Annotated in this window: 58 protein-coding genes and 2 tRNA genes (2 of these 60 cut by a window edge); 28 read left to right on the plus strand and 32 right to left on the minus strand. The window is 67.3% G+C overall.

Going from position 1 to position 55,835, the window contains the following annotated elements:
• Both QCD70_RS13885 and QCD70_RS13890 read right to left on the minus strand, forming a co-directional pair.
• Positions 1–104: the 5' end (the start) of a polysaccharide biosynthesis tyrosine autokinase gene (locus tag QCD70_RS13885; protein ID WP_441004945.1), read on the minus strand. 1,333 nt of this gene lie to the left of the window's left edge; only the first 104 of its 1,437 coding nucleotides appear in the window; the start codon lies at positions 102–104; the stop codon falls past the left edge of the window.
• Between the two features lie 1,001 nt (positions 105–1,105).
• Positions 1,106–1,804: an SGNH/GDSL hydrolase family protein gene (locus QCD70_RS13890; RefSeq protein ID WP_301217267.1), complete on the minus strand. Its 699-nt coding sequence runs from the start codon at positions 1,802–1,804 to the stop codon at positions 1,106–1,108.
• Between the two features lie 253 nt (positions 1,805–2,057).
• Here QCD70_RS13890 and QCD70_RS13895 point away from each other — a divergent pair, with 253 nt between their 5' ends.
• Together QCD70_RS13895 and QCD70_RS19250 are read left to right on the plus strand one after the other, a co-directional pair.
• Positions 2,058–2,699, plus strand: coding sequence for a CPBP family intramembrane glutamic endopeptidase (locus QCD70_RS13895; protein WP_301217269.1), 642 nt, complete (start codon positions 2,058–2,060; stop codon positions 2,697–2,699).
• Between the two features lie 236 nt (positions 2,700–2,935).
• The gene (locus QCD70_RS19250; protein WP_367316729.1) at positions 2,936–3,145 is read left to right on the plus strand and encodes a DIP1984 family protein; all 210 of its coding nucleotides are present in this window, start codon (positions 2,936–2,938) and stop codon (positions 3,143–3,145) included.
• A gap of 197 nt (positions 3,146–3,342) precedes the next feature.
• Here the strand turns inward: QCD70_RS19250 and QCD70_RS13900 are convergent, their stop codons facing one another.
• Complete coding sequence (locus QCD70_RS13900) at positions 3,343–3,648, minus strand: hypothetical protein (RefSeq protein WP_301217271.1); 306 nt, start codon at positions 3,646–3,648, stop codon at positions 3,343–3,345.
• Positions 3,649–4,117: 469 nt separating this feature from the next.
• Here QCD70_RS13900 and QCD70_RS13905 point away from each other — a divergent pair, with 469 nt between their 5' ends.
• On the plus strand, positions 4,118–4,534 hold the full coding sequence (locus QCD70_RS13905; protein WP_301217273.1) for a hypothetical protein: 417 nt from the start codon (positions 4,118–4,120) through the stop codon (positions 4,532–4,534).
• Positions 4,535–4,617: 83 nt separating this feature from the next.
• Here QCD70_RS13905 and QCD70_RS13910 read toward each other — a convergent pair whose 3' ends face one another.
• Both QCD70_RS13910 and QCD70_RS13915 read right to left on the minus strand, forming a co-directional pair.
• Positions 4,618–8,463: a DUF7507 domain-containing protein gene (locus tag QCD70_RS13910; protein ID WP_301217275.1), complete on the minus strand. Its 3,846-nt coding sequence runs from the start codon at positions 8,461–8,463 to the stop codon at positions 4,618–4,620.
• A 395-nt stretch (positions 8,464–8,858) separates the two neighbouring features.
• Positions 8,859–10,361, minus strand: coding sequence for a fibronectin type III domain-containing protein (locus QCD70_RS13915; RefSeq protein WP_301217277.1), 1,503 nt, complete (start codon positions 10,359–10,361; stop codon positions 8,859–8,861).
• Positions 10,362–10,667: 306 nt separating this feature from the next.
• Between QCD70_RS13915 and QCD70_RS13920 the strand changes: the two genes are divergently transcribed.
• Positions 10,668–11,936, plus strand: a complete 1,269-nt coding sequence (locus QCD70_RS13920; RefSeq protein ID WP_301217279.1) for a hypothetical protein — start codon at positions 10,668–10,670, stop codon at positions 11,934–11,936.
• A 41-nt stretch (positions 11,937–11,977) separates the two neighbouring features.
• Here the strand turns inward: QCD70_RS13920 and QCD70_RS13925 are convergent, their stop codons facing one another.
• The 3 genes from QCD70_RS13925 to QCD70_RS13935 all read right to left on the minus strand — a co-directional run bounded on the left by QCD70_RS13925 (position 11,978) and on the right by QCD70_RS13935 (position 13,165).
• Positions 11,978–12,472, minus strand: coding sequence for a hypothetical protein (locus tag QCD70_RS13925; protein WP_301217281.1), 495 nt, complete (start codon positions 12,470–12,472; stop codon positions 11,978–11,980).
• 8 nt (positions 12,473–12,480) lie between these two features.
• Positions 12,481–12,945: a hypothetical protein gene (locus QCD70_RS13930; RefSeq protein ID WP_301217282.1), complete on the minus strand. Its 465-nt coding sequence runs from the start codon at positions 12,943–12,945 to the stop codon at positions 12,481–12,483.
• Positions 12,946–13,024: 79 nt separating this feature from the next.
• A complete protein-coding gene (locus QCD70_RS13935; RefSeq protein WP_301217283.1) occupies positions 13,025–13,165 on the minus strand; it encodes a hypothetical protein in 141 nt (46 codons plus the stop codon).
• 98 nt (positions 13,166–13,263) lie between these two features.
• Between QCD70_RS13935 and QCD70_RS13940 the strand changes: the two genes are divergently transcribed.
• From QCD70_RS13940 to QCD70_RS13950, 3 genes are read left to right on the plus strand one after another with little or no spacing between them, the layout of a single operon-like run.
• Positions 13,264–13,668, plus strand: a complete 405-nt coding sequence (locus tag QCD70_RS13940) for a hypothetical protein (protein WP_301217285.1) — start codon at positions 13,264–13,266, stop codon at positions 13,666–13,668.
• 27 nt (positions 13,669–13,695) lie between these two features.
• A complete protein-coding gene (locus tag QCD70_RS13945) occupies positions 13,696–14,106 on the plus strand; it encodes a helix-turn-helix transcriptional regulator (protein WP_301217287.1) in 411 nt (136 codons plus the stop codon).
• Entirely contained in the window at positions 14,103–14,597 is a 495-nt protein-coding gene (locus tag QCD70_RS13950) for a hypothetical protein (protein WP_301217289.1), read from the plus strand. Before QCD70_RS13945 ends, QCD70_RS13950 begins: the two co-directional genes overlap by 4 nt.
• A gap of 89 nt (positions 14,598–14,686) precedes the next feature.
• Here the strand turns inward: QCD70_RS13950 and QCD70_RS13955 are convergent, their stop codons facing one another.
• The 4 genes from QCD70_RS13955 to QCD70_RS13970 all read right to left on the minus strand — a co-directional run bounded on the left by QCD70_RS13955 (position 14,687) and on the right by QCD70_RS13970 (position 16,480).
• Positions 14,687–14,980, minus strand: a complete 294-nt coding sequence (locus QCD70_RS13955; protein WP_301217291.1) for a hypothetical protein — start codon at positions 14,978–14,980, stop codon at positions 14,687–14,689.
• A 20-nt stretch (positions 14,981–15,000) separates the two neighbouring features.
• Complete coding sequence (locus QCD70_RS13960) at positions 15,001–15,390, minus strand: hypothetical protein (protein WP_301217293.1); 390 nt, start codon at positions 15,388–15,390, stop codon at positions 15,001–15,003.
• 202 nt (positions 15,391–15,592) lie between these two features.
• On the minus strand, positions 15,593–15,796 hold the full coding sequence (locus QCD70_RS13965; protein WP_301217295.1) for a hypothetical protein: 204 nt from the start codon (positions 15,794–15,796) through the stop codon (positions 15,593–15,595).
• A 228-nt stretch (positions 15,797–16,024) separates the two neighbouring features.
• A complete protein-coding gene (locus QCD70_RS13970) occupies positions 16,025–16,480 on the minus strand; it encodes an SRPBCC family protein (RefSeq protein WP_055924409.1) in 456 nt (151 codons plus the stop codon).
• Positions 16,481–16,614: 134 nt separating this feature from the next.
• Here QCD70_RS13970 and QCD70_RS13975 point away from each other — a divergent pair, with 134 nt between their 5' ends.
• Positions 16,615–17,469 (plus strand): endonuclease/exonuclease/phosphatase family protein, encoded by an 855-nt coding sequence (locus QCD70_RS13975; RefSeq protein WP_301217298.1) that lies wholly within the window; start codon positions 16,615–16,617, stop codon positions 17,467–17,469.
• Between the two features lie 9 nt (positions 17,470–17,478).
• Positions 17,479–18,129: a hypothetical protein gene (locus tag QCD70_RS13980; RefSeq protein ID WP_301217300.1), complete on the plus strand. Its 651-nt coding sequence runs from the start codon at positions 17,479–17,481 to the stop codon at positions 18,127–18,129.
• Positions 18,130–18,200: 71 nt separating this feature from the next.
• On the opposite strand, the gene QCD70_RS13985 is transcribed toward QCD70_RS13980, so the two are convergent.
• The gene (locus QCD70_RS13985; RefSeq protein ID WP_301217302.1) at positions 18,201–19,109 is read right to left on the minus strand and encodes a hypothetical protein; all 909 of its coding nucleotides are present in this window, start codon (positions 19,107–19,109) and stop codon (positions 18,201–18,203) included.
• 154 nt (positions 19,110–19,263) lie between these two features.
• Here QCD70_RS13985 and QCD70_RS13990 point away from each other — a divergent pair, with 154 nt between their 5' ends.
• The 3 genes from QCD70_RS13990 (at position 19,264) to QCD70_RS14000 (ending at position 22,691) form a co-directional block, all read left to right on the plus strand.
• On the plus strand, positions 19,264–20,826 hold the full coding sequence (locus QCD70_RS13990; protein ID WP_301217304.1) for a helix-turn-helix transcriptional regulator: 1,563 nt from the start codon (positions 19,264–19,266) through the stop codon (positions 20,824–20,826).
• A 42-nt stretch (positions 20,827–20,868) separates the two neighbouring features.
• Complete coding sequence (locus QCD70_RS13995) at positions 20,869–22,038, plus strand: SGNH/GDSL hydrolase family protein (protein ID WP_301217306.1); 1,170 nt, start codon at positions 20,869–20,871, stop codon at positions 22,036–22,038.
• Positions 22,039–22,247: 209 nt separating this feature from the next.
• Positions 22,248–22,691: an SseB family protein gene (locus QCD70_RS14000; RefSeq protein WP_301217308.1), complete on the plus strand. Its 444-nt coding sequence runs from the start codon at positions 22,248–22,250 to the stop codon at positions 22,689–22,691.
• 96 nt (positions 22,692–22,787) lie between these two features.
• Here the strand turns inward: QCD70_RS14000 and QCD70_RS14005 are convergent, their stop codons facing one another.
• Together QCD70_RS14005 and QCD70_RS14010 are read right to left on the minus strand one after the other, a co-directional pair.
• A complete protein-coding gene (locus QCD70_RS14005) occupies positions 22,788–23,621 on the minus strand; it encodes an SGNH/GDSL hydrolase family protein (protein ID WP_301217310.1) in 834 nt (277 codons plus the stop codon).
• A 22-nt stretch (positions 23,622–23,643) separates the two neighbouring features.
• Positions 23,644–24,333, minus strand: a complete 690-nt coding sequence (locus QCD70_RS14010) for an endonuclease/exonuclease/phosphatase family protein (protein WP_301217312.1) — start codon at positions 24,331–24,333, stop codon at positions 23,644–23,646.
• 146 nt (positions 24,334–24,479) lie between these two features.
• Between QCD70_RS14010 and QCD70_RS14015 the strand changes: the two genes are divergently transcribed.
• Together QCD70_RS14015 and QCD70_RS14020 are read left to right on the plus strand one after the other, a co-directional pair.
• Positions 24,480–25,496 carry an LLM class flavin-dependent oxidoreductase gene (locus tag QCD70_RS14015; protein WP_301217314.1) on the plus strand — a complete coding sequence of 339 codons (1,017 nt, stop codon included), beginning with the start codon at positions 24,480–24,482 and terminating at the stop codon, positions 25,494–25,496.
• Positions 25,497–25,504: 8 nt separating this feature from the next.
• Positions 25,505–25,987 (plus strand): GNAT family N-acetyltransferase, encoded by a 483-nt coding sequence (locus QCD70_RS14020; protein WP_301217316.1) that lies wholly within the window; start codon positions 25,505–25,507, stop codon positions 25,985–25,987.
• 30 nt (positions 25,988–26,017) lie between these two features.
• Here QCD70_RS14020 and QCD70_RS14025 read toward each other — a convergent pair whose 3' ends face one another.
• Positions 26,018–26,569 carry a dihydrofolate reductase family protein gene (locus QCD70_RS14025; protein ID WP_301217318.1) on the minus strand — a complete coding sequence of 184 codons (552 nt, stop codon included), beginning with the start codon at positions 26,567–26,569 and terminating at the stop codon, positions 26,018–26,020.
• A gap of 404 nt (positions 26,570–26,973) precedes the next feature.
• Between QCD70_RS14025 and QCD70_RS14030 the strand changes: the two genes are divergently transcribed.
• From QCD70_RS14030 to QCD70_RS14050, 5 genes are all read left to right on the plus strand, one after another.
• Positions 26,974–29,061: an Hsp70 family protein gene (locus tag QCD70_RS14030; RefSeq protein ID WP_301217320.1), complete on the plus strand. Its 2,088-nt coding sequence runs from the start codon at positions 26,974–26,976 to the stop codon at positions 29,059–29,061.
• Between the two features lie 3 nt (positions 29,062–29,064).
• A complete protein-coding gene (locus QCD70_RS14035; RefSeq protein WP_301217322.1) occupies positions 29,065–31,695 on the plus strand; it encodes a LuxR C-terminal-related transcriptional regulator in 2,631 nt (876 codons plus the stop codon).
• A gap of 177 nt (positions 31,696–31,872) precedes the next feature.
• Positions 31,873–32,955: an IniB N-terminal domain-containing protein gene (locus QCD70_RS14040; protein WP_301217324.1), complete on the plus strand. Its 1,083-nt coding sequence runs from the start codon at positions 31,873–31,875 to the stop codon at positions 32,953–32,955.
• Between the two features lie 137 nt (positions 32,956–33,092).
• Positions 33,093–34,994, plus strand: a complete 1,902-nt coding sequence (locus QCD70_RS14045) for a dynamin family protein (RefSeq protein WP_301217326.1) — start codon at positions 33,093–33,095, stop codon at positions 34,992–34,994.
• Positions 34,995–34,996: 2 nt separating this feature from the next.
• Positions 34,997–36,553, plus strand: coding sequence for a dynamin family protein (locus QCD70_RS14050; RefSeq protein WP_301217328.1), 1,557 nt, complete (start codon positions 34,997–34,999; stop codon positions 36,551–36,553).
• Here QCD70_RS14050 and QCD70_RS14055 read toward each other — a convergent pair.
• Both QCD70_RS14055 and QCD70_RS14060 read right to left on the minus strand, forming a co-directional pair.
• Positions 36,515–37,144: a hypothetical protein gene (locus QCD70_RS14055; RefSeq protein WP_301217330.1), complete on the minus strand. Its 630-nt coding sequence runs from the start codon at positions 37,142–37,144 to the stop codon at positions 36,515–36,517. The genes QCD70_RS14050 and QCD70_RS14055 overlap by 39 nt on opposite strands.
• 42 nt (positions 37,145–37,186) lie before the next feature.
• A complete protein-coding gene (locus tag QCD70_RS14060) occupies positions 37,187–37,630 on the minus strand; it encodes an SRPBCC family protein (protein ID WP_301217332.1) in 444 nt (147 codons plus the stop codon).
• A gap of 71 nt (positions 37,631–37,701) precedes the next feature.
• Between QCD70_RS14060 and QCD70_RS14065 the strand changes: the two genes are divergently transcribed.
• Positions 37,702–38,637 (plus strand): linear amide C-N hydrolase, encoded by a 936-nt coding sequence (locus tag QCD70_RS14065; protein WP_301217334.1) that lies wholly within the window; start codon positions 37,702–37,704, stop codon positions 38,635–38,637.
• Here the strand turns inward: QCD70_RS14065 and QCD70_RS14070 are convergent.
• Positions 38,631–40,712 carry a hypothetical protein gene (locus QCD70_RS14070; protein ID WP_301217336.1) on the minus strand — a complete coding sequence of 694 codons (2,082 nt, stop codon included), beginning with the start codon at positions 40,710–40,712 and terminating at the stop codon, positions 38,631–38,633. The genes QCD70_RS14065 and QCD70_RS14070 overlap by 7 nt on opposite strands.
• A gap of 185 nt (positions 40,713–40,897) precedes the next feature.
• On the opposite strand from QCD70_RS14070, the gene QCD70_RS14075 reads away from it, so the two are divergent.
• Both QCD70_RS14075 and QCD70_RS14080 read left to right on the plus strand, forming a co-directional pair.
• The gene (locus QCD70_RS14075; RefSeq protein ID WP_301217337.1) at positions 40,898–41,917 is read left to right on the plus strand and encodes an SDR family oxidoreductase; all 1,020 of its coding nucleotides are present in this window, start codon (positions 40,898–40,900) and stop codon (positions 41,915–41,917) included.
• A 10-nt stretch (positions 41,918–41,927) separates the two neighbouring features.
• On the plus strand, positions 41,928–43,376 hold the full coding sequence (locus QCD70_RS14080) for a phytoene desaturase family protein (RefSeq protein WP_301217338.1): 1,449 nt from the start codon (positions 41,928–41,930) through the stop codon (positions 43,374–43,376).
• On the opposite strand, the gene QCD70_RS14085 is transcribed toward QCD70_RS14080, so the two are convergent.
• Entirely contained in the window at positions 43,348–44,043 is a 696-nt protein-coding gene (locus tag QCD70_RS14085; RefSeq protein ID WP_301217339.1) for a hypothetical protein, read from the minus strand. The two genes, QCD70_RS14080 and QCD70_RS14085, sit on opposite strands and share 29 nt — an antisense overlap.
• Before the next feature lie 139 nt (positions 44,044–44,182).
• On the opposite strand from QCD70_RS14085, the gene QCD70_RS14090 reads away from it, so the two are divergent.
• Entirely contained in the window at positions 44,183–45,367 is a 1,185-nt protein-coding gene (locus QCD70_RS14090) for a M20/M25/M40 family metallo-hydrolase (RefSeq protein WP_301217340.1), read from the plus strand.
• Positions 45,368–45,427: 60 nt separating this feature from the next.
• On the opposite strand, the gene QCD70_RS14095 is transcribed toward QCD70_RS14090, so the two are convergent.
• Complete coding sequence (locus QCD70_RS14095; RefSeq protein WP_301217341.1) at positions 45,428–46,117, minus strand: SOS response-associated peptidase; 690 nt, start codon at positions 46,115–46,117, stop codon at positions 45,428–45,430.
• Positions 46,118–46,270: 153 nt separating this feature from the next.
• On the opposite strand from QCD70_RS14095, the gene QCD70_RS14100 reads away from it, so the two are divergent.
• Positions 46,271–47,365: an NAD(P)-binding domain-containing protein gene (locus QCD70_RS14100; protein ID WP_301217342.1), complete on the plus strand. Its 1,095-nt coding sequence runs from the start codon at positions 46,271–46,273 to the stop codon at positions 47,363–47,365.
• Positions 47,366–47,381: 16 nt separating this feature from the next.
• Here QCD70_RS14100 and QCD70_RS14105 read toward each other — a convergent pair whose 3' ends face one another.
• Both QCD70_RS14105 and QCD70_RS14110 read right to left on the minus strand, forming a co-directional pair.
• The gene (locus QCD70_RS14105) at positions 47,382–47,699 is read right to left on the minus strand and encodes a DUF7882 family protein (RefSeq protein ID WP_301217343.1); all 318 of its coding nucleotides are present in this window, start codon (positions 47,697–47,699) and stop codon (positions 47,382–47,384) included.
• 17 nt (positions 47,700–47,716) lie between these two features.
• Positions 47,717–48,214: a MarR family winged helix-turn-helix transcriptional regulator gene (locus QCD70_RS14110; RefSeq protein ID WP_301217344.1), complete on the minus strand. Its 498-nt coding sequence runs from the start codon at positions 48,212–48,214 to the stop codon at positions 47,717–47,719.
• 92 nt (positions 48,215–48,306) lie between these two features.
• Here QCD70_RS14110 and QCD70_RS14115 point away from each other — a divergent pair, with 92 nt between their 5' ends.
• Entirely contained in the window at positions 48,307–48,909 is a 603-nt protein-coding gene (locus QCD70_RS14115; protein ID WP_301217345.1) for a TetR/AcrR family transcriptional regulator, read from the plus strand.
• Between the two features lie 58 nt (positions 48,910–48,967).
• The gene (locus tag QCD70_RS14120) at positions 48,968–49,459 is read left to right on the plus strand and encodes a CarD family transcriptional regulator (RefSeq protein ID WP_055924488.1); all 492 of its coding nucleotides are present in this window, start codon (positions 48,968–48,970) and stop codon (positions 49,457–49,459) included.
• Between the two features lie 240 nt (positions 49,460–49,699).
• Here the strand turns inward: QCD70_RS14120 and QCD70_RS14125 are convergent, their stop codons facing one another.
• The 4 genes from QCD70_RS14125 to QCD70_RS14140 all read right to left on the minus strand — a co-directional run bounded on the left by QCD70_RS14125 (position 49,700) and on the right by QCD70_RS14140 (position 52,465).
• Complete coding sequence (locus QCD70_RS14125; protein WP_301217346.1) at positions 49,700–50,116, minus strand: hypothetical protein; 417 nt, start codon at positions 50,114–50,116, stop codon at positions 49,700–49,702.
• Between the two features lie 215 nt (positions 50,117–50,331).
• Complete coding sequence (locus QCD70_RS14130; RefSeq protein WP_301217347.1) at positions 50,332–51,573, minus strand: UDP-N-acetylmuramate dehydrogenase; 1,242 nt, start codon at positions 51,571–51,573, stop codon at positions 50,332–50,334.
• Positions 51,570–52,022 carry a MaoC family dehydratase gene (locus QCD70_RS14135; RefSeq protein WP_301217348.1) on the minus strand — a complete coding sequence of 151 codons (453 nt, stop codon included), beginning with the start codon at positions 52,020–52,022 and terminating at the stop codon, positions 51,570–51,572. The genes QCD70_RS14130 and QCD70_RS14135 overlap by 4 nt, the downstream gene beginning before the upstream one ends.
• A complete protein-coding gene (locus tag QCD70_RS14140; protein ID WP_301217349.1) occupies positions 52,019–52,465 on the minus strand; it encodes an FAS1-like dehydratase domain-containing protein in 447 nt (148 codons plus the stop codon). Before QCD70_RS14140 ends, QCD70_RS14135 begins: the two co-directional genes overlap by 4 nt.
• 77 nt (positions 52,466–52,542) lie before the next feature.
• On the opposite strand from QCD70_RS14140, the gene QCD70_RS14145 reads away from it, so the two are divergent.
• Positions 52,543–53,241, plus strand: coding sequence for a hypothetical protein (locus QCD70_RS14145; protein WP_301217350.1), 699 nt, complete (start codon positions 52,543–52,545; stop codon positions 53,239–53,241).
• 26 nt (positions 53,242–53,267) lie between these two features.
• Here the strand turns inward: QCD70_RS14145 and QCD70_RS14150 are convergent, their stop codons facing one another.
• From QCD70_RS14150 to QCD70_RS14170, 5 genes are all read right to left on the minus strand, one after another.
• The gene (locus tag QCD70_RS14150) at positions 53,268–54,077 is read right to left on the minus strand and encodes a TrmH family RNA methyltransferase (protein ID WP_301217351.1); all 810 of its coding nucleotides are present in this window, start codon (positions 54,075–54,077) and stop codon (positions 53,268–53,270) included.
• Positions 54,078–54,087: 10 nt separating this feature from the next.
• Positions 54,088–54,729, minus strand: coding sequence for a CDP-alcohol phosphatidyltransferase family protein (locus tag QCD70_RS14155; protein ID WP_301217352.1), 642 nt, complete (start codon positions 54,727–54,729; stop codon positions 54,088–54,090).
• A gap of 36 nt (positions 54,730–54,765) precedes the next feature.
• On the minus strand, positions 54,766–55,338 hold the full coding sequence (locus QCD70_RS14160) for a GNAT family N-acetyltransferase (RefSeq protein ID WP_301217353.1): 573 nt from the start codon (positions 55,336–55,338) through the stop codon (positions 54,766–54,768).
• A gap of 66 nt (positions 55,339–55,404) precedes the next feature.
• Positions 55,405–55,478, minus strand: a tRNA-Met gene (locus tag QCD70_RS14165).
• A gap of 51 nt (positions 55,479–55,529) precedes the next feature.
• Positions 55,530–55,601 (minus strand) — tRNA-Thr (locus QCD70_RS14170).
• A gap of 118 nt (positions 55,602–55,719) precedes the next feature.
• On the opposite strand from QCD70_RS14170, the gene QCD70_RS14175 reads away from it, so the two are divergent.
• Positions 55,720–55,835 carry the beginning of a glycoside hydrolase family 13 protein gene (locus tag QCD70_RS14175; RefSeq protein WP_301217354.1) on the plus strand. 1,624 nt of this gene lie beyond the right edge of the window, so the window shows 116 of its 1,740 coding nt (coding positions 1–116); the start codon lies at positions 55,720–55,722; its stop codon lies off the right edge, out of view.

Consider the following 55,835-nt stretch of genomic DNA (forward strand, 5'->3'; position numbering starts at 1 on the left):
CCGACGAAAAGCAGCACGGCGATGAGCACCCAACTCTTGCGCAGGATTCGGATGTAGTCACGAAGTTCCACTTCAGCGGCCTTCCCCTCAAGGTCGTCGAGCACGGCGGCCGAACAACCCCCACCGTCATCGTGCCACAGTTCGGCCCATGCTCCACTTCGAACGCATTACAGAGATGTAACACGAACGCAAATCTTCCCGGCCTAGCTCAGTTCGACACCCCTCGCGCGCGCCGCTCTGCGTCCGCACTTGCCCGGCATGTTCCGCATCAGACGACCCTCCATGTCGGAATGGGGATTTTAAGGGTTAGTAATCGCCGTCTAATCTCGACATTGGTCGGCCGCTACATGAGCGGCTCATAGAAATCCACCTACGACATGCACCGCTCCCAATGCAGGTACGCATCCCGAATTGTTTGAGACTGGTCACCTTCGGGCGTGGCTTGTTACGAACAACCAATTGGATGACGCGGGCACTAGTCTCATCGCTCATGTAGGCGCCGCCTCAGTCACTTCGCGGCGAGTCATTGGACGCCGCTGGAGTCAGTAGCGTAAAGAGCGATGCCTCTCTCTCGGTTGGTGCCAACCTACCCGGCTGTGGCAGACGAGACCATAGCGAATTTGGATGATGCGCCCAACAAATCGCCAATTATGAGAATCAGCCCTAGCCAATTCGCGCATCATTAGTGCCAACTGATCATTACCACGGCGAGAACCAGCCGAATGGCTCTAAAGCTGCTTCGACCAGCGTCGAAGTCATCGAGGATCGCTCTCAGCGACTGCCCAATCGTTCAAGAGCTTACGCCGTGATGCGCATCGTAAAGGCCGCCAGGGCCTCTGTTGGGGACGCGTAAGGCCCAGACCACGCATGCCTCGTGTGCAGGTCGGCACTCTTCGCATGCCAGCCGTCCGCCATGAGATAGACGGTAGCCACTCGAACAGGCTCCCCAGCCCCAGCCCCAGCCCCAGCCCCAGCCCCAGCCCCAGCCCCAGCGTTACGCAAAATCAGTGCGACCTTGTCGCTTTCGTTTTCGAGGTAGACCTCACCCATGTTCAACTCCCCCCAGTTGGTGGATTCACCATACTGCTTCAGGGTTACGGGCGCATTACTTTGGTGTCACCAGCTGTGGCAGCTGGGTGATAGCCGTCTGCGCAAGAAGCTGCGCACCCGCGGCATCCGCTGAAACACCGTCGATCGAATAGGCGTCCGCCCACGAGCCATCGGGTGCTGCGACGGGTGTGTAGAGGTCGAGTACGCCGAAGCCATTTGCGGCAGCGGAGGTTTGAAGTAAACCGTTGAGCTCGATCACCTCGGCACCGTAGACATCCGACGGCGGTGCAAGTGCCACGACCGGCACGCCGCCGCGAGCCTGCACCGCCTGCCACAGAGCCTGAATGTTACTAATTGCCACCGTCGCATCAGTGCCGTTATTGATGTCGCCCGCGCCGGCCTGCACTACAACGAAGCCGCTCAAGGTGGGAACTGCGTCCAAACGGACTGCTACCTCGGCCGTAGTCAAAAGCGTCGGAGCGTCGGGGACAACAGAGAGCTCAGTGCTCTCGATAACTCCCGGAACAAGACCGGCGGATACCGACAGGGCCCACCACGAGGTCTCGGCCGAGGCGATCTGGTCGCTCAGAATCGAAGCACCGACAGGCGCTTCGGAGGTCGGCGTCGGCGTCGGCATCGGCGTCGGCGTCGGCTCGGACAGATCGAAGCTCGTTGACGCCGACGGCGATGTAGGCGACGGATTAGTGCCCGAGCGCAAAGAGAATCCCGACAACGCCATGGCTGCGAGACCCAAGGCCGCAACTGCAATCAAACCAAGCGCGACATAGTCTGCCCCTCGGCCGATTAGACGACGTGGTCGTGACCGGCTCGGTTTTCCCGCCATATTGTCCCCCGCAAGATGAAGTTCAAGACTAGCTTGCCTCGACCGCGTCTCGGAGTCACGCATCCGCTACGTTTGCATTGTGACAGCGCTTCGGGGGGATGCGCCGCAGCGGCGGTGGGGCATTGGCGAGTCTGTATTCGGTTTGAGCGCGGCGTTAATACTCATGGCCGGTCTCACGAACTGGCTTCAAACCCCACGATTCTATGACGGACACCTGGTCCTGATTCTGAGCTATGCGGTTGTCTGGGTTCCATTTCTCGGGGCTGTCGGGGTCGCCTGTTTCCTCCGAGGAACACGATCTCTGGCTCACGATGTGGGCCTGCGGATCACATTCTTCGATGTCCTCCTCGGAGTAGGTGCCGGCTTCCTGGTCCGTGCGATCGCGGGCATTATCGAGATCGCCTTCATCGGACGCATGAGCGGCCTCGGCGTGACTTTCGGTGACACGGTCTACGACGGCTGGTGGGTCTTCGGAACAATCTTGGCGCCTGTGTTGCTGGCGCCTTTCGTGGAGGAGCTCTTCTTCCGCGGCCTCCTGCAGCGAGCCCTACTGCAGGCTGGGTCTCATCGATTGTCGGCCCGGTCCGCGACCGTACTTTCCATCATCACGAGCGCCGCACTCTTCGCGCTGCTGCACCTGACCCAGGCAGCGAATCCGATCGGCGCTGCCGTGCTCGGGATCTCCGCCGTCACCTTCGGCCTGGCGGCGGCTCTGATCGCAGGTCTGACCGGTCGCATCGGGGGAGCTATTATCGCGCATGTGGTATTCAACGGTTCGCTCGTCGCAGCCTCTCTTTTCTCGTAAATACCCGAGTTTCTCGAAACACCGCAGCAAGCTGAAACACCAGCCTCTCCTGGCGAGACGGTCAAAGCATAAAACTCGCCGAAGCACTGTTACGACGGGCTAATCTTCAGAAATAGGTGGAGCAGGCGCGATCACGCTTCGTCGCGGATGCATCGTTTCAGGAGACCGAGGAGTCTCTCCAGAACGCGTCACAGCGATGCTTTCATCGCGCCAATCTATGATGCGAACACGGCATTCTGGTTCGAACGATGGATGCGGCGACCGGCGTATGGGTCCGAAGTCAAACGCGCACCAAGCTCCGGCAAATCTCCGCCCTGCCCGTAAAGAAACTTCGGAAGCAGCTCGAAGCCGTGACGAAACATATGCGCGATATCTGCCTGCTGATTCAGCGCACGAGCTGGGCGCCGGACCTATTGCGCGGACGAGCGGCAGCGATGAATCGGTAGATTCGCTCGGAGCGAGCACGCACGGTCGGGGCAGCAGTTCATCTGGCCCCCTGCAGGCGCTATGGGCAGCGTCAAGCCTTCGGCCTCCACACATCAGTCGGCACCGAGGACCGGTCATCTTGGCGGAATCACGATCATGTTTTGACCGGAAAGACCAAAGCGGCTTGGGCCTCACTGCAACGCGCACGCCAAGGAGGTCAGCGCTGCGGCGGGAGTGCTCGCGATTCGCTTCTGGTGCTGCGCCGGTTAAGGTCCATCCGTGGGCGTAGGTCGAGTAGAGACACCTGATGCTTTTTCGACCGCCATTTCAGGTCGACCGACGTCTTACCACTCTCGATGAACTCATCCACGGCCAGCCATGTCAGAACAGGCGAGCGGGGCTCGACTAACCATCCGATAGTGACGTCGTAGGTACGGACAACCTTGGGCCGAGCCTTTTCATTCTTGAATATCTGCAGGACCTTGAGCGGAATGTCGTTCTCTGCGTTGCCTTCTGTTGCCACGATGTGATCCCCCGATCGTGGACCAGCTTCGAGCCTCTGACACCCGTGAGACGCCGGCGACGCCTGATGTTGTCAGACGACGCTGCCCCTACCACTGAGGGTAGCTCGATCAACGATCTTGCGTTAGGGAAATCTGGGCCCCATTTCTGGTGGCATTCGGGTGAAGAGGCGTGTGGGCGGTGATCTCGATACGGCCGCGGACGGCCTACTCGATCAGCGCAGAGCCGCGGACGGCCTACTCGAGCGGCGCCGAAGACATGTGAAGGCCCCCGCGTCTGGCATGGGCCAAACTCAGGAGCCTTCGGGTGTTCGCCCCCAGTGTCGGCGGAAGACGAACCGTTGCACCGGTCTTGGGAACCGATTCAACACATCCATCATTCACAGACCGCCTCCCGAACCGCGTGGGCTAGACGCATAGGCATCGCGGTGTTACCTTCTGCGACTACAGCCAATCTTTCAAGGAGACAACATGCGCGTGCTTGCCTGGATCAGTCTCATCATCGGCGTCGTCTCGCTCTTCGTCGCCTGCGCGCTTCTCGTGGGCAACGACGACCTCGCGCTCGGCGGCCCCTCACTCCTCCCCGACGTTCTGAGCGGCAACTGGCGGCTCCTGCTGGGCCCGGCGATCTGGGTGGCCGCGGTCGGCCTCAGTGTTGCGTGGATCGCGTTCCGGCGCCTGCCGGGACTCGCCTGGTTGGCTCTTCTGGTACTGGCATTCCTCTTCGTCGCCTACCTCGCCGTCGGACTCGTTCCCTCGGTGGGCATCGCCGTCGTCGCCGTAATTGTCGGCGGCATCCTCGTGCCCGTCGGCGTCGCGGCTATCGCTTCAGCGATCGGTCACGCCGTGCTGCGCCGCCGGGCCGACACCGTGGCCCGCCCGGCCTGAGCGGTCGCCGTCGCCCCTGAACAAACAGCTGCAGGCCCCGGAATTGCTCCCGGGGCCCGCAACGTTTCAGATATACGGAGCGCCTACTCCTCCGTGGTGCGGCGGCGGCGCATCACCAGAACGAAACCGGCGAGCAACAGGCCCGCGCCTGCCACAAGAGCTCCAGTGATAGTCAGACCGGTCAGGGCCAGACCCGACGGCGAACCCGGGGCCGGGGTTGCGACCGGCGCAGCCACGACGGTGACGGAGGCGTCGTCGGAGGCATCGAGTTCACTTCCATCGAGCGCGACTCCCGTTGCGACAGCGACGTTCGTGAACGCTCGTGTCGTGTGATCGAGAGTCAGCGGAATGGTGCGGCTCTCACCGGCAGCCAGAGTTCCCACCTCGACGGTCTCGTCGAGCTCGTCGTCGGTCACCACGACATCGGTCAACGTGGAGTTCCCCGTGTTGGTGACGACGATCTGCCAATAGGAAGCATCACCCGTGGTCACTTCAACTGTCTCGGACCAAGGCCCGCTCGCCGACTTGCTCACCTGCTTCTCGATGTCGAGCCCTGGAATCACTCCGAAGTACCAGGAGTCATCCGCCGCAACGAGTGGGGTCTCGCCTCCGGCGGGATCCTCCGCGGTCGCGGTGACCGTGTTGTGGTACTGGCCTTCGATGGCAGTGCCCGAAGCGTTCAATGTGACCGATTCGCCCGGGGCCAGTGCCGGGATCGTGTCGCTGAACACCAGCTCGCCGTCATGATCGTAGTCCTCGACGAGAACGTCGGTCAGCGGAAGCGAACCGGTGTTCGTGACCGTGTAGCTCCAGTCGACCTCGTCGCCCGGCGTGAGCGGCAGACCCGGTGCAGAGTCGACGTCCTCACCGTTGGTGGTCTTGACGATGCTCAGGCCGGAGTCGCCGGCCAGGTACCAGGAGTCGTCGACGGCGGGAGTGGGCTGGACGGGGAGGGCTTCGCCCTCTTCGTCGACTGCCGTTCCGACCGCCGTTGCGGTGTTCTGGTACTGGCCCTCGATGGCGAGACCGGTTGCCGTGAAGGTGCGTGTCTCACCCGGCAGCAGCAGTCCCGTGACCGTCGACGTGGGTGTCAACGTTCCGGTCGACCCGTCGCCCGCGGTGAACACATCACTGACTGCGACATCACCGAGCGGGGTGTCACCGGTGTTGGTGACGTCGTAGGTCCAGGTAACGGTCGAGCCGACCGCCACGAGGGCACCGGGTGCCTCCGTGTACTCGATGCCGTTCGTCTTCTTGACGACAGACAACGACGGGGAGGCCACAACGTTCACTGCAGCGGGGTTCGACGAGAACGCGACAGCGTTTCCGTTGTACGTACCGGATGCCGAAACGGTGTTGTCCGCTGTCTCTCCATAACTCGTGTCACCGAGCACCGTCGTCGGAACCACGAGAGTGAAGGTGTTCCCGATGGTGAGGCTCGCAACCGAGACTCGGAACGCGGTCGCTCCGGTCGGGTCACTCGTCCATGTTCCCGTGGTCGCCGAGGTCGCGTTCGTGGAGTACTCCACGGTCGCGCCGTCCGGCGCTCCGGTCACCGCGCCCGACAATTGAGTGTCGAAGTCATCACCATCGGCGATGCTGGGCAGCTTGTCGAAGAACACGGAACCGGTGACCGGGTTAGGCAGGATGTCGTTGACCAGGATCTGCCAATACGCCTCCGTTCCGACCGTGGTGTTCAGACCCCACGGGCCCGTCGGCGACGCGGCCGACAGCTTGGAGATGAGCAGACCACCGGCGGTGTTGATCGTGGTGATGTCCGGCGAGAAGGCGATACTTCCACGAGCGGGATCGAAGTCGTAGGAGTCCGCCGTGAAGAACGGTCCGTAGCCGGTCATGGGCACCGTTGCGGAGTTCGTTCCGCCAGCCGCGGTCGACAGGAATCGTGGATCGGCTGATGTCGCCCACGAGGTCGTGCGCACCGAGGTCTCAGACGGCTTGTAGGCCTGAGCGATCGCCGTCACCGGAATCGCGTAGGTCCATCCATAGGCTTCGGCGAGTCGACTGTTGGCGACACCGGGCGGGCGCATGGGAGGCAACGAGTCGAAGCTGAACTCCACAACCTGCTGCTCGCATCCGTCGGCTCCCGTGACTCGGCCCGAGGCATCCACCGTAGCTCCAGCGCCGATTGCGGGTGTCGCCGGGATACCCGTCGTGCTCGGTTCGATGGAGATGGGCTGAGACGGATCGTAGAGCACGCCGCACGGGAGAACCACCGACATCGTGGAGTCCGTGTATGTCTCGGACGGGTTCTGGTTCACGATGCCGGCGGTGACAACACCACTACCACCGACCGACAAGGCCGTAGGCGCGTCAACATGCGTCGTGATGTAGACGGAGTCGCTGGGTGTGTATGCGTGGCTGGCGGTGTTGGTCAGCGCGCCGGCCTCGACTGTGACCGTATTTGTCTGAGCTCCGGGAGACGTCGCGGCAGGCGTGTCGCTCGACGCGATGCCCTGATCAACGCCGCGGAAGACGGGCTGGAAGCTCATTCGAACCTGAGCCTCGACATTGATCGGAACCGTCTCAGCACCCGGAGCGACGGTGAGTCGCCATCCGGTCAGAGTGGAGCCGACAGGGAGATTGAGCACACCCTGGGTGGCCGCAGACTGCCACGACGTGGATCCGTCGGTCTGGACAGCGATGACGAGAGATTGGCTGGTAGTTCCCGAATTGCCGGTTGGAAAACCAGTGAACGTGGACCAGGTCGACGATCCATCGATCTGGTACTCGAGCAAGTACGGAAGGTCGAGGGACTGGAGGCTGGTGGAGAACGTCAGGAACAGCTGCTTGATGTCTGCGTGGTTGAACCACGACTCGTTGGGAGAGCCCGTCGCCCCGGAGTCGGTAAGAACCAGCTGATCGATGTCTGGGCTTCCACCCGGGCCAATGTAGGAACCGGCTGTCTGAGTCAGGTGACTGAGAAATCCGGCGCTGCTCTGCCCTGCGTCGCTCTTTGTCGCGCCAACGGATACGCCGCCGGTCGGCCCGAACGGGATGCTCTGGGCACTCGCCGACGCTCCGTCATGCGGGGTGCCCTTCGCATCAGTCGTGGCGAGATCCACGGTGTTCAGGGGCGGTTGCTGGCCCAGCTCCCAACCGGGAACGGTCTCGGGATAGTGGACGGTAATCCAGATCTGCTGTCCTGAGGTGTCGAGCTGGTTCTGAGACGGTCCATACGTTCCCGTGCGGGTCCACGTCACGTCCGGGAAAGCAGACGTGTCCCACGAACCGTTGTTCCAGGTCGAGGAAGCTCCCACGAGCTCAGCCCCGGCGGGGAGGGAGTCCGTCAGCGTCTGCGAGTACGACGTAAATGTCGAATTCGAGTTGGGGTGGGCTGTGCCGATATTGAAGTAGTAAGTGACGGTTCGGTTGTCGCTCCCAGCGATCGTCGTGGATCGCTTAGAAGTGTCGTAGTCGTTATCACCCGTGACGAGGGTCGTTACCTCGTCGGAGGTCACGGATCCACTCGGCCCGCCCATGCCCGACATAGAGGTCACCAGCGGAAAGTTTTCGTATTTCTTGTAGTTTTCGACCTGCGACACCGTGTACGCGATGCTCACGACCGACTCGGTTGTGTCATTCAGCGTCAGCGTGAGCACACGTGTCGCCTCGTCATACGTGTAGCTGGCGACGGTCTGTCCCGGCCCGGACGGTACAGAGGTGAACGTCGTGCCCTCCGGCAGCGTCGTAGTCAGGACAGCTCCAGTCGCCGGATTGCTGCTGTCGACACCCTCGAACTGCAAGGTGGCGACGTAGTTGTACGTGTCGCCGAGCTCGATGGTGCCGCTCTCCGGACCAGTCAGGGTCAACTCGTAGTCTCCTGCCGCGGCGTTGGCGGCCGTGGGCATGCTGACCACACCCAGGATGGCAAGTAGTGCGACGGTGAGGGCCGCGAGGAATCGCCTCAACCCGCCTGAACCTCGTCTTGATTTGGCTGTGTGGAGCACGTCGTCCTTTCGGGGCGCTGTGAACGACCTTCATCGTTCGAAGTGACATTTGAGTTACTGCTCGTTACCTGAAGAGATACGAAAGACAGAATTGCCTTACGCCGGTACGAGAAATATCCTCAAAATCTGATTAGTCGGTTGCCCCCACAACCTGAACCGCACCCACTCTGCAACGCGTGCGGTCACTCAAAACTAAAGCGTCACTCGCTCTTAAATCAATACTTTTACTCACTATGTTGTGCATCGGTTGGTAAATTGAGTCTCGTATTTGCCGATACAGAACGTTTCACACTCGCGCCAATGTGAGTCGAACGAGAGATTCTCATAAGAAGAGGCGCGCCGACCTGTTAGGTCGGTTAAATACGCGGGGTCGCAGCGCGGGGGCGGCGGGCCGCACGCGCCGCCGCCGACCCGGCCATCAGCAGGGCCAGGGCCATCCAGATGCCGACCGTCGCGTCGACCCCGGTGGCCGCCAAGGCGGGCTTCGGCGCGGCGAACGGCACCGCCGGATCGGCCGAGCTGTACTCGCTGATGCCGTGGCGGTTCGCCGAGGCCACGTCGACCGTGTAGCTGCGCCCGTTCTCGAGGCCGGTGATGGTCGTCGACGTGGCGTCTCCGGTCAGGGTGAACCGCTGCACGGTCGCGCCGGATGCGTCGCGCACCCTCACGAGGCGATTCTCGGTCGCGACGGGCTGCGACTCGAGGTCGGGGTCGGGGTCGGTCCACAACGCGGTGACGGCCCCATCGGATGCCGTGGTCGTGACGGTGGCCGGGGCATCCGGCGGGGTGCCGTTGGTCTGCACCAGAATGCGACCGGTCTCGTAGTGGTAGCCGACGGTGCGATCGGGGAAGAAGGCGTTGCCCGTGTTGAGGTGGCCATCGGGAATGGAGTTGTACAGCATCATCTCGTGCCGGGTGTTCGTGGTCACCCAGCTGGCGAAGGGGGTGGCCGAGCTCGACGTGCTGAACCTCAGGGCGGTTCCATCGGGCAGGGCCGCGAGCGCGGACTGGGCGGGCAGGCTCGCCGCGTCGGCCGGCGGCGTGATGAGGCCGGCGAACTGCGAACCGGTCAGCAGCCCCGTGGGCGCACCGGTGTCGATCGTCGTCGCCTGGCACAGCGGGGCCACGTCTTCGACCTGCCAGCAGAGGTCGACGGCCTTGTCGTAGACGGGATACTTCAGCGCGGTCGGGTAGACGTCTGTCGTCTTGCCGGCCTGCATCTCGGTCACGCCCGTCTCTCCCGTGACCAGCGTCGGCGCCCCGAGAGTGAGCGTGCCGTCGGTGGTGGTGAAGGCGATCGTGAAGCCCTGCGCCAGGGTCGTGTCGTCGAGCTGCATCAGCGGGCTGAACCAGTCGTAGTCGATCTTGCTCGTCTTTCCGGTCTGCACCTGCAGCGCCTGCCCCACACCCATGACGCCGTCGATGCCCGGTGCTCCCCCGAAGCTGCATGTCGGGCACGGGCCTGAGAGGAACGCGACGTCGCTCGCCGTCGCGCCGCCGATCGAGAAGTCGGCCACCGACAGCGTTCCCGACAGACTGTTGCCGACGTACTCGACGCTCGCCGGAGCATCCGTCGTCGTCGCCCCGGGAATCGTCGATTCGAACATCACCAGCGCGGTCGAGCCGGTGTCGAGAATGACGGTGTATGGGTCGGGGTTCGTTCCGAGCATGATCTCGACCGTCGGATAGAACCGGCCGCTGTCGCCGGTCACCGTCGAGAACGTCACGGGGATCGCGGCGGGTGCATCCGCCGCCGCCGTGGCCGGCGTGCCCGCGAGAAGAGCGGATGCGCCGAGCGCCACCGCGACAAGACCCGCGCCGAGCGACCTGCGAACGCGCGCACCGAACAGAACCACCATCTCAACCCCCCGATTGACGCATCGACGGCGGCTCCCCGGCGGGCCGCGCGATGTCGGCTCAGATTATCAGCGGACGGTTCAGGCCTTGTTCCCGAAATAGGCGCACATCAAAGAAGTGAAGAATGCTAGCGTTTCAGAATTGAGTGTCGATTCGATCGGACAACGCAGTCGCCAGCGGGGAATGCACCGGTCGAACAGACGCTCATCCTGGGGCTGTGGGGGTCTTCAGGAGCGCGCCGGCACTGTCGGCGCACACGCAGCCGGCTGCCATGGCCCCTGCAACATCCGACTCTGAGGAGCACCCCCTTGCACAACACATCTCGCGCGCGCGTTCGCGGCGTCGCCGCTCTGGTTGCGACAGCGACCGTCGTTCTGGGCGGAGCGCTCACCGCTCTTCCCGCCCAGGCCGCGACATGCACGTCGTCGCCGACCAGCTGGAGCGACCTGCAGGCCGCGTTCGCGGCGGCTCCCGCTACAGGAGCAGTCATCTGCCTCGGTGCAGACATCACCCATACGGGAACGACGAATGGCGGTCCCGACGACTCGATCGACGTTCCTGCCGGCGCCGCCGTCACCTTCGACCTCAACGGCTACAGCCTCACCGTGGACAATCCGGGCTCGGGCGACGGCACGGCGGTCATCGACGTCAGCACTGGCGAGACGCTCACGGTCGAGGCGACAGGCGGCGGAACCCTGAACCTCACGACCTCGAGCGGAGGTGCCGCAGTCGGAAGCAGCGCGAACTCCGACTCGGGAACCATCGTCATCAACAGTGGAACCATCGACCTGGTCAGCGGGTTCGACGGCGCGGCGCTGGGCGGAGGCCAGTACGGAAGCAGTGGACCGATCACCATCAACGGCGGTCAGGTGACAGCCACCACCCTCGACTGCGGAGCGGGTATCGGCGCGGGCGAGTACAGCACGGCTGTCGGCCCGGTCACGATCAACGGCGGCACGGTCACGGCAACCGGAACCTGCGGGAGCCCGGGAATCGGTGCTGCCACCTCCGCCAGCGGAGGCATCGTCATCATCACCGGCGGAGTCGTCGTCGCCACCGGAGCGCAGGGAGCCGGTATCGGCGGTGGATTCCTGGGCGCAGGCGGCAACGTCACGATCTCGGGCGGAGACGTCACGGCGATCAGCCTCACAGGCGGTGCTGCCATCGGTTCAGGAGCGGTTTACTCCGAACCGATCCCCGCCCCCGGCACTCTCACTCTCATCGGAGCGGGCACCCCGACGGGCACTTCCGGGTCGAATGTCTTCGCGAGCTCCCCGACCCCCACAGTGCAGCCCGGTCCGGACGGCGTGTCCTTCACACAGACGACGCAGGACGGCGATGAGACGAGCCCGATCGCCTCGACCAGGATCGTGTTCACCACCACACCGGTCATTCCGCCAACGACCACCCCCGCGACCACCTCACCCGTTGTCAATGGAACGGTTCCCTTCACTGTCGCCGGCAGCCCGAAGCTCGCCTCGACGGGCTTCGACGGCATGCTGATCGTCGGATTCGGCGGACTGGCTGCTGCAGCGGGTGCGCTGCTTCTTGCCGCTTCGCGTCGCCGCCGCGCATAGTCGGGACGTGCCCGGCCCGACCGCACTCGAGTGCAGCCCGCCTAGAAGAAAGGTGGCGGGCAGATCTCTTCTGCCTCGCTGAACTGGCTGTGCGGCACGTCGGAGAGCGGCGTCCACTCCGCGTCGCTCGCGTCGAAGTGCTCGAATCCGGGGCCGTCGTCGATCTCGAAGCCCAATCCGATCAGGCAGTCACGCGAGCCGAGAAGATTCGCGTAGATGCCTCGCCTTTCGTCGCGAGAGTAGTCGGCGTACGTGGATTGGGAGCCGAGTGCGCTGCAGGCATCGGCGTCGCTCGCGTAGTCGTGCGGCTGACCATCCATGATCACCGACTTCGGTGAACTGCTGCCCTCCTCGGGGTCTGATTCCATCTCCCAGCCCTTGCCCTGCATGCACGTCGTGAACTCGACGACGAGTTCTTCTTGCGTGAAGAGGGGAACCGGCGGCGGCGGCGCGCTGACGTGTGTGACGGCGGTGCAGCCTGAAGCCGCAGTCGCCAGCAGCGCGCCGAGCACGCCAGCGACCAGCCGGCGGCGCACTGCCCTCCCTACATGCACAGTTCTGTTGCCCGAACGAAGTACGCGTGCGCCGGGTCTGCGGCGTCGGCTCCCGCCAGCGACTCGTAGGCCGCCTTCAGCCCGTCGAGTTCTGTCTTCTCGGCATCGGCCAGCTGCGGGTAGCAGCGGGTCGCGATCGCCGCAGAGAAGTCGGCGAGTCCGACCCCGGGGCCACCCGCCAGGGTGCTCGGCTCGTCGCCCACCTCGGAGTCGGCCAAGGCCCACAGCTGAGCCAGCGGGGCGTCTTCGGCCGCGATGCCACCCGGCCCTGTGGGTGGTGCTGGCGTTGCCGACGCCTCACCGGACGCCCGGTTCGTAGACGACGGGACCAGCATGTACTCGCCATTGTCGGAATCACTCGCAGCGGGAGCGCATGCGGCGAGCAGGAGGAGCGCCGCCGCCCCGCCGACGACGAGGGCGGCGCGGGCGGGCAGGCGCTTCGTGGTGCTGATCACCTCTCGATGCTGTCGGATCGCCTCGGGCCTGGCAATCGAAAGCGCCGACACGCGCGACGGATCTTGGTACTCCGAGTGCCTAGGTGCGTGAGCCGCAGCGGCGGTGAACGCGTAGGTGCGCAGTGTCTTGGTCTTCGGAGTCGTCGTCGAGCGACGGGCGAGGAGGGCGGATCAGCTGCCAGCCGGTGGGAACGAGCACCGTGTCATGGGCCTTTGACATACTTCACCCATGAAGTTGCCCCTTCGTAATCTGAGCAATGGCGTAGACCGATGAAAGGCGCCCAGCGGTCGCGTTGCACCCAACGCCAACGAGTTCCGATGACATGGCACATGAATCCGGTTCCCGCGATCGACATCTTCGACGAAATCAAAGAATCGCTGACGGGGCTTTCCCCGCTCGAGCGCGAGATGCGAATAGCGGCGTACACCGTCACTATGGAAATGGCAGCCCGAGGTGACCTCGACCCTGAGGGCACAGACATTGGCCCGATCATTCTCGATCCGAGCCTCTTCGAACTCCGCTGGAATTTCGGGCGACGGCTGTTTCGCCTATGCCACGCCGAGCCGACCTCACTCCCGTCGATCTTGATCGGATTGCATTTTCACGAGAAGGCGGTCACTGGCCTCGATCATGAGATCCGTGAGGCCCAGGACGCCCAGATAAGTCTGGCGGCCCTGCGGTACCGGGCGGGCGAGCGCAACAACTGGGGCCTTGCGCTCTGATACCTCCGACGTTATAGACTGCGGTCTATGTCAACCCTCGCAGAACTCCTGGGTGCAGATCTGTCATCTCCCTCGCAGCGACTCGCCCTGACTCTCACTGAGAACGACGCGTACCTGGTGCGAGATCTCATTGATCTTCGCATCCGCCTCAACATGAGCCAGCGCGATGTTGCCGACCGTCTGGGCGTCACGCAGGCCACGATCTCTGCATTCGAGAGGCACGACAACGACCCGAAGCTGTCGACCATTCGACGTTACGCCCTCGCGATCGGCGCGGTGGTCGCCCACTCTGTCGAAGAGGATCGCCGTGGTGCGTCTGGCTTCGACGGGTGGGAGCTCGCTGGTTCGTCTGTCACACGCGGGCGGTTCGGCGTTCCCCGTCATATTCGAGCGCAAGCCAATGACGCGGTCGGCTGGCAACGCGCGTCGGTTTCATGACTGACGACCTAGAGCAGCCTCAGCCAGTAGAAGTCAGCGACACACGGCATCTGCTGGAGCTCATGTCACTCGACGATATCTACTACGTCAATCTCTCGGTCGAACGCGTCAGCAACGACGACGTCGATCTCGACCAGGGCCCGCGGCTCAGCCACGACATATTTTCTCGGTACCACGCCAAGGCGATGAGTGTTCGCCTCTCTACGACGGTGGAGGCGAAAGATGCCGTCTACCACGTTGATATCGTCACCGACTACGAGTCGGAGGTCGAGGTTGCATCGTCTGAAGACATCCGCCGCGATTTCATTGAGCGGGTTGCGATCATGGCAGCGTGGCCGTACCTCCGAGTGGCTGTGGCAGATCTGTCTGCACGCATGCGCACCGAGCAGATCACCCTGGGACTCTTCAAACCCGGCGACATCACGCTGGGCGACTCCCGCCCGGCAGACCCCGAGACCGGGTTGGCCCTGGAGCCTGACGAGAACGGGTAAGCACACTCCGATTTCGATCCATAGTGCATCGACTCGTCGCTAAATGCCCGTACTCGCCGCCCGATTACGAGCGCTTTCTGACGGATGGATCAGGCGCGAGGCGAGGTGCCCTCGGGTCGAGGCCGCGTGCGAGCGCCCACGGCAAGGCCAGCCCAGAAGGCTCCCGCGAGCAGGCCGAGCACGGCTATCACCAGGCCGAGAGCCGTCATGGGCGCGACGACCTGCACGGCTCCGGGCCGGAACATGTCACCCGAGAGCGGCGCGTACGCCACCCATCCGAAGGAGAGGGGCTGCGACGCGGAGATGACTGCGATCACCGACCCCGCCACGACGGCGACGACGGCGATCGCGAGAAGGAGGCGCTTCAGAGTGGTGGACGTCATGCCTCCACGCTACGCAGTCGTCAGCGGGAGAGGGCGACGAACACCAGGGTCAGGCTGAGTGCGGCGACCACGATCAGGCCGCCGAGCTTGAGCACCTCGGGCGACGACGCAGCCCGCAGGCGCGACAGAAGAGCACGCGAACGCGCGGCCCACGTGGGCCCCGCAGCCCGAGGGGTGCCGGCAATCACGGGCTTCGGGGCGGCAGCATCCGGAACCGGCGTCGACCGCATCTCGAATGCCGCGGGCAGGGAGTCGGCTGCGGGCGCCGAGGCGGCCGGGGGCACGAACTCGGCTGCGGGCACCTGGACCTCCTCGAGCTCGCCGAACTCGGCGAGAAGGGAGTCGAACGTGAGCTCGCGCTCCGTTACAGACATGTTGGCGTGGGCACGTGCGGGCACTGGGGTGGTCATGGCATCCGAGCAGATAGGGGGTGAGCCGCATCCGTTGGAGGAAACCGGTGCGAGGAGAGTCTAGGGGGAAGACGCCGGCTCGAACTTGGGGGGCGAACCGACGCCTTCCTCTCCATCAAAGATAAGGATCTCTCAGATAGTTGTCTAATACTGGGGGCAGTTTCGGCGTGACCCTTGCGGATTCCGCCTCCCTGTGATCGACCTAGGCGATGAGTTGCGTCAAGGCCTCTTCGGGCGAGCCGTATGGGCCCGACCACCCGTTCCTCGAGTGGTCGTCGCTCAGCTTCGCGTGCCAACCGTCGCTCATGCGGTAGACCGTGGCGAGGCGGCTTGTTCGTTCATCAGCATCCGTCTGGAGGATGTAGGCGCGGCGGGCACCGTGATGTTCGATGATGGCGGAAGTCATGACTGGCGTTTCGCTCCTTCGAATGATCGCAGACGCGATCGAATTGGGTTGAGTGATGCTCATTTATTCGTGCGGCAACGCTACAGAGCGTCATGTTCCTTTGCAAGGGACTTCACAGAGCTCCGTAAACGACGTATTCTCACGATTCGGCGCCGCGACGGAATCGGATTGCACGCAGCACGAGAAAGGCCACCCCGAGCGGGGTGGCCTCTCGTTACGGGCGAGTGATCAGGCTTCGACGTCGCCGCGCCATGCTCCGTCGGGGTGGCCCTCCGACTCGATGTACTCCTTGAAGTTCTTCAGGTCCTTCTTCACCGCGTGGCCGCCCACGCCCACGGCCGAACCGAGCTTCTCGAGCAGGCCGGTGGGCTCCCAGTCGAGCTGCACGGTCACGCGGGTCTCGGTGGGAGCGAGCTTGTGGAACGTGACGACGCCGGCGTGGTCGACCTCGCCGCCCGTGCTCGTCCAGGCGACGCGCTCGTCAGGGTGCTGCTCGGTGATGTTGGCCTCGAACGTGCGCTCGACGGGGCCGACCTTGATCTTCCACTCGGTCAGGGTGTCGGTCACCTGCTGAATGGACTCGACCTCGTCGAGAAACTTGGGGAACTCCTCGAACTGCGTCCACTGGTTGTAGGCGACGGAGACGGGAACAGAAACGTCGACGGTCTCGATGATCTGGGGCATGTTTACAACTCCTCATAGTGCGGTATCAACTTGTCTGTACTCCTTCGACGGTACGGGCAGGGTGCGAACAGAATGACCCCCTTGACGCGCGGCGTGCTCAGCAACAGCCGCGCATCCCGGCCTACGCTGACCCCATGACAGACGCCCCGATCTTCGGCGAAGCCCACGCTCCCGATCTGCATGTGATGACCTACAACATCCGGCGTCGCATGCGGCAGAACACCCCCGGAAGCCCCGACCTCTGGTCGAGGCGGCAGCCGCTGATCCGCCGGCTGCTCTCGCGCGAACGCCCCACCCTGCTCGGAACGCAGGAGGCCCTGCCCGACCAGGCCCTCTTCATCTCGGCCGTGCTCGGCCCCCACTATCGCCGCATCGGCTACGGGCGCAACGCCGACGGCACCGGAGAGGGATGCCCGCTCTTCTACGACTCGCGCCGCCTGCACCTCGAGAGCTGGCGTCAGATCGCCCTGTCGGAGACACCGGATGTCGCGGGGTCGCGCTCCTGGGGCAACATGATTCCGCGCATCGCGGTCGTCGCCCGGTTCATCGACGTGAAGACCGGAGAGCCGCTGCGCGTGATCAACACCCACTTCGACCACATCGCCCGGCGGGCCCGGCTGCATTCGGCCCAGCAGCTCGCCGCGCTCGCCACATCGAGCGACGAACCCGTCATCGTGATGGGCGACACGAACACCGACGTCGGCACTGCTCCGTTCGAGGCGATCGCCGGCGACGCCGGGCCGCTCGTGGATGCCTGGGCCACGGCCGGCGTGCGGCTCACGCCCCCGTGGGGCACCTTCTCGAACTACCGTGCGCCCAGAACCGGCAGGAAACGCATCGACTGGATCCTCGTGAGCCCCGGCATCGAGGTTCGTGAGGCGGCCATCAATGCCTCGCGTTTCGACGGCGCAGCCGCATCCGACCATGAGCCCGTGCAGGTTCTCGTGCGCCCTGGCAAGGCCCTGCCCGCGGACGGCACCGCCGGGTAATCTTCCAGCGTGATCACCGAGACCTTCCTGCGGCGACCGCGCGGCGGTGCCGAGCTGGCTGCCGACGTCCTCCGCGCGCTCGGCGTCGTCAGCATCGTGATCGGCGGCATCCACTGGGGATTCGTGGAGGTGGCGGTCTTCGCACTCACCCTTCTCGGCATGCTCGTGCCGCGCTTTCTCGGGTTGCGGCCCGGTTTCGACATCGCGGTGGGCGGCACACTGCTCGTGGCCGCGTGGAGCGGCGTGTTCGAGCTGTACACGTCGATCGACTGGCTCGACATCGTGATCCACTTCGCCGCCAACGGCCTGCTCGCCGCGCTCTTCTTCGTCGTGGCGGCCCGCACGGGCGTCGTGCCCGACGTCGCAGCGGGAACGCCGTCGCTTCTTCGCTCGGCCCTGCTGACGACGGTGTTCGGCCTCGCCGCCGGAGTCCTGTGGGAGATGGGCGAGTGGGCCGGTCACACCTTCATCGACTCGGACATCTTCGTGGGCTACACCGACACCATCGGCGACCTGGCCGTGGGCGGCCTCGGCTCGCTGCTGGCCGGCCTGTGCATTCGCTGGCTCACGGCCGAGAGCCGGTGGATCGGGCCTCGAACCGAAGCGGAACGTGAGGAAGCGCCGGCCCATTTGGGGGTTGGGCCGGCGCCTCGGAATTAAAGATAAGGAATGCTCGATAACCGGTGGGCGAAAGCGGCGGTCTTTCACCTCCTGTTTCACCCCCGACGCGGTCATCCGAGCCCATCGAGCTTCTCCTGGGCCTGCTTCGCCCGCCGAGCAGCGCGCACATGATCGCGATCCGCAGACTTCTTCTCGCGATTCGCGAGCTGGGTCTCGTGGTACACCTCGGCCAGGTCGGCTTCGACACCCCGAAGCTGCTCCTCGATCTCCGCCCTCTCCGCCTCGAGCTCCGTGCGACGCTCCGCGAGCCCGTCGAGCGCCTCGTCGACCTCCGCGACCCGGGCCCGCGCGACCGCGACGTCGTCGACGGCCTGCCAGGCCAGGTCCTCGGCCTGCTTGCGCTCACGGGCCGCCGCCTCGGTGGCGGCCTCGGATGCGTTCGCCCGCCTCGACCGCGCACGGCCCGTCGTTCGGCCGACAGCGTCGAGCACTCCATCCGCAGGCAGGGCCTCGGCGCCCGCGAGCGCCACCGGCTCCCACCCCGAGACGGTGAGACCGCGCACCAGAAGCCCGCCGCGCACCGCGGCCGCGGCATCCTCGTCTGTCATCGCCGCCTGCAGCGTCTGACCGACCTCGATGAGCGCGGAGCCGCTCAGCACGACCCCCTCCCGCACGGCCAGTTCGCGCGCCCGCGACGATGCGTCGGCCACGAGCCGCTGGCGGTCGGCGCCGAGCGAGCGCATCTCGACAGGGTCGAGGGCGGTCTGCGCCTCGCGCTGGCGCCGGCCGAGATCGAGCAGGCGGTCGAAGAGCTCTGCATCGTCGCGGGCCAGCGCGGTCACGGCCCAGGCGGTCGGGGATGCCCTGGGCAACCGTTTCAGCATGGGCGCGAGCGCGCGCAGGGCGGGGTTCTTCGACGCCTCCGACGCCGCCTCGTTGCGGGCCGCCGTGAATTGCGACGGCGGCAGTTCGTACAGTGATCGAGCGATCGCCCGCAGGTCGTTCTGGCCATCGGTCATGATCCATCATCGCAACCGGGCGGAGTTCAGGCGAGCGCCCTGCGCCGAAGGATCATCCACCTGTGAGGCTCATGAGACACTTGTGAACAGTCGGATCATCCGGCGAGACGTATCCCCCCGCGTTTCTGATCCTGGTACTGCCATCAACGAGAATTTGAGCGACCCCGACTCCGACGAGAGCACCGGCGTGCCATCCGACGAGTCCTTCCTTTCTCCCGAGGCTCTGCCTGCGGCCGTGGCAGAAGCGGCGCGAACGAACGGATGGCGTGCCGGCCTCGCCGTGCAGTCCGCCCACTGGGATCACTTCGTCACCAGCCACCCCGAGGCCCTTCTCGCCTCGATCAGAAGCCTGCCGGGCGAGGCTTTCGTCGAGATTCCCAGCCTGCTCGTCGCCGTCAACTACCTCCAGCACGTCATCAGCGGCGACGATCCCCGCCGGTTCCACGACATCGCGCTCGCCGAGGGCGGCCGTGCCGACGACGAGTCCGAGCCGCTCGACGTCATGATCAACTCGGCGGGGCGCACCGCCGGATATCGAACGAGCGGACGGCTGGCCGACGCCGTGCGAGCGGCCCGGCAGGGTCGTCGCATCCTCAATGAGGTCACGGCCGCCGAGCGAGCGGAACGGCAGATGGAGCTGCCTCATCTGCTGCTGCAGTGGGGGCGCTCGTTCGAGGTGGCCGAGGTCGGCGGTGTGCTCGAGTACGAAGAGGCGTGGGAGCTCTCGAATCTGACGGGCCAGCCCCTGATCGCGCGACGAGCAGCGGCATCGCTGGCCTGGCTGCACGCCGCCGACGGTCGCCTCAACGAGGCGGAGTCGTGGATTGCCCGAGGTCGACAGATCACGACGATCGGATCGAGATACGACGCCCCGCTCCACCTGGCCGCGGCCCTGGTCGCGATCGATCGACTCGACACCGATTCGATCCCCGGGCACCTGGCCGACCTGTCGACGGTTCCGATCGGCGAGTACTGGGCGGCCGAAACGTGGGTCAGGGCCTGGGCCGCCCGCACCGAACCCGACATCGTTCAGGTCGAGACCCTTCTCGAGGCGCAGCGGATGAGTCAGCCGGAGGCCTTGCGGCGCAGTGGCGCCTTCTCGCGATATCTGGCTGCCGCCTACGAGAGGCTGGCGACGATTCGAGGCAGGAACACGACGCCTGTCGAGCGCCACTCGGATGCGTCGGCCTTCGCCCACCTCATGTCCGCCTTGGCCGCGTACCGCGCCGGCTCGATGCACGCCGCCCTCGACGAGGCGGCCAGCGCACTTCAGGAGGATCGCGGCCCTCGGCTGCAGTCTGCGGCCAAACTCCTCGCCGCCGCGGCCCGGCTCAGCCTCGGTCGATCCGACGCGGCGGCCACGTCGTTCACGACGGCTCACGCGATCATCGAGATCGAGCGGCTCTACAGCAGCTACTCGATCATCGCTCCGGCCCACCTGCACGAACTCTCCGCGTCGACAGGGCTCCCCGTTCATGTGCCGACGGACTCGACCGACCTGACGGCGACGAGCGGTGCAACCCTCGCGTCGCTCTCCCGACGGGAACGCCAGGTGCTGATCCATCTCGCATCCGACCTCTCACTGCAGGCGATCGCCGACACTCTTTTCGTGAGCAAGAACACCGTCAAGACGACGACGAGCAGTCTCTATCGAAAGCTGGGCGTCAATTCGAGGCAGGCCGCCGCCGACATCGCGCAGCGGGCGGGTATCGCCTAGATCGTTACAGCCCGTAGTATGTGCGCAAGGGGGACTCCACCAATGACGTCACACATCACTTCCGGGCACACGCGCGCCCGCTTCATCAGCGCCGCCATCATCGCCGTGGGCCTGGCAGCAGGATCGATGCTCACGGCTTCTGTCGCCACCGCGGCACCCGCACCCGGCGTGCCCGAGGTGACGGCAGGCCTCGACTACGTCGCTCTCGGAGACTCGTACTCGGCCGGCCTCGGTTTGGCGCCCGCCACCGGCCTGCCCGTGCCGCAGTGCGGCCAGAGCGCGGTCGACTTCCCCCACCGGCTGGCCACGGCCTACGGTCTCTCGCTCACCGATGTCTCCTGCTCTGGAGCGACGACCGACGACGTATCCGTCACCTCGCAGTACGCCGGGGTCGGCCCCCAGATCACCGCCCTCTCCGCCGACACCGACATCGTGACGGTCACCATCGGCGGCAACGACCTCGGTTTCCAGCAGATCGCCGCGTCGTGTCTCGCGGCCGGCCCCGACGGCCCGCTGGTCTTCGCCAATCCGCCGGCACAGAACTGCGTCAGCCTCTACAACGCGCAGGTCGACCTCCTGGCCGCCAAGATCGCAACGCAGGTCGCCCCCGATCTCGCCATCACCTACGCGGCGATCGCCGCCGCAGCCCCGAACGCCGAGGTCTTCGTCGTAGGGTATCCCGGGCTGTTCCCCGACACGATTCCCGAAGGCGGATGCTTCACCGACGCCTTCAGCACGCCGAACTCGTTCCCCTTCACCACCATCGACACCGCCTACCTGCGCTCGACGGAGCAGAAGCTCGATGCCGCCATCCAGGCCTCTGCGGCGAATGCCGGGTTCACCTATGTGCCGACCTTCGCCGGCAGCGCCGGTCACAGCGCCTGCGCCGCCGCGGGAACGCCGTACATCAACGGCGTGACCCTCAGCGAGACCGGCGCAGAAGCGGCGTCGCTGCACCCGAACCCCCTGGGCGAGACCTTCCTGACCGACTCCGTCAGCCTCGCCTTCGACGCCGCGTTCCCCGCCGTGGTGCCGACTGTCGCCCCGACCACCGATCCGGTCGCATCCGGCCCCGCCACGATCGCGCCGAAGCCCGCGCTGGCCAACACGGGCCTGGATGCCGGGCCCCTCGTCGGAGGATTGGCCCTGGCCCTGCTGCTGGTCGGCGGCGGCTTCGCCGTGAGGGTGCGGCGCACCGCAGCGTCTCGCTGACAGCAGCATCGCGCGGATGGACTAGCCGCGCGAGGACCGATGTCGTATTACAGGTGATTTCGGTGGCCGAGCGGCGTGTCCATGTGTCGAGCGGCGGCGTGTCTCGAGTTCACCCTGTTGAACGGTCGTGGTCTCGATACGGCTGCAGGCGGCCTACTCGACCGGCGCAGAACGGGGCTTCGCCGACCCTGCCTCGATAGGCTTGACCGGTGACAGACTCCGCCGGCACATCCGACTTCGACGCCCGCCTCGCGGCCGACCCCGTACACAACGAGCTCGAGCAGTCGCTGCTCGACGGCATCCGGGGCGAGGTGCGGCAGACGGTCTTCATCTCGGCCTTTCTCACGACCCCGGTTCATGCCCTGAGCCGCACCGAGGCATCCGACGACGCGTCGCAGGCCTTCAGTCCCCTGGTTCTCAGCACGACCGATGGGGCACCCATGCTGCCGCTCTTCACCGACCTCGGCCGCGTGCCGGCCGAGTATCTCGAGGTCGCGCCGCATCCGGTCACGCTCACCGGCGGACGCTTCGTGGCGAGCGTCGCCGACGAGGTGGGCATCGTGGTGAACCCGGGCCACCCGATCGGGTTCGAGCTGTCGCCCGGGGCGCTGGCCGCGATCCGGCGCGACTTCGCGGAGTCGCAGCAGGGTTAGGCGGTCGCCGACTCGCATCCGCGCCCGTTCGGTCTATCTGCGCCCGGTCGTGCAGTAGCGGATGCGCCGAACCGGAGCGGATAGTCTCCGACAGGCTCAGGGAACGGGCGTCAGCTGGCCGAGGCGTCCGGCCAGGATGCCGGGCAGCTGCGCGAGCACCTCGTTCGCCTGCCGCGTCGCACCCTCGATGTTCGCGTGCTTGCCGTCGTCCGAGGTGCCCGCCTGCCACCCGCCGCCCGCCTCCGCGACAGGCGTGTAGACATCCAGAATCGCGATGCCGTCGGCACGAGCCGCCCCGGCGAGCAGCAGATTGAGCTCGATCACCTCGGCGCCGACCTCGCTCGACGGCGGCACGAGAACCGCGATCGGCGTCGATCCGCGGTCGCGCACGCCCGCCCACAGGCTCTGGATGTCCGACGCGGCCCGGGCGGGCGAACTCCCGGCGAGCAGGTCGTTGGTTCCGGCCTGCACGAGCACGTAGCCGTTCTGCGCGGCGGCGGCGGCCTCGTCGAGACCGGATGCGATGGTGTCGGCCACCGCGCCGGGTTGCGACGCGAAGGCCCCCATCGAGACGCCCTCGATCGCGTTCGCCTCGACAGTCTGCCGCCACCAGGATGCGGCGAAGTAGGCGTGCGAGTCGCTGAGCACCGACACCGGAATGGCGGGCTGCGGGGTGGGTGCAGCATCCGCCGTCGGAGATACCGTCGGAGAGGGCGTTGGAATGCTCGGCACCGAGCCCACGACCAGCGGCCGTTCGCCCGGCCCGGTGAATCCGGCCTGAAGAGCCGTGCCCACGGCAGGCCACAGCGCGACCAGGGCCGCGATCACGACGGTGCGCCAGAGCGACCCCCGGGCAACGCGCTGCGATGTCCGGCGGGCCGCTGCTCGAGTGCCCGGCGGGCGGCGTGGTTCGCCGAATGAGGCGCTCACGGCCGAAGGGGTGGGTCTGCGACTAGTCGCCGACGACCCCGGCCATGTCGTACTCGGCCTTCACCAGAATGGGCAGGTGGTCGGAGTCGCCCTGCGGAAGCGTCTTGACCTCGTCGATGCGGAACCCGTTCGAGGTGACGAAGTCGAAGTGGCCGCGCACCCACTTGTAGCGAAGGTAGGTCACGCTGTCGCTCAGCGAGAGCTCGTAGCCCGAGTCCTTGATGCCGGCGCGCAGCTTGTTCTGGAACAGCGGGTAGTTGAAGTCGCCCACCATGAGGATGGGAATGTCGACGCCGATGCGCTGCAGCTCCTCGTGGGCCGCGGTGATCTGGGTTCGACGCAGAGAATTGGATGCCGTGAGCGGCGCGGCGTGGAACGACGCGGCGACGAACGAGCGGTCGGTCTCGCTGTCGTGCAGGCGTGCACCGAGCAGGCGCTGGGTGCCGGGAGACATGACCCTGTCGTGCATGGACTTTTTGAGGGTGAAGGTGGTGCTGTCTTCGACGGAGAAGCGCTCGGCGCGATAGTAGAGCGCGAGACCGAGCCGGTTCTCGGTGGTGGCGTGCGACATGGTGAGGTGCCCCATGGTCGCCGGAAGCGATGCCGTGTCGGCCTCTTGAACACAGAAGATGTCGGCATCGAAATCATCGGTGAGGGCTGCGAGTTCGCCGCTGGCACTGTTGTTCCGCAGGTTGTAACTCAAAACGCGCATTCCGGGTGGTCCTCTCGCAGGTCTGCTAGACGACAGACTATTCGTGACCGGCTGGGATTTGGATCGGTTGCGGCTGTGCCTTTTATTGTTTACGTCCTCTTAATGCGCCCGTTCGAATGGAATATCTGGCCGTTTCATGCGTTCACATGAACATGAAGAAAATCGGGTTCCTCTCCTTCGGTCACTGGCAGCCGATCCCCGGATCGCTCACGCGGACCGCAGCCGACGCGCACCTGCAGATGATCGAGCTGGCGGTGGCGGCCGAGGAGATCGGCGTCGACGGCGCGTACATGCGTGTGCACCACTTCGCCCGGCAGTTCGCATCGCCGTTTCCGCTGCTCTCGGCCATGGCCGCCCGCACCTCGACGATCGAACTCGGCACGGGCGTGATCGACATGCGTTATGAGAACCCCCTCTACATGGCCGAGGAGGCCGCGACCGCTGACCTCATCTCGGGCGGCAGACTGCAGCTCGGCGTGAGCCGGGGATCACCCGAGACCGCACTCCGCGGCTCCGAGTCGTTCGGTTTCGTTCCGCAAGACGGCACGACGGATGCCGATCTCGCCCGGGCGCACACCGAACTGTTCCGCGCGGCCATCACCGATGCCGGCGTGGCCATGAGCAACCCGCAGATGACGGGCGTGAGCCAGCCCCTCGGCATCCTGCCCCAGTCGCCGGGTCTGGCCGACCGCATCTGGTGGGGATCGGGCACACGGGCGACCGCCGTGTCGACGGCCGAGCAGGGCATGAACCTGATGAGCTCGACCCTTCTCTCGGAGGACACGGGCGTGCCGTTCGGCGATCTCCAGGCCGAGCAGATCGCGCTGTACCGCGCAGCCTGGAAGGACGCCGGCTGGGAACGCGAGCCGCGCGTATCGGTAAGCCGCAGCATCCTGCCGATCACCACCGACCAGGACCGCGCCTACTTCGGCGACATGACCCGCGACCGCGAAGACCAGGTGGGCTACCTCGACAACGGGATCGCCCGCTTCGGAAAGAGCTACGTGGGTGAGCCCGATGCGATCGTGAAGGAGCTGCTCGACGACGCTGCCGTTCGCGACGCCGACACCGTGCTCGTCACGATCCCGAACCAGCTGGGCGTCGACTACAACGCCCACCTGCTCGAGACGATCGTGAAGCACATCCTGCCCGAACTGGGCTAGGGGCGGCGTTGGCCGACAAACCGGATCCGGTCGTCATCCGCGACGGCGAGGTGCCCGACGACATCGAACGCTGTGCCGACATCTGGGTACGAGCGATCAGGTTCCGGGATGGCACGGTCGACGCACAGGCGATGGCGCAGAGGGTGCGATCCGCGTTCGACAACCCGATCGTGCGGTTCGCCGTGGCCACCTCGCCTCGAAGCGGGTTCGCCCTGGTCGAATCCGGCCGGTCGAACCCGACAGAAGCCCTGTTGCGCTTTCTCGCCGTCGACCCCGATGCGAGCGAAATCGGTGTCGGCACAGCCTTGCTCGACGATGCCGTGGAACGGGCACGACTCGGCGGATGTCAGAGCATTTCGCTCGAGGTGCGCACGACCAACGCCCGCGCCATCGCCCTGTACACCCGCAGGGGTTTCGAACCGTTCGGCGAGAGCATGCCTCACCCGCTCGGCGGCGATCCCATGCAGTCGTACCGTCTCGCGCTCGGCTGAGGTCCCGGCTTCTGCAGGGTCATCGAGTCGTCAGCGGCGCACCGCGTAGCGCAGGTAGGCGACTCCCGACTCGAATGATCGGGTCTCGAGCAGCTCGAGGTCGCGCCGCTGCCCGTCGCGGGCGAAGAACGGCAGCCCTCCCCCGACGAGCACCGGGAACACCCTCACGTAGTACTCATCGATGAGTCTCAGCGCGGCGGCTTCGGCGGCGAGGGTGGCGCCGCCGATCGCGATGTCGCCCTCATCCGGCTCTGATCGCAGGCGCTCGATCTCGTCTGCAAGGCCACCGGATGCGAGGCGGGTGTTGCCCTGCACGTTCGACAGCGTCGTGGAGAAGACCACCTTCGGCAGGGCATTCCAGCGCGTGACCCACTCGCGACGCGGCGCAGGGAGCGTGTCGATGTCGACGGTGTCCCAGTAGAGCATCGTCTCGTAGAGGCGCCGCCCCATGAGGTGCACTCCGACATCCCGAATCTCGCGGAGCGCGATGTCGAAGACCTCGTCGCTCAGGCCGGGCCAGGAGAAGTCTCCGTCGGGCCCCTCGACGAAGCCGTCGACAGACACGCTCATGGAATAGGTCACTCGGCGCACGATGCCTCCCGCTCCCTCACGTCGCTAGGTTCTGCGCCCGATGCTACGCCGCCGCCCGCAGACGCAGAAGTGCCCACTGCGGACTGAAGGTACCGGTGTGCCGGTACCTCTTGTCCGCAGGGGGAACTCCTGCGGCGACGCAAGCCGGCGTTCGCCCAATCCTCTGACGGCCGGGCTCCGAATACGACCCGTGTGCCGTGCCTGCACATGCCCCCGTGGGCCGGTGCGGCACACGCCACGGGAAAGCGTCGAAGCCTGAGAACAGCCCACTAGGGGTTTCGGCTTTCACCTCACCTCAATAAATGAGTGATTACCCCCCTATTGTTTCTCCCCCATTGGGGTGATACTGACTCTCGCAGGGGATCAACGAAGATTGCTCACGTTTGGGGACAAGAATGTTTTACGCGCTAGGCATCGACATCGGCACGAGCTTCACAGCCGCTGCCGTTGTGCAGATCGATGCAGAAGGCGAGGTCCGAGCGGAAACCCTGCCACTCGGAACCCGCGGTCCGACTGTTCCATCCGTCATCTTCCTCGGCGACGACGGCCGTGTGCTCGTCGGCGAAGCCGCTGAACGACGCGCCGCCTCACACCCCCTCAGGCTCGTGCGCGAGTTCAAGCGCCGCATCGGCGATGCCATCCCGCTCGTCGTCGAGCAGCTCTCGGTCTCGGCCGAGGACATCTTCGCCACCGTCGCCCGCTGGGTCGTCGACCGTGCCGAGGAGCGCGAGGGCACGCATCCGGCAATCGTGTGCATCTCGCACCCGGCCAACTGGGGGTCGTACAAGACCGAGCTCGTTCGCGAGGCGCTGGCCGGGGTCGGCCTGGCCGACGTCGTGCTCGTAAGTGAGCCCGAGGCCGCCGCGCTGCATTACGCAGCCCGAGAGCGGGTGGATGCCGGCAGTTCGATCGCCGTCTACGACCTCGGCGGGGGCACGTTCGACATCGCCGTGCTGCGCAAGGCCGCCGCGGATGTGTTCGAGGTGGTCGGCGCTCCCGCGGGCATCGACCGGCTGGGCGGCGCCGACTTCGACGAGGCCGTCTTCCGGCACGTCACCGCCGGTCTCGGAGAGGAGTATGCGGCGCTCGACACCACAGATCCCGCGGTGCTCGTGGCCCTGGGCCGACTGCGCCGCGAGTGCATCGAGGCGAAGGAGAACCTGTCGTTCGACTCGCAGACGAGCATTCCCGTGCTCCTGCCCGGACTCAGCACGCAGGTGCGTCTCGTGCGCGACGAATTCGAGGAGCTCATCGAGCGCCCGGTGCGGCACACCGTCGCCTTCCTGAGCCGCACGCTCGCCGATGCGCACATCGAGACGTCGAGCCTCTCGAGCATCGTGCTCATCGGCGGCTCGTCGCGGATTCCCCTGATCAGCGAGCTCCTCTCCGCCGAGTTCGACCTGCCGATCGCCGTCGATGCCGATCCCAAGGCGGCCATCTCGCTCGGCGCCGCAGCGGCCGCCGCGTCGGCGTTCGCCGTCCGCGCGGCCACCCCCGTCGACGACGCGGCCACGGCCGAGGCAGCGCATGTGGTCTCCGGCCCGACCGTCGCCGCAGCGATCGCGGTCGGGTCCGTCAGCATCGCCGAGCGATCGGATGCCGTCGCCGGCTCCTCGGGGCGCGGCCCGTCGCATCCGCATTTCGCCTCGAAAAGCCCGGCCGTCGAAGCGGTGCCGACGCTCGAGCCGGTCGCCGCGATCGGCCGACGCTCGCCCCTGTCACGCACGAGCGTGCGCATCACGATCGCCGCTGCAGCGGCCGGCGTGGTCGTCGTGCTGGCCGGCACCGCGCCGAACACGTCGTTCGAGACGCTGGCCTCGGCCGCCGACGCGCTTTCGCCCATGAGCGCCATCGAGCGAACGGTGGATGCCGTCACCGGCTCCCCGAAGACGGCGACCGGCGAGGCGACAGCGGGCGAGAGCGAGAGCGACGTGCCCGGGGCCGGGGCCGGGGCGTCCGACGACGACACCCCGTGGTTCGCCCCCAAGAGCACCGACGTCAAGAAGCCGGCCTCGTCGAAGTCGGGATCGTCGGACGCTCCGTCCGGCGGCTCCGAGCCCGGCACATCCGGTTCGCCCGCGGGCACGCCGAGCACGGCCGCCCCGGCCGGCACCACCCCCGCGACCACGGCGCCCGCGGTCAACTCCGAGACTCCTGTCACTCCCGTCGACCCGACACCGGTGGACCCCACCCCGGTCGACCCGACTCCCGTGGATCCGACACCCGTCGACCCCACGCCCGTGGACCCCGCCCCTGTCGACCCCACGCCCGTGGACCCCACCCCTGTCGACCCCACGCCCGTCGACCCGACACCGGTCGACCCCACGCCCGACCCCGAGCCCGTCGCCGACCCCCCGGCCGACCCCGAGCCGGAACCGGCGCCCGCACCCGAATCGACCGGCGACACCGGAACGCCCGATGCGACGCTGCTCGCGGAGCCGGCCGTACCCGCACCTGATCCCTCGGAACAGGGCGGGGAGTGATCGATGTACTCGCGCACCCCGGGTGCGCTTCCTACACTCGCCGACACCGGCACAACGGCGCCATCCCTGCTCGCTGAGATCCAGGCGGATCCGCAGAGCCCCGTCGTCGTCGGCATCGCCGGCGTCGGCGGGTCGGGAAAACGGGTGCTGCTCGACGAGATCGAAGCGCTCTACCGAGCGGCCGGCGTGCCGGTGGTGAGAGGAACGATTCCCTCCGCCGGCCTGCCGCGGCCGGGTTTTCGCGCCGTGCTCGTCGACGACGCGCAGACGCACCCCGACGCCGAGCTCGCCGTGCTCCTCGACCTCGTGCTGCGCGGCGACGTCACGGTGATCGCGAGCTTCCGACCCTGGCCCCGCTCCACCATGATGCTGCGCCTGATCCGGGCCCTGGAGAACGATCGCCCCGCCATCGCGCTGGGCGCGCTCACCCACGGCGAGATAGCGGAGCGGCTCCGGGATGCCGCCGCTCGCCCGGTTCCGCTCGAGTTCGTGGAGCGGGTCTCGCAGCTCACCGGCTCGCGTCCCTGGCTCGTGCAGCACGTCATCGAGACGATCCGCGACAGCACCCCCAGCGTCTTCCGCGAACCGACGATGCCCACCGATGTCGCTGAGCGCATCGGCTCGGAGATAGCCCTCCTTGATCAGCCTCTCCGCGAGCTCCTGCTGGCCCTGGCCGTGGGATTCGATGCGACCGGAGACCTCGTCGAGGCTCTGCAGCTCGATGCCGACACCGTGCGGCAGCTGTTGAACCGTGCCATGGCCGACGGACTCCTGCTGTCGTCGGGCGAGCCCGTTCCCTTGATTCGTCATGCCGTGATGAGCACGAGCCCGACGCCCCGGGTGCGCGACTTCCAGAGCATCCTCGTCGACTCGATCACCCGTGCGGGACTTCCCCTCGACACGGTCGCCGGCAAACTCGTGCACGACGGCATGCACGATTCGCGGGTCAACAGCGCGCTCGAGGACGCCGCCGACAAGGCCCTCCGCACCGACCCGTCCATCGCTGCGAGACTCTACGAGCAGTCGAAGGAAGGCGGCGCCGACGACCGTGCCACCGGTGCTCGGCGGGCGCAGGCTGCGGTCGCCCTCGGCGATCTCGACGAGGGCGGTCGAATCGTCGACGAGCTTCTCGCGCTCGACGACCCGCCCGATCTGCCGCGTGCCGCCGACGTGGCCGCGAGCATCTGGGCGCAGCGAGGCATGATGGAGCGCAGCGCCGAGATCTACCGCTGGATAGGACCGGACACCCCGGGCATCTCGGCCTCGCTCGGGGCGATCACGATGATCGCATCCGGAGACCGGCCGGGCGCGGACGCGATGTTCGCGGCCGTCGAGTCGCCCGCGTCGCCCACTCTCCTACGGGTGTCGACGAACCTGCTCGGTTCGGGCATCCGGCGCACCCTCGACGACGACGACCGCACGGCCCTCGCCACGCTCGTTCGCGCCTCCGACATGATGACGGCGTCACGTTCCGCGGTGCCGCTTCCGGATGTTCCGGCGGCGTTGGCCGCGCTCGTCGCGTTGCACGGCGGCGATCTCGACATCGCCGCCTCGGTGCTCGACGACGCCCTCGTGGGAGAACAGTGCGGGCACGCGGCCCAGCCGCGCCTGATCCTCCTCCGTGCCTGGGTCTCGATGCAGTCCGACCAGCTGCAGGAGAGTCGTGATCTTCTGGCGGTGGCCCTGGGCTGGGAGGGCGAGCTGTCTCCCCGGGAGGAACTCCTCGCCCGCGCACTCGAGATCGGGCTGGCCCGCCGCTCCGACGACCCGCTCGCGCTCACCCAGGCGTGGCGCGCCTCGCGAACGGTGCTGTTGCACACCCAGGTCGACCTCTTCAGCCTGCTGCCCCTGGGCGAGATGCTGATCGCGGGTGCGCGCCTGCACGATTCGCAGCGGCTCGAGAACCAGCTGTCCGAGGCCTGGTCGCTGCTCGAGCGGCTCGGCCGCCCGGCGCTCTGGTCTGTTCCGCTGCACTGGGCTGCGGTGCAGGCGGCGATCCTGATGGAGAAGCCCGCAGACCTGGCGCCGCACGGCGCCGCGCTCGTGCGCCTCGCGCCGCACAGCCACCTCGCCGCGACGATGGCGTCGGCCGGCAAGGTCTGGATCTCCGTCCTCGCCGGCGACGTGAACACCGCCCAGGTCGAGGCCAACGCCCGCGCGCTCGCCTCGATCGGATTCACCTGGGACGGATCGCGTCTGGCCGGTCACGCGGCGCCCCGCGCGGCCGAGCGCAAGGACATGGCCAGACTGCTCGCAACGGCGCGCGACCTGCGGGCGAGCGGAAGCGCCGTGGCGAGCCCCCTGGTCGCCGATCCGAAGCCCGACACGGGCGGCACGAGCGAGTCGCCTGACCCGGCCACGCCCGCGGCCGGCGGCCGTCCGACGCGCGCCGACACACGCATCCGGTCGCACAACGAGAGGCACGCCTCGGGACTGAGCGCCCGCGAGCGCGAGGTGGGCAGACTCGTGCTCGAAGGCAAGACCTACCGCGAGATCGGCGAGACGATCTTCATCTCCGCGCGCACCGCAGAGCACCACATCGCCCGCATCCGCCGCCAGCTCGGGGCGACCAACCGGGCCGACCTCCTGATGCAGCTGCGCATCGCCTTAGGTGACGACGAGGCCGGGCGATGAGAACCCCCTCCCCCCTCGGCACCCCGAACACGATTCCCCCATACGGATCGCTCGGAGCAGGGGGAAGCGCCCCGATGATGCCGGCAGGGGCCCGAATCTACGGTTGACCCATCGCACCGGTTCGGGGCGGTGACCTCAATCCACATCCCATGAAGAACTCCAATGGAGGAGCCTGAAATGCCTACAATCACCACGACCCTGCTCGACTTCCTGATGAGCCTGTTCCAGAACCCCGAAGCGGCCGCCGACTTCGACGCAGACCCCGAGGGCGCGCTCTCGGCAGCCGGCCTCTCCAGCGTCTGCACCGATGACGTCGCCGCCGTCCTGCCCTCCGTTCTCGACCACGCCGGAGTGACCGCGGTCGCCGGCGCCGGTGGAGGCGTCGCCTGGGCCAAGGCAGCGGCCGGTGCCGGCGGACACGGCGGTGGCGGACACGGCGGTGGCGGCGGAAACGGTGGCGGCGGCAACGGCGGCGGCTGGGCCGACGACCACGCGCACGCCGTTCAGCAGATCACCACGATCGCCAACAGCTACTCGTACACGTCGATCGACGACAGCGACACGCTCACCGACACGTCGGTCCACTCCAACGTCTGGGCCCTCGGAGACGTCGACCAGGTGTTCGACAACGACGCCATCGTGGCCTCGGGCGACTACGCGGTCGCCGCCGGAGACGACGCCGACGTCGACAACTCCGACGACCACTCGACGAACATCCTCGCCGGCGACGACGTGAACATCGGCAACACCGACACGGACATCGACATCGAGGACTCGTTCAACGACGACCACTCGACCGACATCGACATCGAGGACGCGTTCAACGACGACCACTCCGACAACAGCGACAACAGCGACAACTCGCTCAATGTCGGAGACGTCGATGTCGATCTCGACAACTCGGTCGACAGCTCGGTGGACAACTCGATCAACGTCGACGACGTGGATGTCGATGTCGACGTCGACAACTCGGTCGACGCATCGGTCGACAACTCGATCAACGTCGAAGACGTCGCGGTCGAGGTCGACAACTCGGTCGACGCGTCCGTCGACAACTCGATCGAGGTCGACGACATCGAGGTCGACGCCTCCGTCGACGCATCGGTCGACGCGTCTGTCGACAACTCGATCGAGGACTCGTTCACCGTCGAGGACTCGTTCACCGTCGACGACTCGCTCAACGGCAACGGCTCCGGCAACGGAAACGTGATCGCCGATGACATCACCGTCGAGGTCGTCGACGACGTCCTGCTCCCGTAGCAGGGCACGCACCATCCGCAACTGAACACACTGCAATCGCTGCACAGCGGCCCGGCAGGAGACTCAGACCCCCGTCTCCTGCCGGGCCAGCGGCGTGATCATCGACCGGGGGGCGGCAGTTTTTGGGAGCAGAACACATGCCCGGACTCATCGATCTCGTGGCCCAGGCCGCGACACTGGCGGGAGAGTCCTCGAGGCCAGACCTCGAGAAGCGGCTCGAGCAGACCCGCAGCCGACTGCTCGACCCGACCATTCGCGTGATCGTCGTCGGCGAGTTCAAGCAGGGCAAGAGCCAGTTCGTGAACGCGCTGGTGAACGCCCCCGTGTGTCCCGTCGACGACGACATCGCCACCTCCGTTCCCACGGCGATCCGGCATGGCGACGTTCCGTCGGCCAGCATCCTTCTCACACCGGATGCGCAGGACACCCCTTCGGCTGGAGCGGCGCTCGATGAGAACACGGGTCTCGAGCGTCGCCCCATCGAGATCGACCAGCTCGCGAGCTACGTCTCCGAGCGGGGCAACCCGGGAAACCGCCATCGGCTCGTCAGCGCGGACGTGCAGCTGCCCCGCGCGGTCCTGACCCGAGGTCTCGTCGTCGTCGACTCCCCCGGCGTCGGCGGCCTCGACTCCGCCCATTCGCTCACCACGATGACAGCGTTGCCCACCGCCGACGCGATGCTGCTCGTCACCGATGCGTCGCAGGAGCTGACGGAACCCGAGGTGCAGTTCCTGCGCCAGGCTCTGCGGGTCTCGCCGAACGTGGCCTGCCTCGTGACCAAGACCGACCTGTACCCCGACTGGCGCCGGGTCGTCGAGCTCGACCGGGCGCACCTCGACCAGGTGCGCGCAGACATCCCGGTCTTCCCCCTCTCATCCGAGCTGCGGCTGCATGCCGCGCGTCTGGGCGATGCCGAGCTCAACGCCGAATCGGGCTTCCCTCCCCTCGTCGCCTACCTCCGGCAGCAGATCGTCGGGCAGGCGGAGCGCATCCAGGCCCGTTCGGTGGCACACGACGTGCTGTCGACGGCCGAACACCTGCGGCTCACCCTGCAATCCGAACTGAGCGCCCTGCTCGACCCCGAGGGAACACCGCAGCTCCTGGCCGAACTCGAGGTCGCCAAGGAGGCGGCCACCGAGCTGCGCCGCAAGTCGTCGCGCTGGCAGATCACGCTGAACGACGGCATCACCGACCTCATCTCCGACATGGAGCACGACCTGCGCGACCGCATGCGCACGATCATGCGCGAGGCCGAGGAGTCGATCGACGAGGGCGACCCCGCCCCGATCTGGGAGCAGATGATCGACTGGCTGGAGCAGCGCGTCGCGGCCGCCATCTCCGACACCTTCGTGTGGACGAACGAGCGCTCCGTCTGGCTCGCCGCCCTGGTGGCCGAGCACTTCTCGCGCGATGAGGTGCCTCTGCCCGTGCTCCACGTCGACAACACCGACGACGTGCTCGAGTCCGTCGAGCTCGTGCCGATGCTCGATCCGGGCCACGTCACCGCCATCCAGAAGGTGCTCATCGGCATGCGCGGATCGTACGGCGGAGTGCTGATGTTCGGACTGCTCACCGGCATCATCGGCCTGTCGCTCATCAACCCGTTCTCGATCGCCGCCGGAGTGCTCATCGGCGGAAAGGCGTACAGAGACGACAAGACCACCCGGTTGAAGAAGCGTCAGGCCGAGGCGAAGGCACTCGTGCGACGCCAGGTCGACGACGTGGTCTTCCAGGTCGGCAAACAGCTCAAAGACCGGATGCGGCTGGTGCAGCGGGCGACCCGCGATCACTTCACCGACATCGCCGAGGAGAACCTCAAGTCGATCGCGGACTCCGTGCTCGCCGCGCAGAAGGCCGCAGCGAGTTTCACCTCCGAGCGCGAGGCCCGCGTCGCGCATCTGCGGAGGGAGCTCAAGCGGGTCGAAGATCTGACCGCCCGCGCGGTGTCGGTGCAGGATGCCGCGACGGCGCCGGTCGCATCGGCTCCCGTGCGGACCGCGGCCCGGCAGACGGCATCCGCCCCGGCGCCGGTCATCTGAGCATGCTCACCGCATCGATCGACCAGCCCGCCCGCGCCGAGCTCGTCGACGAGGTCGCCCGACTCCTCCGCGACGCCATGGCCCTGTACGAGTCCGACGCCGAGACGTACGCCCTGCTGGCGGCGCACTCACGACGACTCGTCGAGCCTCTGCGCGTCGCGCTCGCAGGCATGGTCAAGGCCGGCAAGTCCACCCTGCTGAACGCCATCATCGGCGAGGAGATCGCCCCGACCGACACGGGTGAATGCACCCGCGTGGTCACCTGGTACCGCTACGCCGTCTCGCCGCGCGTGATGCTGTTCACGCTCGACGGCGAGAAGCGGCGGCTGCCGATCGTGCGCGTCGACAAGAGGCTGCAGTTCGACATGGGAGAGCTGAGCGCAGACCAGGTCGACCGCATCGAGGTCTTCTGGCCCGCGCCGGCACTTCGTACGCTCACGCTCATCGACACCCCCGGAATCGCGTCCCTGTCGACCGACGTGTCCGACCGATCGACCCGCTTCCTCACCCCCGGCGACGACCCGTCCGAGGCCGATGCGATCGTATACCTGATGCGGCATATGCACGCGTCGGACCTCCGCTTCCTCGAGGCATTCCACGATTCGAGCGCGGGAGGATCGGCCACGATCAATGCCCTCGCCGTGCTCTCGCGCGCAGACGAGGTCGGGGCCGGACGCATCGACTCCCTGCTCTCGGCCCGGGAGATCGCCGACAGGTACCGTCACGACGACACCATCCGCTCGCTGAGCCTCGGGGTCGTTCCGATGGCGGGCCTGCTCGCCCAGACCGCGCGCACGCTCCGGCAGTCGGAGTTCAGGGCGCTCGTGAGCCTGGCCGAGCTCGACAGGGCGGATCGGGAGCTGCTGCTGATCTCGGCCGACAGGTTCTGCCGCCCGAACGACTCGATCGGCGTCGACGCGCAGACCCGCGTGAACCTCATGCGGCGTTTCGGTCTCTTCGGAGTGCGCCTCGCCCTCGTGATGCTGCGCTCCGGCGTCTCCGATGCCGACGAACTGGCGCAGGCGCTGGCGCGCCGCAGCGGACTCGATGAACTAATGCAGCTCATCTCGGTGCAGTTCGAGGCCCGGTCGGCCCTGCTGAGGGCCCGATCCGCGATCGCCGTTCTCGACGAGGTCCTCCACCATCACGACCGTTCGGGCACCGACGAGCTGAAGGCATCCGTCGAACGTGTGATGGCCAACGCTCACGATTTTCAGGAACTGCGCCTGCTCGCCACCCTGCGCACGGAGCCGGTCGCCCTCACCCCGCAGCAGGTCGAGGAGGCCGAGCGCCTCCTCGGGGGCGAGGGCGTCGACGACCGCTCCCGACTCGGCCTGCACGATGACTTTCCCGAGGCCGACTCCCGCAGCGCCGCCCTGGAGCACCTGCAGCGCTGGCGTGCCCTCCAGCACAATCCCGCGAGCGATCGCGCGCTCACGACCGTCTGCTCCACGGTGGTGCGCACCTGCGAGGCCCTCGTCGCGCACGCGCCGGGTGCGGCTCGGCCCCAGCGGGCCCGGCTAGTCCTTGCTGCGGAACCACGCCCGGGTTCCGGGTAGGAAGCTCGCGAGCAATCCCGCCAGGGCGAGGAACAGCTGACTCACCAGGATCACGCGCAGCACGATGCCGTCGACGTCGTCTCCCACGATCAGGGCATCGGCCACGACCGTCACGCCCGCGTGCGCGGCGAGCACGAGCAGCTGGATCCAGCGCACGTAGCCTCGCCTCTTCAGCATCGAGAACAGAAGCGCGAGCTCGATGAGCACGACGACGACCAGGGCGCCGAGGCTCGTCCAGAGAACGATGTTCGCCGCCGTCTCGAGCGTCTCGGCGTCGCGGTCGGGGTCGACCTCGAGAATCAGGTCCTGGATGCGATCGGTCTGGTTGTTGCGCGCGAGGAATCCGAAGAAGACCGCCATCAGGCCCGCGATGAAGCTCGCCGTCCACAGGAAACGCGAGGCCTTCACCGCGGTCGACGGCTCGACGGGTCTGCGTATCGGCGGGGGCGTGCGGTCGGACATCTCGGGGCGCGGCGGCGGCGTGCGCGAGGGCCGCGGGCGAGGATCGGGCGGAGTCAGCGGCGTCAGGCGTCCCGCGTCGGCGCCGTCCGATCGCGGTCCCCGATCTCCCGGTTCCTGAGGCATGGTCACAAGCTAATCCTCACCGCACCGCGGGCACCAGCCCGAAAACCCCTATTTGCCGTCGGCTTTGCCCTCGGCGATGTACGCCAGCCGCCGGAGCGTCTCGATGTTCCGCACGTACAGTCCGATGTCGAGCAGCACAGGGGGAATGTACTTTCCCGGCCCCGCGACGGCCTTCTCGATGATGCGCACCACGCATCCGGAGCCCCGCGGCTTGACGTCGATCTGCACGGAGGCCTCGCCGATGGGCCAGCCCTTGGCGACGATCAGCATGTGTCGGGGCGGGTCCCACTCGTGCATCGTGGTCTCGTCGTCGATGACCGCGGGCCACGAACCGAACGAGTGGTGCAGGTGCGAGCCCTCGGCGGGCCAGGCCTTCTCGACATCGCGCATGCGCGACGACCCCACCACCCAGGTCGGAAACAGCCACCCGTCGGCGAGCACGGCGAAGACATCTTCGGGCGAACAGGCCATTTCTCTGACGTTTGTCGACATGACACACCAGCATCCGGCATCCACGAACGGGGGTCTAGGGCTTGCGGTTCATGCGCAGTATTCTCGGCCCTATGTGCACCCGTGTCTTCTGGAATGACAACCCGATCGCGAAGGTCACCTCGCGCTGCATGGACTGGGAGGTGAGCGACGAGCCGGAGCTGTGGTTCCACCCGCGCGGCCTCGAACGCTCGGGCGGCGCCCAGCCGGATGCCGCCACGTGGCGGTCGACCTACTCGAGCGTCGGTCTCAGCATGTGGAACATCGGCACCTCCGACGGCATGAACGAGAAGGGGCTCGCGGCGCACGCGCTGTTCCTCGACGACATCGAGCCGCCCACAGGCACGGGCGCGCCCACGATCACCGTGGAGATGTGGGTGCAGTACGTGCTCGACCACTTCGCGACCGTCGCCGAGGTTCTCGACCACATCGACGACGTGCAGCTCATCGCGCCGCCGATCAGGGGACAGTACATGGGCGCCCACCTCGCCCTCGAAGACCCGTCGGGCGACTCGGCGATCATCGAGCCCATCAACGGCGAGCTGGTCGTGCACCACGGCAGGGAGTTCACCGTCATGGCGAACTCCCCCGACTTCGACGAGCAGCTGGCCAACCTCTCCCGCTACGCCCCGTTCGGCGGAGAGCTCACGCCTCCCGGAGACATCACCTCGCTCGATCGCTTCGTGCGCGCGAGCTACTTCAGGCACTATCTGCCCGAGCCCGCGAACATCGCCGAGACCGTGGCCGGAGTGTTCCGCGTCACGCAGAACGCGGCCGTTCCCCCGGGAGCGCCGTACAGCGACGGCGGCGTCTACCCCACGTGGTGGCACGCGGCCAGCGACGTGACCAACCGCGTGTACTACTTCTGGTCGACGCTCAGCCCGTCGGTCATCTGGGTCGATCTGGCCGAACTCGCCGACGGCGCGGAGGTGCTGGCCCTGAACCCGCGCCTCGACGACCTCATCGGCGACGTGACGGGGCGTCTCGCGAGCGCCGAGCTCGCCTACTGACGCGCCCGGGGCACCCGTCGTCTCAGCACGGCGAGCGTGCCCACGGCGAGCAGCAGCAGGCCTGCCGCGAGTGGTGATTCGACTCCGATGCCCGTCGCCGCGAGCGCGGCGAGGTCGGATGCGACAGGGCCGGCCGACGCGGTGCCGTCCGTTCCCGGCACGGGTGCGCCCCCGCCCGGGGTGCCCGTCACCGGCGGGGTCGCTCCCCCGTCGCCCGGAACCGGAGGAACAGGAGCCTCCGCGTCCGCGACCCGGTACGACACGGCCACCGCGTTCGGCACCTTCGTCGGGTCGAGGCTCGATCCCGATGAGTAGAACCAGGCGCGGATGGACTCGTCGAGGTACTCGAGGTACTGCGCGGGGAACGACGATCCGCGCACGATCCCGTTCGAGTCGATGTACTCCCGGCCCGCATAGTCGGGGCTGCGAACGAACGAGACGACCTCGCCCGCTGTGGTCCTGTCGCCTGCGGGCAGGGTCACGACCTCCACCCGTGAGAAGCCATCGCTGACGAGGTCGGATGCGACCGACCACGACACATCGAAGGTGACGGTTCCCGAGCCGTCGGCCTCGACGCTCAAGACGGGGTTGCCGAACGTCATGCGCACATCCGGGGCGAGGCCGGGATAGGGCTGGAAGCTGAACCCGTCGGACCAGGCGATCTGCGCGCGTCCCGAGACGGGGTCGGCCCAGCCCACGCCATCCGTGAACGTCATCACGTGCTCGTCGTCACTCGTGACGCCGCCGAACAACGTCGTGGTCCATGCCGTCGAGTATTTCGAGAACGACCAGGCGAAGCTGTTGTCGGCGGTCTCCACGGCGGTCGCGGGCGCTTCGGAGAGCTCGGCGCGGGCCGGGCCCTCCCAGACGGCGTTCTCGGGAGCCTCGGGCGCGGGCTGGTCCTGCCCGGGTGCGACCTCGCGCACGGTCGGAGTTCCGACGCTGCCGAAACGATCGATCACGCTGATGCGCGACGTTCCGTAGGGGTGGCTGACGAGAACGCGATTGTTCGCCTCGGAGACGCCCAGCGCCCAGACGTCGGCGTTGGCCGTGCCCGTACCCGTGGTGATGCCGAGGGCCGAGAAGTCCACCGTCTGCGTCACCGTCCACGAGACGGGGTCCACGATGCTCAGCGTGTTCGAGAACCCGTTCGCCGCGTAGACCTCGTGCGTCGACGAGTCCACGGCGATCTCGCGGGTCGTGTTGCCGAGCTCGATGGGGCTGCCGATGTGCAGCGCCGTGGCCGTGTCGATGCTGATGAGCTTCGTGTTCGTCCACGCATCCTGCAGCCGCGGCGCGACGGCCACGTAGAGGGTGCCGAGCTGCTCGTCGAGGGCCAGGGTCGACGGGCGACCGCCCAGCGCCGTTCCGTCGTAGACGAAAGCCGTCACGGGAATGGCCACGTCGGAGAGCCAGGTCTGCGTGAGCGTGTTGTAGGCCGTCACGACTCCCCCTCGACCCTCCGCGATCCACAGCAGCTTCGTGCGCGAGTCGTAGAGGCCGTCCTTCAGAAGTGGGAACGCCTGGCCCGAGATGGCGACCTCGGGGCCGACCGCGCCGGTGGGGATGTCGACGGTCGTCACCCCGTCGGCCAGCACGTACACGTCGTTCGAATCGGGGTTCACCTCGAGTCCGCTCGCAAAGGCGGGTACCCCCTCGATGACCTTCTCGACCGTCGACGTGGTCGTGTCGATGACGGTGAGCTCACCGCTGCGGTAGTGCAGCACGTAGAGCTCGTGCGCCGTCTCGTTAACGGCGACGTTCGCCGGCTCCTCGCCTGCGAGCTCGATGATCTGCTCGCTGACGACGCCGGTGCTGGTGGTGAGCCAGCCGATTGCGCCGGGCGTTCCCGAGCCGCGATCGATGGTGAAGTAGGTCCGATCGGCCGAGTCGTCGACCGCGACGCTGCGAACGAGGTCGCCCGCGTCGGGGGTGGATGCGACGGCGAACGATCGCGCGTCGGCGGGCGCCGCGGAGGCGATCGACACGGGCGATGCGATGACCGCCGCTGCGACGAGGGAGCCGACGAGCGTCGCGCCTGCGAGCACGCGACGGAGGATGGGCTGGTGGTGCACTGAGTCTCCTAGAACGTCATTCTGAATCAAAAACTTAGGTAAGCCTATCCTTAACTGAGATCCCTCATACGCCATCGGAGACCACCTGTCGACGGGGGTGCGCAGTCGCGGCCGCGGGCACAGACTCGATACCTCGGGAGAATTCGCGCCGCATCCGGCACCGCCCGACGAATCGAAGGATTGTCATGACTCGTGGAGTAGCCGTCGTCACCGGAGGAACCGCCGGGCTCGGCAGAGCCATCGTGCGGGAGCTCGCCGACCGGGGCTGGGACGTCGCCGTCCTCGCCCGCGGGGAGGACGGGCTCGCGGGGGCCGTGTCCGACGTGCGGATCCGCGGAGGCCGCGGGCTCGGCATCAGCACCGACGTCGCCGATCGCGAGGCCGTCGAGTCCGCCGCCGACCAGGTCGAAGACGAGCTCGGTCCCATCGAGCTCTGGGTCAACGACGCCATGGTCGGCGTGTTCGGCGAATTCCTCACGACCGCTCCCGAGGACTTCGAGCGCGCCACCCAGGTGAACTACTTCGGCTTCGTCAACGGAACGCGGGCCGCACTCTCCCGCATGGTTCCCCGGAACCGCGGCCACGTCATCCAGATCGGATCCGCCCTCGCGCACCGCGGCATCCCCCTGCAGGCCGCCTACTGCGGAGCGAAGCACGCCGTGCAGGGCTTCACCGAGTCGGTGACCACCGAGCTCATCCACGCCAAGAGCCCCGTGCGCATCTCGACGGTCGACATGCCGGCGCTGAACACGATCCAGTTCAACTGGGTCAAGTCGCAGCTGCCGAACCACCCGCAGCCGGTCAAGCCGATCTACCAGCCCGAGGTAGGAGCCAGGGCGGTGGCCGACGTCGCCGACCGCCCTCGGCGACGCACCTGGGTGGGCGAGCCCACGATCAAGACCGTGCTGGGCAACCGCTTCGTGGCCGGCTGGCTCGACAACTACCTGGCGAACGTCGCCTACGACGGCCAGCAGGCCCCGGAGAAGGTCGAGGCAATGCTGCCGAACAACCTCTACGAGCCGGCGAGCGGCGACAAGGGCGCGCGTGGCATCTTCGGCAGCGAGGCGCGCAACGGCAGCCCGGCGACCTGGGCGATCGGGCACCGCAAGACCATGGCCGCAGCCGCGATCGGGCTGGGCACCGCCGCCGTCGGCGGCGCCGCGGTGGCTGCCACCGCACTCGTCTCACGCCTGCGCCGGTCGTAGGCTGGGCGGCATGAGCGAAGTCGATGCGGTCGTCGTCGGAGCGGGTCCGAACGGGCTCGCGGCCGCGGTGACCCTGGCGCGCGCCGGGCTGTCGGTGCGCGTGTTCGAGAAGAACTCCACCATCGGCGGCGGGGCGCGCTCGAAGGAGCTCACCCTGCCGGGCTTCCTCCACGACGTCTGCTCAGCCGTGCACCCCATGGCCCTGGCATCCGGGTTCTTCCAGCGTTTCCGGCTCGACGAACGCATCGATCTGGTGCTCCCCGAGGTGTCATACGGGCATCCGCTCGATGGTGGCCGGGCAGGCATCGCGTATCACGACCTCGACCGCACCGTCGGTGCACTCGGTCGCGACGGGGCCGCGTTCTACTCGCTCATGGCGCCTCTCGTCGAGCGCGCCGACCAGGTCGCCCGGCTCGCCGGATCGAACCTGCTGATGGCCCCGCGCCAGCCGATCACGGCGGCGCTGTTCGGCCTGCGCGTGCTCGAACAGGGGCTGCCCACCTGGAATCTCCGGTTCGAGGGCGATGTGGCGCCCGCGATGCTCGCCGGCGTCGCGGCCCATGCCATCCGGCCGATGCCCAGCCCCGTCACGGCGGCGGCCGCCCTGAGCCTCGGAAGCTACGCGCACGGTCGCGGCTGGCCCGTTCCTGTGGGCGGCAGCCAGGCGATCGTGGATGCGATGGCTGCGGATCTCGAGGCGCACGGCGGGCAGATCGAGACGGATGCGGGCATCCGGTCGCTCGACCAGCTGCCGTCGTCGACGGCCGTGCTCTTCGACACCACCCCGCGGGCCGTCGCCGATATCGCCGGTCGACGGCTGCCCACCGCCTACACGAACGCGCTGCGAAAGTTCCGCTACGGCAACGGTGTCGCCAAGGTCGACTTCGCGCTGTCCGGGCCCGTGCCGTGGTCGAATGCCGAGCTGCACAAGGCCGGAACCGTGCACGTGGGCGGAACCCGAGCCGAGATCGCGGCGTCGGAGGCCGAGGTCGCGTCGGGCCGACACACATCGAACCCCTACGTGCTCGTGTCCCAGCCGTCGAGCTTCGACGCGTCGCGCGCGCCCGAGGGCAAGCACGTGCTCTGGGCCTACACGCACGTGCCGAAGGACTCGACGATCGATCAGACCGAGGCCATCATCACGCAGCTCGAACGGTTCGCCCCCGGCTTCCGCGACCTGATCCTCGCCTCATCCAGCATGACCGCGCGTGACATGGAGAACTACAACCCCAACTACATCGGAGGCGACATCGCGGCGGGCGCGGCGACGCTGTCGCAGCTGGTGCGTCGGCCCGTGCTCTCGCTCGACCCGTGGCGCACCCCGGCATCCGGCGTCTATCTCTGCTCGTCGTCGACCCCGCCCGGGCCTGGCGTGCACGGCCTCGCGGGCTGGTACGCAGCGAAGAGCGCGCTGAAGCACAGCTTCGGAATCAGGCAGACGCCGTCTCTGGCTCCCTGACCGCATCCTGATCGGCGCCGGCGACATCCTGCCGGCGCAGTGCGCGATTGATCTTGCGGATCTCGTGACGGGCCTGGCGCTCGAGAACGGTGTCGGGATGAGCCCGCCGCACTCCCTCGAGGGCGTCGACGGTCAGCTGCGGTCCGACCACCCGGCGCAGCGCATACATGGCCTGCTGGGCCACCTCCGGGTCGTGGATGAGCTCACGCAGCGCGCGCTCCGTGTCGAGGGCGCGCCGGAAGCGGGGAAGACCCAGCACGACCTGCTGTCGGTTCACGCCGTAGCGGGGGTCGGTGACGATGTCGATCAGCACGGGCGCCTCGCGCAGGGGCGCTGCGTTCACGAGCGCTTCTCCCAGCTGCCATCCGACCCGGCCTCGCGAAGCCGTGCCCCACTCGAGGAACGCCGCATGCAAGGCACCGAACGCCTTCGGCCTGGCTGCGGGGTTCTTCAGATGCAGGGCGACCGTCTCGATCACGGCGGGGTCTGTGAGCCGAGGAAGCACGTCGACGAGCACGGGAGTGGCCGCACGGGAGTCGAAGGCGGAGTTGTCGAAATAGCGACTGTCGTTGACGAAACGGCCGAAGAACTCGGCCCCGGCGACGGCGTGCTCGGCGAGGAGAGCCCGCACGAGTGCGCGCTCGTCAGTGGTCGAAACGACGGTCATGCGATGAGAATACAGCCAATAGCTGAGGATTTATCGACGTCGCAATGCCTTCCCAAGACTTTTTCAGCCAGGTTGTACATTCGGCGGTCAACGGGAGCCCGGCTCGCCGTCGCGGCCTCGCCCGCGAGACAATGGGGTCATGAGCGAGAGCGACGACAACCCCGGCCGCAGCACCGACGGCACCGGCGAGTCCGAACTGGTCTCCCTGCTCCGCCAGCTGATCGAGGTCGACTCCTCGAATCCCGACCTCGGCAGCACAGGGCGTGGAGAGGCGGCGGTCGCCGACGTCATCACGAGCTGGCTGGCGCCGCGCGGATGCGAGATCTCGCGTCTCGAGGCCACTCCCGGCCGGCCGTCGATCGTCGCCACCTGGGCCGGAACGGGCGGCGGTCGCAGCCTCATGCTGAACGGCCACATCGACACCGTCTCGCTCGACAGCTACGACGGAGACGGCCTCACGCCGATGATTCGCGACGGCGCGATGTTCGGGCGAGGCAGCTACGACATGAAGTCGGGAATCGCCGCGATGATGGTCGCCGCCTCCACGGCCGCCGAGCGCCCTCACCGGGGCGACATCGTGCTCGCCCTCGTGGCCGACGAGGAGTTCGAGAGCGCCGGAACCATCGAGGTGCTGCGCACCTTCTCCGCCGACGGCGCCATCGTGGTCGAGCCGAGCAACGGCGAGGTCACCCTCGCGCACCGCGGCCTCGTCTGGCTCGACGTGATCATCACCGGTCTCGCCGCCCACGGCTCGCGCCCCGACCTCGGTCGCGACGCCATCGTGCAGGCGGGCCGCTTTCTCGCCCGCCTCGGCGACCTGGCGCACGATCTCGCGAGCCGCCCCGAGCATCCGTTTCTCGGAGCAGCCAATGTGCACGCGTCTCTGGTGCGCGGCGGTGTCGAGATGTCGAGCTACCCGGCCGAGTGCACGATCGGCGTCGAGTGGCGCACGCTGCCGGGGCAGGATGTCGGCACCGTCGTCTCCGAGATCGACGCGCTTCTGGTCGCGGTCTCGGCCGAGCATCCGGGTTTCTCGTACCGCATCGTGCCGGGCCTCACCGAGCCTCCGTTCGAGGCGGATCGCTCGTCGGCCGTCGTCCAGAGCGTGCTCGCGAACGTCGAGCGCGTCACGGGCAGGCCGCCGGTGCTGAGGGGCGAGCCGTTCTGGACGGACTGCGCCCTGCTCGCGGCCGCGGGCATCCCGTCTGTGCTCTTCGGAGTCACCGGAGGCGGCGCCCACGCGGCCAGCGAGTGGGTCGACCTCGCCTCGGTCGAGACGGTCGCCCGGGTGCTCGAGGGCACGATCGACGACTTCTGCGCGTAGCCGCCCGCCGATTCCCTCCGGGGAGGCCCCCGGCCGTTGCCTGAGCCTGTCGATAGGCGGTCAGGCCAGCGGCTCGATCATCTCCGAGCCGTTGTTGCGCACGCTGTTGACCTGCTTCGACACCTCGTAGTGCTGGAGCTGGTGTGCCACCTCGAGCGACTCGGCGTCGAGCAGGTGCAGCAGCCCATCGGAGTCGAGGTCGCTGCCGAGCCAGGCGTCGTAGCCGTCGGGGGTGAGGAACGCGGGCATGCGATCGTGCACCTCGCCCGGGGCCACGTGCGCATCTCGCGTGACGATCGCCATAGAGATGACCCACCGGTCGGGGTCGTCGTCGGACTTCGCCTTGTCACGCCACGCGGAGACGATGCCGGCCATGGCGAGGGCCTGGTCGGGCGCGTACACGAAGTGCGGTTGCTTCGAGCCGTCGGGCAGGATCGTCCACTCGTAGTAGCCCGCCGCGGGCACGATGCAGCGCTGTGCCTGAAAGGCCCTGCGGAACATGCCCGAGGTCGCCACCGTCTCGATGCGCGCGTTGATGGGCTGCGGCCGCTTCGTGAGGTCGGGGTACCACCCGGGAACGAAGCCCCAGCGCACGGCGTCGAGCTCGCGCGGATGCTCGCGCCGCTGCCGCACGACCGCCACGTCGTCGGTCGGGGCCACGTTGTAGTTGTCTTCGAGGTCGGGCAGGCCGTCCATCAGGCCCGCAAGCAGGTCACCCGAGGCCCTGGCCACGACAAAGCGTCCGCACATGCGTCCACGCTATCCCTGCACCACCGACACCGGAACGCTCGTTCGCAGGAACAATCGCGGGTCGACGTACGAAAACACCGCAATCGCCCGAATTCTCCTTCATTGCAGCGCGACCCCGGCAATAAAACCGGCGGTGGAGTGGTTGATGCGGTCGTGAGCACCACACTTCCGGTCACCGACACCCGCGTCGTCGTCATCGGCGCCGGGCAGGTCGGCCTGTCTGTCGCCTATCACCTGCGCCGCCTCGGCCTCGTGCCCGCCATCGACTTCGTCGTGCTCGACCGCGGGCCCCGAGCAGGCGGAGCCTGGCAGTTCCGCTGGGAGTCGCTGCGGCTCGATACCGCGCACAAGGTCGACGACCTGCCGGGCATGTCGGAGCTGGGGGTGAGTTTCGCCACGGCCGACCAGACCCTGCCCGCCCGAGACGTCGTCGGCGACTACTACGGTCGCTACGAGCGGCACTTCGGGCTCGAGGTCGTGCGGTCGGTCGAGGTCACGCAGGTGGCGCGAGTGGATGGCGGGCGCTACGAGGTGCAGACGACCGTCGGCACCGTGCGTGCCGACGTGGTCGTGAACGCCAGCGGCACCTGGGCCAGGCCGTTCCGCCCCTCGTATCCCGGCGCCGAGACCTTCTCCGGCATCCAGATCTCGACGCCCGAGTACCGGGCGGCGGCCGACTTCGCCGGGCTCGACGTCGTGGTCGTCGGTGGGGGAACATCGGCCGTCGGGTTTCTGCTGGAGCTCGAGAACGTCGCCTCGTCGACCACCTGGGTCACGCGGAGGCCGGTGGAGTTCACCATGGACGAGCACTCCAAGGTCGCCGCCGTCGAGCGCGCCGACGCGGCGGCCCGCGCGGGCCTGCCCATTCCGAGCGTCTCGAGCGGCACAGGACTGCCGGCGAGCCCGCGCAACGTGGCCGGCCGCGACCGCGGGGTGCTGGTCGATCGGCCGATGTTCTCGGCCATCGAGCCCGACGGTGTTCGATGGGCGGACGGCTCGTTCCAGCGTGCCGACGCCATCATCTGGGCCACCGGGTTCCGGGCGGAGCTCGCCCATGTCGCACCGCTCCGGCTGCGCGAGTCCGGTGGCGGCGTCGCCGTCGAACGCGGACGTTCGATGCGCGATCCGAACATCTTTCTCGCGGGGTTCGGGCCGCAGGCCAGCACGATCGGGGCGAATCGCGCGGGTCGGCTCGTGGCGACCCAGGTGATGGATGCCCTGACGGCGCGGAACGCGCGGGCCAGTTGAACGCCCGCGCCTGAGGCTACGCCTGCGGTCCGGATCCTCCCGGCTCGGGGATCAGCACCATGCCGTTGGCACTGTTCGCTGTCACCATGAGGGCTTCGATCCACGCCCTGTTCACCGGCGGCTGCCTGTTGCCGAAGAAGCGGATGTGCAGGGGGATGGTCGGATGCATCCAGATGGAGCTGCGCCCGTTCCCCTCGTCGGAGTTGTGCTCCCAGTTGAACAGGAACGATTCTCCACGCCGGAACTTGGCGTTGACGACGACGCGCAGATGCGCGAGAAGACGGTCGTCGATGTCTATTTCAAGGCCCGTCGGACCATAGATGAGTTTACCCACCTAGTTAGTTTATCTAGCTATTTCTCTTCGTGCGACACAGCATGGCTCATCTGTTCGAGAAACGACGTCACGATCGTCGCCTCGTGCGCATCCAACTGCCTGGCCACGGCCATCATCCGCCGATGCATGTCGCCGAAGGTCTCCTGCATGTCGGCATGGGTCGTGGGAGTGACCGCGAGCACGACCGCCCGACCGTCGCTCGGGTGCTTGGCCCGGCTCAGATGCCCGCTCGCCACCAGCCGGTCGACGAGCACGGTCGTGGATGCCGACGAGATGCCGAGATACCCGGCCAGGTCCTTCGGGCTGACGGCCCGCGCCTCCCGCTCGGCGTTCACGATGAACCGCAGTGCCATCATGTCGGTCTCGTTCATGCGCAGAGCAGAACGGGTTCGACGACGCATCGCCGTCTCCGCGACTCGGTATCTGCGCAGGGCATTGAGGGCGTCGACCCCTGTTCTCGCCTCGGGGTCATCGCCGTACCAGTAGCCCGAGGCCCGCACCTCCGAGGATTCCATGGAACGATCTTACGGGCAGGTCGCTAGGCCGGCTAAGCACTTGGGCCATCTTTCTCGGACAAGTGTCCGAGAAATCGTGCTATACTACCGTGATGTCAACTGTGAGGAGTGCTGTTCTGCCCGACAGTTTTCGATCCTCCACCGAGACTCCCGCAGACCCGCGGGCCGCTCGCACGAGGCAGGGAATCCTCGCGGCGGTCGCCCGTCTCCACTCGCACGACTCGGGTGACATCTCGGTGACCGACATCGTGCGCGAGGCGAAGATCAGCCGGAGCTCCTTCTACGCCCACTTCTCGAGCCTCGACGACCTCGCGGTCGCCCTGCTCCGCCAGGAGTTCGCGTCGATCACCGTGCCGAGCTCGAGCGATGCAGATCCCGCCGCCGGGCTTCGCGAGAGCTATTCGCAGCTCGTACAGCACTTCTCACAACGAGAATCCATCTACTCCTACGCCCTGGGCCTGCCTTTGTCGCGTCGCGCATTCGACGACGTCATCGCAGCCTACGCCGAGCAGGTGCTCGCGTCATTCGAGCCGGCCGGCTCCCAGGCCGACGCCATCCGGGCCCGCCTCGCCGCGACCTACGTGGCCGGCGGCACGGTGAGCCTGCTCAGCGCCTGGATCGCCGACCACCGCGACATCAGCGCAGACCAGCTGGTCGATGAACTCATCGCCCTGCTTCCCCCGCGGCTCAGTTGACCACTCACACCAGATCTATCAGCCGCACACGTCGTCACACAGAAAAGAGAAGCCAGCCGTGAAATTCGATATCGGAGAAACCCTCGTCTACCCGCACCACGGAGCGGTCACCATCACGGAGCTCGAGACCAAGACGGTCAAGGGCGAGGACAAGCGCTACATGACGCTCCGCGTGCACACGAGCGACCTCATCATCAAGCTTCCCATCGACAACGTCGAGCTCGTGGGCGTGCGCGACGTGATCGACGCGGCCGGAGTGGGCGAAGTGTTCGCCGTGCTGCAGAACGACTTCGTCGAGGAGCCGGGCAACTGGTCGCGCCGATACAAGGCCAACCAGGAGAAGATGGCGTCGGGCAGCGTGCACCGCGTCGCCGAGGTCGTGCGCGACCTGTGGCGCCGCGAGCAGGCCCAGGGCGTCTCCGCCGGTGAGAAGCGCCTGCTGCTCAAGGCTCGACAGGTGCTCATCTCCGAGCTCGCACTCGCGCGCAGCGTCAGCGACGAAGATGCGTCGCTGCTGCTCGACGAGGTGCTGAACGCGGTCGTCGTCTAACCAGTCGATCGCATCGAGAGATGTGTGGCAGAGGCCGACCGGTCCCCCCGGACCAGATCCCCACATCCCTGTCGGCCTCTGCCTATTAGTTCAAGCTAAAGACATCTGGCCGCGAGCGCAACGTGACGAACCCTCACGTTACGGCGTGAGACACCGATCGACCCGACGCAGGGCATCCAAGGCGGCTTAAAAACTGCCGGCCCGGGGCAGAATACCCCGGGCCGACCTGCTTCGAGTGCGTCAGTTGCAGACGGTCGAGAGCTCGGTGAACGTCTCCTGAACATCGGTCGACGCGTCGGTCAGTGCCGTCGTGTCGGCGTTCGTCGGGTCTGACGCGTAGGTCTTGAACTCGCTGACGAGCGTGCTGAGCGCCTCGTCCGCGTCGTCGGCGACGTCCTTGACCTCGTCGTTCGAGACCTTCGAGACGTTGTCCGAGAACTTGTCGGAGACGGTCTGCAGGGCCTCGGAGGCGCCCTCGGGGTCGGTGGCCGCGTCGGAGAGGCTGCTGGTGAGCTCGCTCTGCAGATCGGTGAGGCCCGACTCGAGAACCTTGCAGGCGTCGGCCTTGCTCTGGCCGCCTGCGCAGCCGGTGAGCAGGAGTCCGGTGATGGCGAGCGCGCCGATCAGCGATGTGGTCTTGGTGCGCGAGATTCGCATTATTCTGTACTCCTTTTAGGGGGTGCGTGGTCTCAAAACCCTAGCAGCCGCGCGGATACGGGCGGGGGCGCGGGCATGGGCAGTGCTCACCATTGACATCGGCGCACCGGTGCACGAGGCCGCTCCGCAACGCGAGTCGCACCCGAGACTGTGCCCGTTTGCCTCCATTCCGCAACTCCGGCAGGAAGCGAATGGAGGCAAACGGGCACAGTCGCCTAATCGAGGCCCACGAACACGGGCTCCGGGTGCAGTCGCACCCCGAACTCCGACGACACCCGGTTCTGGATGTACCGCGACAGTTCCGAGATCTCCGCCGCCGTCGCGCCTCCCGTGTTCACGATCGCCAGGGTGTGCTTCGACGAGATCGCGGCGCGCGAGCCGGGCAGTGCGAACCCCTTGCCGATTCCCGCGCGCTCGATCAGCCAGGCGGCGCTCAGCTTGACCTGCGGCTCCGCCGGTTCGCCGGATGCCTCGAGCGGCCCGGACAGGTCGACCGTCAGCCCCGAGGCGGGGTCGGGCAGCGCCACGACGGTGGGCTCGGCCTCCGGCTCGACGAGCCAGCGGGGCGCGTCGCTCGGCAGCCCGCGCGCGAAATTCTCCGACACGATCGGGTTGGTGAAGAACGACCCGGCGCTGACGGAATCGGGATCCGTCGCATCCAGAACCATGCCCTTCGATGCGCGCAGCCGCAGAACGGCCGCGCGAACGCCGCCGAGCGCGACCCGGTCGCCGACGGCGACGCCCAGCGCCGTCGCCAGCTGCGGGTAGGCGATGGGATCGCCGAGAGCCAGAGGGCCCGGCGCGTCGGAGCCCGATTCGCCCGCAGCGCCCGCCTGTGCCGACGCATCGGTGAGCGAGAACGTCACCGAGAGCACGACGCCTCGCCTGCCGCGTTTGAACACGCTCGTGCGGTACCCGAGCTCGAGGTCGTCGCGCGCGATGCGCTCGACGCGGCCGGTGCCGTAGTCGAGGAAGTCGACCGAGACGATCGAGTCGCCGGCCTCCTGCCCGTAGGCTCCGATGTTCTGGATGGGCGACGCGCCCGTCGACCCGGGGATGCCGGAGAGCGCCTCGAGTCCCGACCAGCCCTGCTCGACCGTGTAGGCCACGAGCTCGTCCCACGGCTCGCCGGCCTGCACGCGCAGTCGCACGGTTCCGCTGGGCGCGACGATGCGGGCCACCCCGCGGGTCGCCACGCGGATGACGGTGCCGTCGAAGCCGTCGTCGGAGATGACGACATTCGATCCTCCGCCGAGCACGAGCCAGTCGTCGCCCGAGTCCCACACCTCGAGCACGGCCTGCAGCAGCTGCGGTTCGCCCTGCGGCTCGATGATGCGCGCGGCCGGCCCGCCGACCCGGAGCGTCGTCAGGGGGCCGAGCGGAACATCCGCACCCTCGATGCGACCGCTCACGGGCTCACCGGGGTGCGGTTCGGGGCGACCGTGCCGACCGGTCATACGACGGACGGGGCAGGGGCCAGGGAGACGACGGCCTGCGCCTTGCCGAGCACCGTGTCGCCGTTGAACGTGACCGTCAGGTCGATGCGCACCGTGCCGGCCTCGGCGTCGACCTTGCCGACCTTCGCGCTCACCACGAGTTCGGCGCCCTCGACGGGGTCGACCAGCACGGGCCGGGTGAAGCGCACCTGGTAGTCGAGCACGCGCCCCGGGTCGCCGATCCAGTCGACGACGGGCTGCACGGCGAGACCCATGGTGAGCATGCCGTGGGCGAGAACGCCGGGCAGGCCCACGGATGCCGCGACGTCGTCGCGGTAGTGGATCGCGTTGAAGTCTCCGGAGGCCCCGGCGTAGCGCACGAGCGAATCGCGGGTCAGCGGAAAGTGGCCTGCCGCGACGACGTCGCCGGTGGTCAGCTCGTCGGCTGCGATGGTGATTCCGGCGGTCATTCGTCTCCCCTGACGACGAGGGTGGATGTCGCGGTCACGACGTGCGCGCCCGTCGCGTCGACGATGGTCGATTCGGCCGTGACCATCGAGTGGCCTCCGAGCGACTTGATGCTGGCCACGTTCAGGGTGGCGGTGAGCTCGTCGCCGGCCACGATCGGACGGGTGAAGGTGAAGCGCTGGTCGCCATGGACCACTCGCAAGAAGTCGATGCCGGCGTCGGGCTCGCTCAGCAGCTGCTTCAGCGTGTGCTCCTGCACCACGACCGCGAAGGTCGGCGGCGCGACGACGTCGGCATAGCCTGCCGCGCGGGCCGCCTCGACGTCGGTGTTGAGCGGACTGGTGGCGAAGACGGCCGCAGAGAATTCGCGCACCTTCTCTCGCCCGACGAGATAGGCGGGGGTCGGCGCGAAGACGCGGCCGACGAGTTCGGGGTTCACTGGCACCCGTCCATTCTACGAACGCCCCGGCGGCGTCCGATCTGCGATGCCGATGTGGACCCTGCTGCCTAGACTGATGGGCGATGAGCACTCCCCCCACGCCGACACCGCGCACGGCATCGAACCGCACCCTCCTGCTCGCCCTCGGGCTCGGCGGCGGGCTGGCGCTGATCGTCACGATCGTGGCCGCCGTGGCCGTCTTCGCGCTTCTCGCCGGTGCGACGCGCGGCGCGGGAACGGCCGCATCGCAGCCCGACCCGGCGCCATCCAGCGGCACGCCCGGAGACGTCGACTACGGCGACCTCACCTTCGACTCGTCGTACACGCTGCCGGCCGGCAGCCTCGCCTCCCTCACGTTCCGGCCGCCGGCGGACACCGACTGGGCGCCCGACCCGGATGCCGCCGACGACGCCGACACGATGAGCTACGTCAGCGCGTCGACCGGATGCCGTCTGCGCATCTGGCAGTCGTCGCTCGACGGCATCGACGTGGTCGCCGGCGACGAGAAGGCGACGTCGCGCAATGCGGCCTCGTTCATACGAGACGAGCAGATTCCCGACGACGAGTTCGCGATGCACACGTTCACCGGCGGGTTCTCGGCGGCCAAGGTCGACTTCGTCGACCTGCTCTGGGGTGCGTCGAACAGCAACTACCTGGCCGTGCGCGCGTTCGGCGACGCGGGCATCTTCGTGTCGCTCGGCGTGGCGTGCCCGTCGTCGAGCGCGTGGGACGCGGTCAAGAAGGCCGACTCGGGGCTCGGAGTCGTCACCCTCTCGGAGTGACCTCCCCCTGCAGGGAGGGAACGAGATCAGCCTGAGACGGCCCACATGGCGACGGCGCTGGCTGCGGCGACATTGAGGGAGTCGATTCCGTGCTTCATCGGGATCTGCACCACCGTGTCGGACGCCGCGATCGCCTCGGCGGTGAGGCCGTCGCCCTCCGCGCCCAGAACCAGGGCCAACTTCTCGGGAAGCCGGGCCTGGAAGTCGCGCAGGCTGACGGCATCCGGAGTGAGAGCCAGCGCGGCGACATGGAAGCCGGCCTCGACGAGCAGTTCTCGCGTCTCGGGCCACTCGCCGACCCTGGTCCACGGAACCTGCAGAACCGTTCCCATGCTCACGCGGATGGCCCGGCGGTAGAAGGGGTCGGAGCAGCGAGGCGTGACGAGAACGGCGTCGGCGCCGATCGCGCCGGCGGAACGGAAGATCGCGCCCACGTTCGTGGGGTCGACCACGTTCTCGAGCACGACGACGCGGCGGGCGTCTTGGATGAGCTCCGCCGGGTCCGCGAGCGCAGGCCGGTTCATCGAGGCGATGAGCCCGCGGTGCAGGATGTAGCCGGTGAGCTCGGCGAGCAGCTCGCCCGGTCCGGTGAAGATCGGGATGTCGGCGAAGCCGTGCTCGGCGAGCACCGCCTCGGCTTCCTCCGTGGAGGTTCCGAGGGCCAGAACCGATCGGGGTGTGTGCCCCGCCCGGAGCGCGCGCTCGAACACGAGCAGGGACTCGGCGAGGTAGAGGCCGTGCTCGGTGCCGCGGGCCTTCTTGAGGGCCACGTCGGTGAGGTGGGCGTAGTCGCTGAGCCTCGGATCGCCGAGGCTCTCGATGCGCACGACGGGCATGGAGCTGCCGCTATCCGCGCCGATTCGGCGCGTCCGCGTCTGGGCGGCCAGCGGCGGATGCGCCGAGTGGGCGCGAATGTGCGCGGCCCTCGCGGATGACGATCGCCGCGTACTGGGCGCCCACGAAGACGTGAAGCAGGCATCCGATGACCACGCCGTAGAACGCGACGACCGCGAGGATCTCGTGGCCGGCGAAGTCGGAGTGGCCGAGCAGCAGCAGCGGCAGCCCGAGCATCAGGAACGTCGTGCGGATCTTCGAGATGTAGGTGATCGTCATCGACCCCTGGCGCTTGTAGGCGAGGATGATCAGCCCCAGGATCAGGTCTGTCGCAGCGATGGCGATAAGGATCCAGAGCGGCAGGATGCCACTGATGACCAGCGTCACGCACACGACCACCTGGCTGGCACGGTCGGCAACAGGGTCGAGCACCGCACCGAAGTGCGTCACCTGTCCGAGCTTTCGAGCGGCGAAACCGTCGATCCAGTCCGTGGCGCCCAGGGCCACGAGAACGATGAACGCCCAGAAGTTCTCGTGCCACACCAGGACGAGCAGAACGAACAGGGGCATGAACAGGATGAGACGGGCGAACGTGATCGTGTTCGGCACGTTCAGAATCCGCTCGCGCTCCGGGTGCGCTGTCGAGGTGTCCACCCTCTGAGGGTAACCGGTGGCGGCCCGCTCAGCCGCTCAGCGCAGGTCGAGTCTCATGAGCACCCGCGGAAATCCGTTGAGCACCGAATCCGTGCCGCTCGCCTTCTCGAATCCGGCCCTCTCGAAGAGCGCCCTCGTTCCCACGTACGCCATCGTCAGGTCGACCTTCTCGCCCGCATTGTCGACCGGATAGCCCTCGATGGCGGGGGCGCCGTTCTCGCGGGCGAATCTCACCGCGCCCTCCAGAAGAGCGTGCGACAGGCCCGAGCCGCGGTGCCCGGGTCGCACCCGGATGCACCAGACCGACCAGACGTCGAGGTCGTCGACGTGCGGAATCCTGCGGTTGCGCGCGAACGTGGTGTCGGCGCGCGGATGGACCCCGGCCCAGCCGACGACCTCGTCGCCGTCGTAGGCGAGCACCCCTGGCGCGGGCTTCTGCCGCACGAGCTTCTCGACCAGCTCGCCACGAGCTGTTGCCGAGAGCTCGCGGTTCTGCGCAGACGGGATGCGATAGCTCAGGCACCAGCACACGGTCGCGTCGGGCCGCTTGGGCCCCACCATGGTCTTCACGTCGGCGAACGACGTGGCGGCACGGACTTCGATGGCCATGGATCCATGGTGCCACCGCCCCACGACGCAAAAAACCCCCAAGATGGCGAGATCTTGGGGGTTTCGTAGCGGGAGCGGGACTCGAACCCGCGACACCACGATTATGAGCCGTGTGCTCTAACCACCTGAGCTACCCCGCCGGGTGCCGTCCGGTCGGCTGGCAGCTCGCGCTGCCTGCCTGTGGAGGACGGAGCCCCCTGTGGGAATCGGACCCACTACCTCTTCCTTACCAAGGAAGTGCTCTACCAATGAGCTAAGGGGGCGTAGCCAGCGCATGACGATGAAGTCGCGCGTTTTGGCACCTGTAGAGAATAGCATCACAACACGGCCGCTCCGAACCGCTGTCTGGGGTCGAAACGATTCGAGGCTAGAGTGTTCGGCATGACAGTCGAACTCACCGAGACTTCCGACGCGCCCGAATCGTCGTCGCAGGCATCCCTGATCGCGATCGGCAGCGGCACCGAGTGGTGGCGCTCCGCCGTGATCTACCAGATCTA

The sequence above is a fragment of the Agreia sp. PsM10 genome (assembly GCF_030433855.1).
Classification (GTDB): Bacteria; Actinomycetota; Actinomycetes; order Actinomycetales; family Microbacteriaceae; genus Agreia.

Coding starts and splice junctions, on each gene's coding strand:
- QCD70_RS14035 (WP_301217322.1), top strand. CDS start 29,065: ATGTACTCGCGCACCCCGGGTGCGCTTCCTACACTCGCCGACACCGGC.
- QCD70_RS14130 (WP_301217347.1), bottom strand. CDS start 51,573: ATGACCGGTCGGCACGGTCGCCCCGAACCGCACCCCGGTGAGCCCGTG.
- QCD70_RS14075 (WP_301217337.1), top strand. CDS start 40,898: ATGACTCGTGGAGTAGCCGTCGTCACCGGAGGAACCGCCGGGCTCGGC.
- QCD70_RS14045 (WP_301217326.1), top strand. CDS start 33,093: ATGCCCGGACTCATCGATCTCGTGGCCCAGGCCGCGACACTGGCGGGA.
- QCD70_RS14115 (WP_301217345.1), top strand. CDS start 48,307: ATGTCAACTGTGAGGAGTGCTGTTCTGCCCGACAGTTTTCGATCCTCC.
- QCD70_RS14135 (WP_301217348.1), bottom strand. CDS start 52,022: ATGACCGCCGGAATCACCATCGCAGCCGACGAGCTGACCACCGGCGAC.
- QCD70_RS13970 (WP_055924409.1), bottom strand. CDS start 16,480: ATGCCCCAGATCATCGAGACCGTCGACGTTTCTGTTCCCGTCTCCGTC.
- QCD70_RS13950 (WP_301217289.1), top strand. CDS start 14,103: ATGACTGACGACCTAGAGCAGCCTCAGCCAGTAGAAGTCAGCGACACA.
- QCD70_RS14095 (WP_301217341.1), bottom strand. CDS start 46,117: ATGTGCGGACGCTTTGTCGTGGCCAGGGCCTCGGGTGACCTGCTTGCG.
- QCD70_RS14110 (WP_301217344.1), bottom strand. CDS start 48,214: ATGGAATCCTCGGAGGTGCGGGCCTCGGGCTACTGGTACGGCGATGAC.
- QCD70_RS13985 (WP_301217302.1), bottom strand. CDS start 19,109: ATGACCGATGGCCAGAACGACCTGCGGGCGATCGCTCGATCACTGTAC.
- QCD70_RS13915 (WP_301217277.1), bottom strand. CDS start 10,361: ATGGTGGTTCTGTTCGGTGCGCGCGTTCGCAGGTCGCTCGGCGCGGGT.
- QCD70_RS14085 (WP_301217339.1), bottom strand. CDS start 44,043: ATGACCGTCGTTTCGACCACTGACGAGCGCGCACTCGTGCGGGCTCTC.
- QCD70_RS14150 (WP_301217351.1), bottom strand. CDS start 54,077: ATGCCCGTCGTGCGCATCGAGAGCCTCGGCGATCCGAGGCTCAGCGAC.
- QCD70_RS14030 (WP_301217320.1), top strand. CDS start 26,974: ATGTTTTACGCGCTAGGCATCGACATCGGCACGAGCTTCACAGCCGCT.
- QCD70_RS14015 (WP_301217314.1), top strand. CDS start 24,480: ATGAACATGAAGAAAATCGGGTTCCTCTCCTTCGGTCACTGGCAGCCG.
- QCD70_RS14040 (WP_301217324.1), top strand. CDS start 31,873: ATGCCTACAATCACCACGACCCTGCTCGACTTCCTGATGAGCCTGTTC.
- QCD70_RS13960 (WP_301217293.1), bottom strand. CDS start 15,390: ATGACCACCCCAGTGCCCGCACGTGCCCACGCCAACATGTCTGTAACG.
- QCD70_RS14125 (WP_301217346.1), bottom strand. CDS start 50,116: ATGCGAATCTCGCGCACCAAGACCACATCGCTGATCGGCGCGCTCGCC.
- QCD70_RS13995 (WP_301217306.1), top strand. CDS start 20,869: ATGACGTCACACATCACTTCCGGGCACACGCGCGCCCGCTTCATCAGC.
- QCD70_RS14160 (WP_301217353.1), bottom strand. CDS start 55,338: ATGGCCATCGAAGTCCGTGCCGCCACGTCGTTCGCCGACGTGAAGACC.
- QCD70_RS14010 (WP_301217312.1), bottom strand. CDS start 24,333: ATGCGCGTTTTGAGTTACAACCTGCGGAACAACAGTGCCAGCGGCGAA.
- QCD70_RS14145 (WP_301217350.1), top strand. CDS start 52,543: ATGAGCACTCCCCCCACGCCGACACCGCGCACGGCATCGAACCGCACC.
- QCD70_RS14090 (WP_301217340.1), top strand. CDS start 44,183: ATGAGCGAGAGCGACGACAACCCCGGCCGCAGCACCGACGGCACCGGC.
- QCD70_RS13895 (WP_301217269.1), top strand. CDS start 2,058: ATGGCCGGTCTCACGAACTGGCTTCAAACCCCACGATTCTATGACGGA.
- QCD70_RS13940 (WP_301217285.1), top strand. CDS start 13,264: ATGACATGGCACATGAATCCGGTTCCCGCGATCGACATCTTCGACGAA.
- QCD70_RS14050 (WP_301217328.1), top strand. CDS start 34,997: ATGCTCACCGCATCGATCGACCAGCCCGCCCGCGCCGAGCTCGTCGAC.
- QCD70_RS14060 (WP_301217332.1), bottom strand. CDS start 37,630: ATGTCGACAAACGTCAGAGAAATGGCCTGTTCGCCCGAAGATGTCTTC.
- QCD70_RS13965 (WP_301217295.1), bottom strand. CDS start 15,796: ATGACTTCCGCCATCATCGAACATCACGGTGCCCGCCGCGCCTACATC.
- QCD70_RS13975 (WP_301217298.1), top strand. CDS start 16,615: ATGACAGACGCCCCGATCTTCGGCGAAGCCCACGCTCCCGATCTGCAT.
- QCD70_RS13945 (WP_301217287.1), top strand. CDS start 13,696: ATGTCAACCCTCGCAGAACTCCTGGGTGCAGATCTGTCATCTCCCTCG.
- QCD70_RS14065 (WP_301217334.1), top strand. CDS start 37,702: ATGTGCACCCGTGTCTTCTGGAATGACAACCCGATCGCGAAGGTCACC.
- QCD70_RS14080 (WP_301217338.1), top strand. CDS start 41,928: ATGAGCGAAGTCGATGCGGTCGTCGTCGGAGCGGGTCCGAACGGGCTC.
- QCD70_RS13955 (WP_301217291.1), bottom strand. CDS start 14,980: ATGACGTCCACCACTCTGAAGCGCCTCCTTCTCGCGATCGCCGTCGTC.
- QCD70_RS13935 (WP_301217283.1), bottom strand. CDS start 13,165: ATGTCAAAGGCCCATGACACGGTGCTCGTTCCCACCGGCTGGCAGCTG.
- QCD70_RS13905 (WP_301217273.1), top strand. CDS start 4,118: ATGCGCGTGCTTGCCTGGATCAGTCTCATCATCGGCGTCGTCTCGCTC.